Annotated in this window: 53 protein-coding genes and 4 pseudogenes (1 of these 57 cut by a window edge); 40 read left to right on the top strand and 17 right to left on the bottom strand. The window is 54.2% G+C overall.

All coding sequences use genetic code 11. The annotated features are described in order from the left end of the window. The 7 genes from PVA01S_RS18260 to PVA01S_RS18230 form a co-directional block, all read left to right on the top strand. Positions 1–581 carry the end of an FAD-dependent oxidoreductase gene (locus PVA01S_RS18260; RefSeq protein ID WP_127608791.1) on the top strand. It extends 727 nt beyond the left edge of the window, so only the last 581 of its 1308 coding nucleotides appear in the window; its start codon lies off the left edge, out of view; its stop codon occupies positions 579–581. A 32-nt stretch (positions 582–613) separates the two neighbouring features. Continuing rightward, the gene (locus tag PVA01S_RS18255; protein ID WP_127608790.1) at positions 614–1651 is read left to right on the top strand and encodes a Bug family tripartite tricarboxylate transporter substrate binding protein; all 1038 of its coding nucleotides are present in this window, start codon (positions 614–616) and stop codon (positions 1649–1651) included. Between the two features lie 121 nt (positions 1652–1772). Next, the gene (locus PVA01S_RS18250; protein ID WP_054798185.1) at positions 1773–2216 is read left to right on the top strand and encodes a tripartite tricarboxylate transporter TctB family protein; all 444 of its coding nucleotides are present in this window, start codon (positions 1773–1775) and stop codon (positions 2214–2216) included. Positions 2217–2237: 21 nt separating this feature from the next. Beyond that, positions 2238–3758 (top strand): tripartite tricarboxylate transporter permease, encoded by a 1521-nt coding sequence (locus PVA01S_RS18245; RefSeq protein WP_127608788.1) that lies wholly within the window; start codon positions 2238–2240, stop codon positions 3756–3758. A 187-nt stretch (positions 3759–3945) separates the two neighbouring features. After that, on the top strand, positions 3946–6225 hold the full coding sequence (locus tag PVA01S_RS18240) for a helix-turn-helix domain-containing protein (RefSeq protein ID WP_164751889.1): 2280 nt from the start codon (positions 3946–3948) through the stop codon (positions 6223–6225). Between the two features lie 19 nt (positions 6226–6244). After that, positions 6245–7108, top strand: a complete 864-nt coding sequence (locus tag PVA01S_RS18235) for a shikimate dehydrogenase (RefSeq protein ID WP_127608786.1) — start codon at positions 6245–6247, stop codon at positions 7106–7108. 50 nt (positions 7109–7158) lie between these two features. Beyond that, positions 7159–7977: a sugar phosphate isomerase/epimerase family protein gene (locus PVA01S_RS18230; RefSeq protein ID WP_127608785.1), complete on the top strand. Its 819-nt coding sequence runs from the start codon at positions 7159–7161 to the stop codon at positions 7975–7977. Positions 7978–8014: 37 nt separating this feature from the next. Here the strand turns inward: PVA01S_RS18230 and PVA01S_RS27650 are convergent, their stop codons facing one another. Together PVA01S_RS27650 and PVA01S_RS27830 are read right to left on the bottom strand one after the other, a co-directional pair. Continuing rightward, positions 8015–8332 carry an MATE family efflux transporter gene (locus PVA01S_RS27650; RefSeq protein ID WP_307720687.1) on the bottom strand — a complete coding sequence of 106 codons (318 nt, stop codon included), beginning with the start codon at positions 8330–8332 and terminating at the stop codon, positions 8015–8017. 361 nt (positions 8333–8693) lie between these two features. Next, positions 8694–8981 (bottom strand): annotated as a pseudogene (locus PVA01S_RS27830) (MATE family efflux transporter); the annotation flags it as partial. Between the two features lie 444 nt (positions 8982–9425). On the opposite strand from PVA01S_RS27830, the gene nikA reads away from it, so the two are divergent. The 8 genes from nikA (at position 9426) to thyA (ending at position 16406) form a co-directional block, all read left to right on the top strand. Next, positions 9426–11033 carry a nickel ABC transporter substrate-binding protein gene (gene nikA, locus PVA01S_RS18220; protein ID WP_244932989.1) on the top strand — a complete coding sequence of 536 codons (1608 nt, stop codon included), beginning with the start codon at positions 9426–9428 and terminating at the stop codon, positions 11031–11033. Between the two features lies 1 nt (position 11034). Then, the gene (gene nikB, locus PVA01S_RS18215) at positions 11035–11979 is read left to right on the top strand and encodes a nickel ABC transporter permease (protein ID WP_127608784.1); all 945 of its coding nucleotides are present in this window, start codon (positions 11035–11037) and stop codon (positions 11977–11979) included. Beyond that, positions 11976–12848, top strand: a complete 873-nt coding sequence (gene nikC / locus PVA01S_RS18210; protein WP_127608783.1) for a nickel transporter permease — start codon at positions 11976–11978, stop codon at positions 12846–12848. The genes nikB and nikC overlap by 4 nt, the downstream gene beginning before the upstream one ends. Positions 12849–12881: 33 nt before the next feature. Then, entirely contained in the window at positions 12882–13826 is a 945-nt protein-coding gene (locus PVA01S_RS18205; RefSeq protein ID WP_127608782.1) for an ATP-binding cassette domain-containing protein, read from the top strand. Next, a complete protein-coding gene (locus PVA01S_RS18200; protein WP_127608781.1) occupies positions 13823–14602 on the top strand; it encodes an ABC transporter ATP-binding protein in 780 nt (259 codons plus the stop codon). The genes PVA01S_RS18205 and PVA01S_RS18200 overlap by 4 nt, the downstream gene beginning before the upstream one ends. Before the next feature lie 30 nt (positions 14603–14632). Beyond that, positions 14633–15130, top strand: coding sequence for a DMT family transporter (locus PVA01S_RS18195; RefSeq protein ID WP_280531823.1), 498 nt, complete (start codon positions 14633–14635; stop codon positions 15128–15130). 13 nt (positions 15131–15143) lie between these two features. Beyond that, on the top strand, positions 15144–15290 hold the full coding sequence (locus PVA01S_RS27520; RefSeq protein ID WP_280531822.1) for a hypothetical protein: 147 nt from the start codon (positions 15144–15146) through the stop codon (positions 15288–15290). 321 nt (positions 15291–15611) lie between these two features. Beyond that, positions 15612–16406 carry a thymidylate synthase gene (gene thyA, locus PVA01S_RS18190; RefSeq protein WP_127608780.1) on the top strand — a complete coding sequence of 265 codons (795 nt, stop codon included), beginning with the start codon at positions 15612–15614 and terminating at the stop codon, positions 16404–16406. A gap of 196 nt (positions 16407–16602) precedes the next feature. On the opposite strand, the gene PVA01S_RS18185 is transcribed toward thyA, so the two are convergent. Continuing rightward, on the bottom strand, positions 16603–17376 hold the full coding sequence (locus tag PVA01S_RS18185) for an IclR family transcriptional regulator (protein WP_164751888.1): 774 nt from the start codon (positions 17374–17376) through the stop codon (positions 16603–16605). 195 nt (positions 17377–17571) lie between these two features. On the opposite strand from PVA01S_RS18185, the gene PVA01S_RS18180 reads away from it, so the two are divergent. From PVA01S_RS18180 to PVA01S_RS18155, 6 genes are read left to right on the top strand one after another with little or no spacing between them, the layout of a single operon-like run. After that, a complete protein-coding gene (locus PVA01S_RS18180; protein WP_127608778.1) occupies positions 17572–19386 on the top strand; it encodes a thiamine pyrophosphate-requiring protein in 1815 nt (604 codons plus the stop codon). Between the two features lie 41 nt (positions 19387–19427). Then, positions 19428–19991: a TRAP transporter small permease gene (locus tag PVA01S_RS18175; protein ID WP_127608777.1), complete on the top strand. Its 564-nt coding sequence runs from the start codon at positions 19428–19430 to the stop codon at positions 19989–19991. Continuing rightward, positions 19988–21268 (top strand): TRAP transporter large permease, encoded by a 1281-nt coding sequence (locus PVA01S_RS18170; protein WP_127608776.1) that lies wholly within the window; start codon positions 19988–19990, stop codon positions 21266–21268. The genes PVA01S_RS18175 and PVA01S_RS18170 overlap by 4 nt, the downstream gene beginning before the upstream one ends. Before the next feature lie 26 nt (positions 21269–21294). Next, positions 21295–22368 carry a TRAP transporter substrate-binding protein gene (locus PVA01S_RS18165; protein ID WP_236595781.1) on the top strand — a complete coding sequence of 358 codons (1074 nt, stop codon included), beginning with the start codon at positions 21295–21297 and terminating at the stop codon, positions 22366–22368. A 57-nt stretch (positions 22369–22425) separates the two neighbouring features. Further along, positions 22426–23370 (top strand): ketopantoate reductase family protein, encoded by a 945-nt coding sequence (locus PVA01S_RS18160; protein WP_127608775.1) that lies wholly within the window; start codon positions 22426–22428, stop codon positions 23368–23370. Positions 23371–23385: 15 nt separating this feature from the next. Further along, positions 23386–24846, top strand: a complete 1461-nt coding sequence (locus tag PVA01S_RS18155; RefSeq protein WP_127608774.1) for an aldehyde dehydrogenase family protein — start codon at positions 23386–23388, stop codon at positions 24844–24846. 82 nt (positions 24847–24928) lie between these two features. Here the strand turns inward: PVA01S_RS18155 and PVA01S_RS18150 are convergent, their stop codons facing one another. Next, positions 24929–25699, bottom strand: a complete 771-nt coding sequence (locus PVA01S_RS18150) for an IclR family transcriptional regulator (protein ID WP_127608773.1) — start codon at positions 25697–25699, stop codon at positions 24929–24931. A gap of 201 nt (positions 25700–25900) precedes the next feature. On the opposite strand from PVA01S_RS18150, the gene PVA01S_RS18145 reads away from it, so the two are divergent. Continuing rightward, a complete protein-coding gene (locus tag PVA01S_RS18145; RefSeq protein WP_054799908.1) occupies positions 25901–26410 on the top strand; it encodes a dihydrofolate reductase in 510 nt (169 codons plus the stop codon). A gap of 99 nt (positions 26411–26509) precedes the next feature. Then, positions 26510–26827 (top strand): hypothetical protein, encoded by a 318-nt coding sequence (locus tag PVA01S_RS18140; RefSeq protein ID WP_054797996.1) that lies wholly within the window; start codon positions 26510–26512, stop codon positions 26825–26827. Between the two features lie 80 nt (positions 26828–26907). Here PVA01S_RS18140 and PVA01S_RS18135 read toward each other — a convergent pair whose 3' ends face one another. Both PVA01S_RS18135 and PVA01S_RS18130 read right to left on the bottom strand, forming a co-directional pair. After that, complete coding sequence (locus PVA01S_RS18135) at positions 26908–27207, bottom strand: hypothetical protein (RefSeq protein WP_155615054.1); 300 nt, start codon at positions 27205–27207, stop codon at positions 26908–26910. 176 nt (positions 27208–27383) lie between these two features. Next, on the bottom strand, positions 27384–28613 hold the full coding sequence (locus PVA01S_RS18130; RefSeq protein WP_054797997.1) for a glycosyltransferase family 2 protein: 1230 nt from the start codon (positions 28611–28613) through the stop codon (positions 27384–27386). 154 nt (positions 28614–28767) lie between these two features. Between PVA01S_RS18130 and yyaC the strand changes: the two are divergent. Together yyaC and PVA01S_RS18120 are read left to right on the top strand one after the other, a co-directional pair. After that, positions 28768–29289, top strand: a pseudogene (gene yyaC / locus PVA01S_RS18125) (spore protease YyaC); the annotation flags it as partial. Between the two features lie 37 nt (positions 29290–29326). Then, positions 29327–31171: an ABC transporter ATP-binding protein gene (locus PVA01S_RS18120; RefSeq protein ID WP_054797999.1), complete on the top strand. Its 1845-nt coding sequence runs from the start codon at positions 29327–29329 to the stop codon at positions 31169–31171. Positions 31172–31252: 81 nt separating this feature from the next. Here the strand turns inward: PVA01S_RS18120 and sugE are convergent, their stop codons facing one another. Beyond that, the gene (sugE, locus tag PVA01S_RS18115; protein WP_127608771.1) at positions 31253–31567 is read right to left on the bottom strand and encodes a quaternary ammonium compound efflux SMR transporter SugE; all 315 of its coding nucleotides are present in this window, start codon (positions 31565–31567) and stop codon (positions 31253–31255) included. 16 nt (positions 31568–31583) lie between these two features. Then, the gene (locus tag PVA01S_RS18110; protein WP_054798001.1) at positions 31584–32174 is read right to left on the bottom strand and encodes a TetR/AcrR family transcriptional regulator; all 591 of its coding nucleotides are present in this window, start codon (positions 32172–32174) and stop codon (positions 31584–31586) included. Positions 32175–32354: 180 nt separating this feature from the next. Between PVA01S_RS18110 and PVA01S_RS18105 the strand changes: the two genes are divergently transcribed. Further along, positions 32355–32645 carry a hypothetical protein gene (locus PVA01S_RS18105; RefSeq protein WP_054798002.1) on the top strand — a complete coding sequence of 97 codons (291 nt, stop codon included), beginning with the start codon at positions 32355–32357 and terminating at the stop codon, positions 32643–32645. Positions 32646–32742: 97 nt separating this feature from the next. Here the strand turns inward: PVA01S_RS18105 and PVA01S_RS18100 are convergent, their stop codons facing one another. Continuing rightward, a complete protein-coding gene (locus PVA01S_RS18100; RefSeq protein ID WP_127608770.1) occupies positions 32743–33507 on the bottom strand; it encodes a sulfite exporter TauE/SafE family protein in 765 nt (254 codons plus the stop codon). A 102-nt stretch (positions 33508–33609) separates the two neighbouring features. Between PVA01S_RS18100 and PVA01S_RS18095 the strand changes: the two genes are divergently transcribed. The 3 genes from PVA01S_RS18095 (at position 33610) to PVA01S_RS18090 (ending at position 36173) form a co-directional block, all read left to right on the top strand. Further along, positions 33610–35217, top strand: coding sequence for a sensor domain-containing diguanylate cyclase (locus PVA01S_RS18095; protein WP_127608769.1), 1608 nt, complete (start codon positions 33610–33612; stop codon positions 35215–35217). A gap of 82 nt (positions 35218–35299) precedes the next feature. Further along, entirely contained in the window at positions 35300–35461 is a 162-nt protein-coding gene (locus PVA01S_RS26740) for a hypothetical protein (RefSeq protein ID WP_164751887.1), read from the top strand. Between the two features lie 43 nt (positions 35462–35504). Further along, a complete protein-coding gene (locus tag PVA01S_RS18090) occupies positions 35505–36173 on the top strand; it encodes an oxidoreductase (protein WP_127608768.1) in 669 nt (222 codons plus the stop codon). A 74-nt stretch (positions 36174–36247) separates the two neighbouring features. On the opposite strand, the gene PVA01S_RS18085 is transcribed toward PVA01S_RS18090, so the two are convergent. From PVA01S_RS18085 to PVA01S_RS18065, 5 genes are all read right to left on the bottom strand, one after another. After that, on the bottom strand, positions 36248–36562 hold the full coding sequence (locus tag PVA01S_RS18085; protein ID WP_127608767.1) for a dehydrogenase: 315 nt from the start codon (positions 36560–36562) through the stop codon (positions 36248–36250). Between the two features lie 109 nt (positions 36563–36671). After that, on the bottom strand, positions 36672–37136 hold the full coding sequence (locus PVA01S_RS18080; protein ID WP_127608766.1) for a cupredoxin domain-containing protein: 465 nt from the start codon (positions 37134–37136) through the stop codon (positions 36672–36674). A 91-nt stretch (positions 37137–37227) separates the two neighbouring features. Beyond that, positions 37228–38463, bottom strand: coding sequence for an MFS transporter (locus PVA01S_RS18075; RefSeq protein WP_127608765.1), 1236 nt, complete (start codon positions 38461–38463; stop codon positions 37228–37230). 5 nt (positions 38464–38468) lie between these two features. Next, positions 38469–38921 carry a MarR family winged helix-turn-helix transcriptional regulator gene (locus tag PVA01S_RS18070; RefSeq protein WP_230876201.1) on the bottom strand — a complete coding sequence of 151 codons (453 nt, stop codon included), beginning with the start codon at positions 38919–38921 and terminating at the stop codon, positions 38469–38471. A 116-nt stretch (positions 38922–39037) separates the two neighbouring features. Continuing rightward, positions 39038–39541 (bottom strand): HPP family protein, encoded by a 504-nt coding sequence (locus PVA01S_RS18065; RefSeq protein WP_127608764.1) that lies wholly within the window; start codon positions 39539–39541, stop codon positions 39038–39040. A 140-nt stretch (positions 39542–39681) separates the two neighbouring features. Between PVA01S_RS18065 and PVA01S_RS18060 the strand changes: the two genes are divergently transcribed. The 10 genes and pseudogenes from PVA01S_RS18060 (at position 39682) to PVA01S_RS18020 (ending at position 52824) form a co-directional block, all read left to right on the top strand. Continuing rightward, on the top strand, positions 39682–40596 hold the full coding sequence (locus tag PVA01S_RS18060) for a LysR family transcriptional regulator (RefSeq protein ID WP_230876200.1): 915 nt from the start codon (positions 39682–39684) through the stop codon (positions 40594–40596). Between the two features lie 79 nt (positions 40597–40675). Next, a pseudogene (gene uptA / locus PVA01S_RS27305) lies at positions 40676–41296 on the top strand (undecaprenyl phosphate transporter UptA); the annotation flags it as partial. Between the two features lie 48 nt (positions 41297–41344). Continuing rightward, positions 41345–41830: pseudogene (locus PVA01S_RS27300) on the top strand (nuclease-related domain-containing protein); the annotation flags it as partial. A gap of 117 nt (positions 41831–41947) precedes the next feature. Further along, positions 41948–42514 carry a thioredoxin family protein gene (locus PVA01S_RS18050; protein WP_054800338.1) on the top strand — a complete coding sequence of 189 codons (567 nt, stop codon included), beginning with the start codon at positions 41948–41950 and terminating at the stop codon, positions 42512–42514. A gap of 10 nt (positions 42515–42524) precedes the next feature. Further along, positions 42525–43166, top strand: a complete 642-nt coding sequence (locus PVA01S_RS18045) for an MBL fold metallo-hydrolase (protein WP_127608762.1) — start codon at positions 42525–42527, stop codon at positions 43164–43166. A gap of 420 nt (positions 43167–43586) precedes the next feature. Continuing rightward, positions 43587–43850, top strand: coding sequence for a hypothetical protein (locus PVA01S_RS18040; protein WP_054798302.1), 264 nt, complete (start codon positions 43587–43589; stop codon positions 43848–43850). A gap of 293 nt (positions 43851–44143) precedes the next feature. Then, the gene (locus PVA01S_RS18035) at positions 44144–45316 is read left to right on the top strand and encodes a YhgE/Pip domain-containing protein (RefSeq protein ID WP_127608761.1); all 1173 of its coding nucleotides are present in this window, start codon (positions 44144–44146) and stop codon (positions 45314–45316) included. Between the two features lie 82 nt (positions 45317–45398). After that, positions 45399–45998 (top strand): TetR family transcriptional regulator, encoded by a 600-nt coding sequence (locus PVA01S_RS18030; RefSeq protein ID WP_127608760.1) that lies wholly within the window; start codon positions 45399–45401, stop codon positions 45996–45998. A gap of 67 nt (positions 45999–46065) precedes the next feature. Beyond that, the gene (locus PVA01S_RS18025) at positions 46066–46314 is read left to right on the top strand and encodes a hypothetical protein (protein WP_155615048.1); all 249 of its coding nucleotides are present in this window, start codon (positions 46066–46068) and stop codon (positions 46312–46314) included. Between the two features lie 468 nt (positions 46315–46782). Continuing rightward, the gene (locus PVA01S_RS18020) at positions 46783–52824 is read left to right on the top strand and encodes an alpha-amylase family glycosyl hydrolase (RefSeq protein WP_127608759.1); all 6042 of its coding nucleotides are present in this window, start codon (positions 46783–46785) and stop codon (positions 52822–52824) included. Positions 52825–52955: 131 nt separating this feature from the next. Here the strand turns inward: PVA01S_RS18020 and PVA01S_RS18015 are convergent, their stop codons facing one another. The 3 genes from PVA01S_RS18015 to PVA01S_RS18005 form a co-directional block, all read right to left on the bottom strand. Further along, positions 52956–54353 (bottom strand): ABC transporter substrate-binding protein, encoded by a 1398-nt coding sequence (locus tag PVA01S_RS18015; protein WP_127608758.1) that lies wholly within the window; start codon positions 54351–54353, stop codon positions 52956–52958. Positions 54354–54446: 93 nt separating this feature from the next. Beyond that, complete coding sequence (locus PVA01S_RS18010) at positions 54447–55271, bottom strand: carbohydrate ABC transporter permease (protein ID WP_054798304.1); 825 nt, start codon at positions 55269–55271, stop codon at positions 54447–54449. Continuing rightward, complete coding sequence (locus tag PVA01S_RS18005) at positions 55268–56230, bottom strand: carbohydrate ABC transporter permease (protein WP_127608757.1); 963 nt, start codon at positions 56228–56230, stop codon at positions 55268–55270. The genes PVA01S_RS18010 and PVA01S_RS18005 overlap by 4 nt, the downstream gene beginning before the upstream one ends. A gap of 272 nt (positions 56231–56502) precedes the next feature. Between PVA01S_RS18005 and PVA01S_RS18000 the strand changes: the two genes are divergently transcribed. Next, positions 56503–57322, top strand: an 820-nt coding sequence (locus PVA01S_RS18000) for a serine/threonine-protein kinase (RefSeq protein ID WP_164751886.1), incomplete at its 3' end; no start/stop codon positions are given.

Genomic DNA, 57322 nt, shown 5'->3' with positions numbered 1-57322 from the left:
TGGGCGACTCCGTCATTTGCAACATGAACTGGATATCCGATTTTTCTTCATTGAACGCCAAGGAAATGACGTATGCGGAAATCGAAGGAAGGAGGTCGAGTATTGAATACAGTAAATTTTTGAAAGATAAGATTCCAGGGTTCGGCAGTGCCCATTTGAGTGAAATCGCTACGCAAATCGGCATCAGGGAGTCAAGGAGGATCATTGCCGATTTTGTTCTGACCGAAGAGCATGTCATGCAGGGGGCGTCCTTCGAAGACGCGATTTGTTGGGGAGCATGGCCTGTCGAATACCACGATGCCCGAGAGAACAAAACGATAAAAAAATATTTGGATCATGATTACCAAATTCCTTATCGAACCTTAATTCCCCGAAACGTAAACAATCTGCTTGTCGCCGGAAGATCCATCTCGACGACGCATTATGCCAATGCCTCCACCAGGGTCATGGCGCAATGCATGGCGATAGGTCATGCCGCAGGCGTAGCGTGCGCATTAAGCGGTAAGCAGAATGTGCCCCCGAAAGATATAGATATAGCGGGCTTGCAAAAGCAATTACGCGATCAAGGCGCCATCATTTAATCATCCCATAGCGATTATAGGAGGAATACTCAATGAAATTGCATAGCCAAGGAAAGTTTTTGAAAAAGGGAATCGTTTTTACGGCAATCGCAAGCATGCTTATGATTACCGCTTGTTCTGCGAACGGCTCTGAGCCGAAGTATCCTACCAAGTCTATCGAGGGCATCGTGCCGTTCGGAGCGGGCGGAGGAACCGATCTCGTTTCGCGCGCCATAGCCACGGTTGCCGAGAAGAAGCTGGGCCAGGGGATTGCGATCACGAACAAGCCCGGCGCAACCGCCACGGTAGGCACGCAGTACGTTTATGATAAAAAGGCGGACGGCTACACCTTGCTGTTCTCAGCGGAAAATCCCGGCATCTACGGCGTGCTGCAGCTTTCGGAGCGGGGGTTTCATGAATTTTATCCGGTCAACATCATGGGGCGCGGTATAGCCACGATCACCGTACCGAAAGATTCCAAATATAAAACGCTGAATGATCTGATACAGGATGCGAAAACGAATCCGGGCAAAGTTAAAATGGGTTCGAGCGGCCCCGGGGGACTTTCATTCATGGTCACCACGATGATCAATTCCATCTCCGATACCAAATTCAACATGGTTCCGTTTGACGGCGACGGCCCGATTCTCACGGCGCTGCTCGGCAATCATATTGACGTGTCGGTCGTAGCTTTGTCGGCGGCGATCGAAAATGCGAAAGCCGGAAAGGTACGCGTGCTTGCCGTTGTTAACGATGAGAAGGTGAAGGAACTGCCGGACGTGCCGGCGATTACGGAAACGTTGCCGGATATGAAGAAGTTTCTTCCGTGGGGACCGTTTTATGGCGCTTGGGTGAAAAAGGATACCCCTGACTCTGTTAAACAAAGTTTGGTGAAAGCGTTCTCGGAAGCGCAGAAGGATCCCGAATTCCTGAAACTGCTGGAGAAAATGGCCGTGGTACCTATGGGAATCTCCGGCGATGAAGCAGAGAAGTTCTGGCGCGACTGGCAGTCAACCTCCGCTTGGCTATTGCAGGATGCCGGCGCGGCTAAAGTAAGCCCTGAAACATTGAAAATTCCTAGGAAACAATAATCGTTCCTATCGATTATAGGAAGCATGCGATCGCATGTTCGATGGGCAGCCGTGGGCAAGCAGGAGACCGTTCTCCCTCTTGCCCGGCTGGAGGAAACATGGAATGAAAGGAGGATACCCTATGTTGTCAGACCGTATCGGCGGGCTGATCAGTATCGTCTTCGGCGGCATATCGGTGTCGGAAGCCATACGTTTATATCCCGAGCGTGTAAGTACGTTTGTCGGGGATTACCTATTGCCCGGAGTTGTAGGCGCAGGTTTGATCTTACTCGGCCTGCTCATGCTCTTCGCGAAAGGGGAGCGCTTCAAGGTAGAGTTCCCCGAATCTAAAATCATGCGCGGGATGCTCCTCGTCGTAGGCATCATGTTTGTTTATTGGATTTTACTTCAATTTTTAGGGTATACCCTTAGCACGTTCGTCGTTTCCATAGCTTTATTTAGGGTCATCGGCTCCTACAATTTGCTTAGATCGGCGATTTATTCGACCATTCAAGTAGCGGTTATTTACCTGATTTTTGTTTATTGGCTCAGAATGCCGTTCCCTGAGGGAATTTTAAATTTTTAGGCTAAGGGAGTAAAGGTTAAGATGGAAGCAATAAACTTGCTGTTAGACGGCTTTTCAGAAGCCCTTTCGCCTATGAACCTCATGATGGCCATGTGGGGGGCTATAATCGGTACATTAGTCGGCATGCTGCCGGGGCTTGGACCTACATCCACCATTGCTATTTTGCTTCCGTTCACAACGATACTCGGACCTACAGAAGGCATCATTATGTTGGCCGGCGTTTATTACGGCGCTATGTATGGCGGCTCTACCACCGCAATCCTGCTTAATATTCCGGGGGAAGTTTCCGCAGTCCCGACCTGCCTGGACGGTTATCCGCTTGCCAAACAGGGCCGTGGCGGACCTGCGCTCGGTATTTCCGCCATAGCTTCTTTTGTTGCCGGAACGATGGGGGTCATCGGCCTCGTATTTTTTGCACCGATGCTTGCCGATCAAGCGTTAAAATTCGGCCCTCCCGAATATTTTGCGCTCATGGTATTAGCGCTTACCGTTATTGTTAACTTGTCCGGCAACTCTTTGAAAAAAGGGTTGATCATGGGACTTTTCGGTTATTTGCTCTCCATGGGAGGGATGGGGCTGACCGGAGGAAAGATGCGCTTCAGCTTCGGTTTCGAACCGTTAACGGCAGGTATTGACATGATCAGCGTTGTCATTGGCCTGTTTGCTATCACCGAAGTGATCAAAGGAATGGAAGAAAACACAAAAACGATCGCGATTCAAAAAATCGGCAATATTTATCCGAAATGGTCGGAATTGCGCCAAACGTCTACTTCGATGCTCAGGGGAGGCTTGGTTGGTTTCTTCCTCGGTCTGCTCCCGGGGTGTTCCGCAGCCGTTACAACCTTCCTGGCTTATGACTTGGAAAAGAAAGTGTCCAAAACTCCCGAAAGATTCGGTCACGGGGCCATGGAAGGGGTCGCCTCTCCCGAAGCGGCCAACAATGCAACGAGTTCATCGGGCTTTATCCCGCTTTTTGCGCTGGGGATCCCCAGTTCCACGCCGCTCGCCGTATTGCTGGCGGGTCTGATGATTAACGGACTTACGCCTGGGCCCACGCTGTTTGAAGAGCACGGACCCTTTGTTTGGACGATCATTGCAAGTATGTTTGTCGGGAATGTGATGCTGCTTGTATTAAACTTGCCTTTAGTCGGGCTGTGGGCAAAATTAACGCGGATTCCTTATGGAATCATGGCTCCCATTATTTTGATTCTTAGCGTGATCGGGGCATATTCCATCAATAACAGCATGTTCGATGTATTTGTATCGCTCCTGTTTGGCGTGATCGGATATATCTTTCATAAATATCGTTGGCCTGTCGTTCCGCTGCTTTTATGCTTTGTGTTAGGACCGATGTTCGAGAAGTCCTTTATTCAGTCCATGGCTATGTCATCCGGCAGCTTCAGCATTTTCTTCGAGCGGCCGATCTCGTTGACCATTATGCTGCTTTCCCTGGTGCTTTTCGCATTCTCCATCGTGATGATCAAGCGAACCAAAGCACGGGTCAAGGCTGCTGTTGGATCTGACGTTGACATTGCTGAATAAAGCCGGAATACGGCTTCATTGGAATGCTGCGGCTTGGCAGCTTATGATTGATCATGCCGGCTCCGTAAGTTAGTATGATATTGGAGCTTCCAAGCGGCAGCAGACTTCAGCTTTTCTAACAAACCAATGGAGACGAAGCATAGTGCATAGACTCATTAACAGGATGACGTCATACAAAAGTGTTGCGATGCGTAAAGGCAATTTGTACAAAAAAATATTGATCATTATCCTTATCATCACTTGTTTCCCGGCCGCCTTGATCGGTCTAAGCTTTTACTTTATCGGCACCGAGCAAATCGAGAACGAATTGATGCAAACCCATCGGAGTCAGCTGGAGAAGGATCGGGAACGAATTGAAGAACAGCTTGCGCATATCGAGCTGACCGCTTCCCAATGGGCGCTCAATCCGCAGTTTGACGAAAAACTCAAAGATATCGATTTCTACAAGCAATTCCTGGTCACGCAAGAGCTCTATAAGTCATTATCGATTATTAAAGGTTCAAGCACGTTGATCGATCAGGTTCATCTGTATGTGGACGGGCAGCGTTTGCTCGTTTCCGAGGACGAAGGAATCATACAGCTGACCGAGGAAAACAACCACATCTATCATACGTTGCTGCAGGATAACCGGTCTATTCTATGGACGAAAGCAGCCATCCGCAAAGCGGGCACATCCTTGTCTTTAGTCCATGCATTGCCCAGATTCGGTGCGCTCATCATTACTTTAAACGAGTCCAAATTCAATGATATGGTCAGTGAACTGACCATTGATAAGAAAGGGTCCTCCTTTATTATCAAGGAAAACGGAGAATGGGTAACGACGGGAATGGACGGTGTGCAAGCGCCAAGCGATCAGGCCGTTTTTTTAGGCAACGAAGTGCTCAAGCGAAGTACGGAGGCCGATTCGTTTATCCTGAAGTGGAACAAGGAAGATTATTCGGTTTCCTACGGGAAGTTTTCCAGAGCGAATTCCACCTGGATTTATATTACGGCTACACCGGTTTCCCAATTAATCGCTCCCGTGCTTTTAATGTCGAGAATGATCCTGGTTGTAAGCGGGGTCGGCATTGCGACCGCCATTTTTCTGTCCTGGTTCGGCTCGGTGCGCCTATACAGCCCGATTCATCATCTGGTCAACATGTTCCGGGAAACCGGTTCCGGGAAGCACGGCGGAGAAGCGGACGAGTTTTCTTTCATCAAGAACCAGTGGCAGCAGCTGATACACGAAAGCCATTACTTGCAATTCCGTATCGAAGAGCAGTCGTCCATGCTAAGAGAAGGCTTCTTATTGCAGCTCGTTCAAGGTCATTTGTATTCGTTTACAGAAAAAGAACTGCGGGATCGCATGATTGACTTCGGCTGGAACGTCGATGAGAAATGCTTTTCCATCATGGTTGTACAACTGGTTGGCTTCTTTAACTCTCCGGGCAATTTTCTGGAAAAGGATAGACAACTGATTACGTTTGCCGCAGCCAACATTATCGAAGAATTAGCCTGCAGTAAATTGGATGCTCCTGCCGTCATTAACTTTCAGGATTTAACGATCGGACTGATGGTTGCTTTTCCGGCGGAGAAGCATTGGCGCCAATTCAAGAGCGAGCTGTTTAAATTAGCCGATGAAATCACCGCGACGCTGAATGCGCTTTTGAAATTGAATGTGATCATCAGCATCGGGAAATCGACCGATTTGATCGGTGAAATTCCGAACGTGCTGCAGGAAGTCAGACAAACGCTGCCATTTCGTACTTTGGAGGAAAACAATCAGGTACTGGACATGGATGAATTCCTGCCTCCCATGACCAATGCCTCCTATTATCCGTTTCAACTTGAAAAGGAGATTCATTCTGCGGTTCGCCGCGGAGACGGGGAGGAAGCGGGCAGACTCATCGGTCAATTTTTCGAAGATATGAGGGACCATCGGACGACCGAGTTTGCTCTTTTACAGTCGGCGTTATATTTGTTGGGCAGTATACTTCAGACGATCATTCAGATCGGGTTTAATCCTCATCATCTTTACAAGGGAGAAAATTTATTCGAGCAACTGGTCAAAAAGCGGGAGCAGGATGAAATCCACGTATGGTTCAACGATAAAGTGCTCGCGCCCTTCGCCAAGGAATATTCGGAAACGCAGGATTCACAATTAAAGTCTTTCGTAAAAAGTGCGATTGATACGATTGATACATGTTATATGAACGATATCTCGTTGGAAGTATGCGCGGATCAGCTGGGCATTCACCCCGTCCGCTTAAGCAAGGGCTTTAAGCAAATTGTCGGGACGACGTTTATCGATTTTTTGACCAAGGTTAGAATCGACAAATCGAAAGAACTGCTCAGATCCACGGATTGGAAGATTCATGATATCGCCAAGCAGGTGGGCTATAATCCTTCTTATTTCAATAAAATTTTTCGCAAGCATGAAGGCATGACGGCAAGCGAATACCGCAGCTTATGCAAGGGTGAGCATTAGAAAAAGGAACAGTGATGTCATGACGAGCAATCAAACCAAATGGACAGGGCTATTAGGGTATCCCGTCGAGCACTCCATGTCTGCGGTTATGCAAAATGCGGCGTATCAAGCTTTGGGCTTACCTTATCAGTACGTGTCTTTCCCGGTTCCGCCGAATGAGTTAAAAGACGCGATTTCCGGAATTAAAGCGCTTGGATTCCGGGGAGTTAACGTCACGATTCCGCATAAAGTTGCGGTTATGGAGCTGCTCGATGAGGTTGACGACTTGGCGCGCGATATCGGCGCTGTAAACACCATCTCCTTAGACCGGGGCCGCCTGATCGGATTTAATACGGATGGAACCGGATATATTCAGTCGTTACAGGAAGATTGCGGCATCGATGTATCCGGGTTGAATGTGCTTGTGCTCGGGGCAGGAGGAGCTGCGCGCTCCGTTACGGCCGCGCTGGCGCGTGCGGGAGTCGGACGGCTGCATATTTTCGACCCGCGGCCCGACTGCTCGCACAGCTTGGCGAAGCAGTTGGCCTTGCGGGTGGAGGCCGAAGCGGTAACGGATACGGTTATGGAGAAGAGAGGGCTGGCCGACATCGATTTATTGATCAATGCAACTCCGGTAGGGATGTACCCTCATGTGAACCATATGCCTCTGGCTCCGTCACTGCTGCATCCGGGATTGACCGTAAGCGATATCATATACAATCCCTACGAGACGGCCTTGATTAAGGAGGCGCAAAAAATCGGCGCTAATGTGCATCGGGGCGTAGGCATGCTTGTTCATCAAGGGGCTTTGTCTTTCCGATTATGGACGGGTCAGCAGGCGCCGAGCGATGTGATGAGAAACGCCGTGCTTAACCAATTGAGCATCGAGGTTAGGGAAGCATGAATCGGACGATTCCGTTTATGAAGACATGAATATCAGGAGGAGGAATCCGCTTGAAGATAAGCGTATGCACTTCGGGATTTAAAGATTGGCCCATCGAAAAAGTGTTGGAGTGGGCGCATCCGCTTGGGTTTGATGGGATCGAGCTGTGGATGGGGCATATTGAAAGGTACCAGGAGGAACATGGCCCGTTGGATAAATTATACGCCCGATTGCAGGAGTACGGACTCGAGGTTCCCGCTATTAGCGGATACACCACGTTCTCGGGCGGGTTTTCAGGCGAGAAGGATTTGAAGCAGGAGTTCAAAGCCATGAACCGCTTGCTTGATGTGGCCAGGCAGCTGAAGTGCCCCTTGATTCGTACGTTTGTAGGGCACATCTCATCGCGACGCGCGTCGCCGGAGCAATGGGGGCAAATCGTGCGCGACGTGAAGAAAGTCATGTCCATGGCCGATCAATATGAAATCGATATCGCCGTGGAAGTTCATTATGATACGTTCGCCGACAACACAGAATCCGTGCAAACGCTGATTCGGGAAGTGGATCACCCCCGGCTGCAGCTCGTTTTTGACGGAGCCAACCTGAATGTGGAACGGATTGATCAAATGGATGCATTGCCCATTTTATATCCTTTGGTAAAGCATGTGCATTTGAAAAACTACAAATGGGATCATTCGAACTGGTACAAGAGCACCCCGGTACCTATTTTTGAAGGCGACATTGATAATCGGACGCTGATTAAGGAGCTTGAACGACGGGGGTACCCACACTATATTTCCTTCGAATATTTTGGGGAGAAGAAGGAAGCGAACATCAAGGGTTCGCTGCAAAACTGGAATGAGCGGCAGCCTGCTGCAACGGAATGTGAATAACTTCAATCCCGATATTAGCGAGACACCTGGCCATCGTTTAGCCGGGTGTTTTTTTCTTGGTATGGACAAATAACGAGAAGCAGCTCGGGCGCGTACGTCTTCTGAACCGGTACAATAAAAAAACGGAGCGAATAGCAAGATCTATTGCATTAGCCAACCACACCCCTGCAATTCCCATATCCAAGTGGAAGCACAGTGCATAAATGCCGACAACGCGTACGAGCCATATGCCGATCGCCGTGCTGTACATGGGGGTTTTCGTGTCGCCCGCTCCTTGTAGCGCTCCGGCGATAACTAAACTCATCGCTAGAAACGGCTGCGCGAACGCATCGATACGGAGTGCAAGGGTCACCATTTCGATGATATATCGAATCCTCTGTAAACAAACCGGCTGCTATATGACCTGCAAGAAGATGGGCGGCATATACGTCCGTTCCAATCCGTACAATCAGTCCCATATAAAAGACTTGCCCTAAACGCATCATTAAACGCTCGGCGGCTGCGGGGGCGGAAAGCCTCAACAAGGGAAGCGTGAATGCAGTCGAGGATCCTTTGCGCAAGTACAGGACAGCCGCTCCCATGATCCGAACGCTCATTGTCGCCCAGGCGGCTCCCGCAATTCCCCAGCCCTCCCAGTCCCCTAAACCAAAGATCAGCACGTAGTCCAAGCCGATATGAATCAAGTTAATCCAAATGCCGACCTTCATCGGGGTCGTGGTATCGCCGGCTGTACGTAAGATACTGCCGAACACCGTCATGAGGGAAATGAAAATGGAGGGAATGGCTACGATCCGGAAATAAACGACCCCGACCGCTATTGCCTGCGGTCCGGTTCCTATAAGACGTAATAATGATTCGGCACAGAAGAGTGTGACGATGCCGAACAATAGACCTGTAATCGCTGCAACCATTGTGGAAAGCCGTGCTGCTGCTTTCGCCTTATCGACCTCCCCGGCACCCAGGCACCGGGCAATGAGCGAGGAGGCTCCGATCCCAACTGCCATAAATACGGCGATATGACCGCAATAATCGTATGTGTCACTCCGATCGCCGTTACTTCATGTAAACCGATCCTGGATACAAACAGGGTATCTACAAATCCGACGATGGTTAGTAAGAAGTTTTCGATCATGGTGGGTACGGCAAGTCCCAATATGATTTTTATTTTTTGTTTTTGATTCGTATCACCAATACGAGTTGCTTCTGGCATGAATGAACCTCCATGATCTGGGGTAATGGAGCAGCCTTCTGCTACCGTACATATGGATTGTTCCGTATAACTTGGCATGGATCCTGGAAATACAGGATACTTCCATAATCGGTCCTGTACTCATTGTTACTAATCGTAATATTTACATTTACAAATAGTAATAATTACGTTTATAATGAGGTTTGTGTCGACATAAAATCAGAATGAGAACGATAGCATAGAAAGGAAGAAACCGTTCTTGAGTACATGGATGTTCAATTCCAAACGCACACTTGTTCTTCTGTATGCATGCTTGCTAGTTGTTGTTATCGCGCTGGCCGGCTGCAGCCAGAAGGAGCAGCTTCCCGGGAATGCCCAACCGGCTTCAGATAGCGGCGGTAAGGCTGGGAACGCATCTGACAAAGTTAAACAAGCAACGCTGATTTATCATTTTAAAAGCAGCAGTCTTGATCCTGCCAATGACTATATTGTGTTGAAGGCAGGGGTTGTTGAAACGCTGGTCCGTCTGGACGAGAAGCTGGAGGTTCAGCCATGGCTGGCGACAAAGTGGGAAACCAAGGACAATAAGACCTGGAAGTTCACCATTCGCGACGGCGTATCGTTCCAAGACGGACTGAAATTGGATGCGACAGCCGTCAAGGCATCGCTGGAACGTTCAATCGCTGCGAGCAAGTCGCTGAAAGGCGCGCTGAAGATCGCTTCCATGGCAGCGGCCGGGCAGGAATTGACCCTTGTGACAAGTGAGCCGCATCCTGCCCTACTCTCGGAATTGATCAATCCTTACTCAGCCATTATTAGTGTGGAAGCCGAGAAGAAAATGGGAACGCAAGCCTTCAACGCGGCCCCGGTCGGTACGGGACCCTTTAAGGTGAAGAAATTTACGCCGAACGTGGAGATTTTATTAGAACGTTACGACGGTTACTGGGATGGGGCTGCCAAGTTGAACGAAGTCGCATTTAAGTTCAATGAGGACGGTAATGTCAGAGCGCTGGCGCTGCAATCGAAGGAAGCCGATATTGCCACCCAGATTCCGGCCGAAAGCGTTGCTTCCGTACAAAAGGACAGTGCCTTAACCGTCGAAACGATAGCAGGACTTCGCGTCCATTTCCTGCTCTTCAACCCGAGTCGGGAAGCCGTGAAGGATGTAAAGGTCCGCAAGGCGCTGGACATGCTGCTGAACCGTGAAAGCATCGCCAAAGACATCATGCTCGGGAATGCTACACCGGCCAACGGACCTTTCAACACACGTCTTCCTTTTGGCAGCCAAGATCCGGTCCAGAAGCTGGATATAGAGGGAGCGAAGAAGCTGTTGGAAGAAGCGGGGTACACCGCGGGAGCTAACGGGAAGCTGGCGAAGGACGGCAAGCCGCTGACGCTGGAAATCGTGACTTACAAAGCTCGTCCCGAATTGCCGCTTATCGCGCAGCTGCTGCAGTCGGATGCGGCGAAAGCCGGGGTTACGATCAACATTCAAGCCGTGGAGAACATCGACACCTTTTTACGCGAGAACAAGAATTGGGATATGGTTACCTACAGCAACTTGTCCGCGCCCCGCGGCGACGGGGGCTATTTCCTGAACTCGGCATTGATGCCGGGGGGATCGCTGAATGCGGGGAATATCAGCATTGAGAAGTTGACTGCGGTTATTACACGTCTTAACGCGACTAGCGATGTGCAACAGCGCAACGAAATCACGCAGGAAGCATTAGCCATTATCAAGGAAGAAGTTCCGCATGCTTATGCGGTTTATCCCAATGTCATCGTGGGCCTCAACAAGCGAATTACCGACTGGAGGCCGGGTGCGGAAGAGTACTATATCGTGACCCATAAGATGGATGTGAAGTAATGTGCTGAGACTGGTCAAAGCGCGGTTGCTGCAATTGGTTGTCGTCCTGTTTATGTTATCGCTGGTGACGTTTTCCTTGATGAAGCTCGCGCCCGGGGATCCTGTTCTTCAGTTATTACGGGCGGACGAAGTTCATGTAACGCAAGCCGATGAAGCCGCGCTCCGGGAGGAGCTCGGCCTCAACCGGCCTATATACGTGCAATATTTGGAATGGGTGTCTAATCTGCTCAGGCTAGATTTTGGAGATTCGTTAATTAAGGGGAAGCCGGTTTTGGACGAAATGGCGGATCGTCTCCCCGCAACCGTGCAGCTAACGATGGGCGGTTTAGCGGTCATGCTCCTCCTTGCCGTGCCTCTCGGCATGCTGGCTGCGAAATTTCCGGGCGGTCTTCCCGATCAATTGGGACGAATATTTGCGCTTATTGGCGCTTCCATGCCGCTATTCTGGGTTGGTCTCATCATGATTTATATCTTTGCCTTCAAACTGCAATGGTTCCCCACAATGGGACACGGCGGCTGGCGTGAATTCGTTCTTCCTTCCGTCTCGCTTGGTTTCGGATTGGCGGCGGTACATGCGCGCTTGCTGCGCTCCGGCATGCTCGACAGCTTGTCCCAGGAATATATACGCGCGGGGCGGGCAAGAGGCATTTCGGAGTGGCGTATATTTTTCCGGCATGCGCTGCGTGCAGCCCTCATCCCGGTATTGACGGTATTTGGCATGACTTTCGGCAGTTTGGTTGCAGGCTCGGTTGTCATCGAGACCTTGTTCTCTTGGCCAGGCTTGGGAAGTATGGCGGTTGAAGCCATATTCCAGCGGGATTATCCGTTGGTTCAGGGATATCTGATGCTGTGCGGAGCCTTTATTATTATCATAAATCTGGTCGTCGACCTGATCTATGGCATCCTTGATTCCCGGATTCGCCTGCACAAGGGGGGAACGGCATGAACGGTTCTGGTTCTGCAGCGGTTCCATTCACTCGGCATGCCCGTCCCACGGTATTCGGAAGCATGCTGCGCGATCCGATGGTTGTGACCGGCATGAGCATTTTGCTTGCCATGCTGATCTTAACGCTGGCGGGTCCTTTTCTTATTGCGAACGATCCGGTCACCGTAAACATGTCGGAGCGGCTCCTTCCGCCCAGCTGGGAATACCCTCTCGGCACGGACCAGTTGGGCAGATGCCTCTTCACCAGACTCGTGACGGGAGCGGAAACGACGCTTGGCATCTCGGCGCTTATCATCGTGATGGTGATGCTGATCGGCATTCCGTCAGGATTATTATCCGGTTATATCGGCGGCCGCGTCGATGCCCTCCTGATGCGGATCGTCGACGGGATGAGCGTTCTGCCAGACTTTATGCTGGTCATCGCCATATCCGGGTTTCTGGGCCCCAATCTCCAAAACATGATTATAGCCATCGTGCTGATCAACTGGATCGGGTATGCAAGAGTGGTTAGAAGTATCGTACTATCCGAGCGGGAGAAGGAATATGTATGGGCGGCTCGCGTCGCCGGTTGCAGCATGTGGACGATCCTGAGACGGCATTTGCTGCCGCAAATCATTCCGCCGGTTCTGGTTTTTGCGGCATTGGATATCGGCAAAACCATTTTGGTCATTTCCGGGTTGTCCTACCTGGGCCTGGGCGCCCAGCCTCCGTCACCGGAATGGGGGGCTATGTTGAACGATGGACGCACATATTTTCAGACGGCCCCTCAACTGATGATCTATCCGGGCGTCGCGATTATGCTGGTCGTCATTTCCCTGAATTTGATCGGAGAAGGGCTGAGGGACATCCTTGATGTTCGCGGCCAATAGTTTTTGGCTTAACAAACGGGAAGGAGGCGGCATATGCAGCTGCTTGAACGCCAAGCAAGCGGCGTCAGGGAAGAGGACAGAAGCTTGCAATCTTTCGAAGCGCCGGTTTCCCCGACAAATCCCGTCCTGCAATTGAACGGGTTGACCGTCCAGATTAGACATAAAACCGGTGTCGATTCCATCATTCAGGATATATCGTTTGATATCCATCCGGGGGAAACGGTCGCTCTGGTTGGGGAAAGCGGCAGCGGGAAAAGTGTGACGGCCGGAGCCATCCTGGGGTTACTGCCGAAATCCATGCATGTGGCGGCCGGACAGATTTTGTTTCAGGGCGAAGACATTGTGCAGTGGCCGACCCCAAAGCGGAGAAAACTGTGCGGCAGTCATATCGGGTACGTATTTCAAGACTATCAGGGAAGCTTCACGCCCTTTATGAAAATGGGGAGCCAGTTGGTGGAGACGCTTCGCACGCATCGCAAACAATCGTATAAGCAGGCGAAAGTGGCGGCCCTGGCATGTCTCGAGCAGGTTGGCCTGCCGGCGGAACGCGCGTTTGACAGCTATCCGTTCCAATTGAGCGGCGGGCAGCTTCAGCGGGCCGCATTGGCAGCGGGCATGATGCTTCAGCCTGCGCTTCTGATCGCGGATGAACCGACTACTGCGCTTGATGTGCTGACGGGTGAACGAGTTCTCGATCTGCTTGACCGGATGCAGCGTCAGATCGGCTGCGCCGTTCTGTTCATCTCGCACGATTTGCATCACGTCATGAAGCGGGCGGATAACGTTGCGGTCATGCGCAGCGGCATGATCGTCGAAAGGGGGGCGTCGTCGGCGATTCATGGACGCGCCAAGCATCCGTACACGCGAATGTTATTGAATGCGAAGCCGCTTCTTTCGGAAATCCATCCGGACTTCGACCTGGAAGACGATGAACACCTATTTGAGTCCATGCACCGGGCAGGAGGGGGACCGGTATGAATGAACTGATGAGCGTCGAGGGGATCAGCAAAACATACACGGATAACGGCCGTAAGATTGCCGCTTTGCAAGGCGTTTCGCTGCATATCGGAGAAGGAGAATGTCTTGGCGTCGTTGGCGAAAGCGGCAGCGGGAAGAGCACGCTAGGGCGGCTTTTGCTTGCTCTGGAACGGCCGGACGAGGGGGATATCAGGTTTCAGGGTGTGTCCCTCACAGGATTGAAAGGCAAAGCGTTACGCACAATGAGACAGCATATTCAGGTTGTCTTCCAGGATCCCACCGCATCGCTGAACGGGCGGCTTCCCATCTGGCGTTCCGTCATGGAGCCGCTCGATAATTTCCCCAGCGTGATTCCTCCGTTCCTCGCCGATACGAGGAAATCCCGAAGAGAGACAGCCGCCAAGCTGCTGGAGATGGTCGGTCTGCATCGGGATTATGTGGAGCGATATCCGCATGAGCTGAGCGGCGGGCAGAGACAGCGCGTCGCGATCGCACGCGGAATCAGTTTGAACCCGAAGCTGCTCATTTGCGATGAACCGACCTCCAGTCTGGACGTATCGGTGCAAGCCCAAATCCTGAAGCTGCTGAAAAGCCTGCAGGTTAAGCTCGGGATGTCCTATTTGTTCATTTCTCACGATATAACGGCTGTTCGAATGATCAGCAACCGGATCATCGTGATGAAAGAGGGACAAATTGTGGACCGGTTCCAAAGCGATCAGATCACTAGCGAAGACCGGCACGCCTACACGCGTTTGTTGATTTCCGCCGCCGGTTAACCGGTAAAATAAAATCTTAGTCGAGGGTATATGAAAAACGGCGTCATTTTTGCAATGCTATCTTCCCTTATTTTTAGCGTGATGAATGCACTGGTTAAAGAAGTCAGTTCTACGATTCCTTCGTCGGAGGTTGCCTTCTTCCGAGGGTTGATCGGCACGGTCATAATCTGGTTCATGATGCGCCATAGCGAGGTTGCTTTCTCAAGGCGCGGGATTTCTATGCTCGTCTTGCGGGGCGTGCTTGGCGCGCTTTATTTAATTGCCTATTTTTATACCATTTCCAAAATCCCGCTTACGGACGCCAGCATATTGGCGCATTTGTCGCCGATCTTTGTCATCATCATGTCGGCCATTTTCCTGAAGGAGAACATATCCGGGAAGATCGCGCTGATTTTACCGATCATATTCATCGGCGCGCTGTTGTTGGTCAAGCCGTTCGACTACTCCAGCTACTCGGTTTACGCTTTTGTCGGTGTTTTGAGCGCGATGCTGGCTGCAGCTGTATTTAACCAAAGCGTTCACCCATGAGAAAGCCGTTGTCGTGGAGGTCACCCGCTATATCGGGATTGTCTATAATGCGATGCGGGGCTTTCTGTTTTGGGGCGAAGTTCCGGGCATTGTCACAATAGCAGGAGGCGTCCTGATTGTGGCCGGTTGTATGGCGTTGTCCAGGGTGGAGCCTGCTTAAGAGTTGAACCATCGAAAAGTCGTCCGTTATTGCGGACACAAACGCCAAGGAATCGCTCCCATTTCAAAAAGAACGCATAGGTATCATGATAGATTCCGTAACAGAAGTCGAAGCTTACAATAGGGTGTCAGCTCTTCACAGTTGATTCGAACATTCCGAGCAGAATTAATCGGAGTTGGCTTTCAAGTTTCAGAGATTATGAATATAATAAGAGATGGTAGTGAGGTGGACAGAACGACTTTTGAAAAAATAGAGGGACTTGATCAAGGGAAAATTAAATGCCTTCGTCACGGCGCAAAGTTCTATCTTATGAGGTGAATAATGAAAGCTTATTTAGATCTTCTTAGGGATGTTTTAGATCATGGAATAAAGAAGGATGATCGCACGGGTACAGGGACGATTTCCGTTTTTGGTAGACAGATGCGAATGAATCTTAAAGAAGGCTTCCCGCTCCTGACTACAAAGAAGCTTCATATCAAATCCATCGTTCATGAACTGTTGTGGTTTTTAAGCGGAAGTACGAATGTAAAGTATTTACGTGACCATGGTGTGACGATATGGGACGAATGGGCTGACGAAGAAGGAAATCTCGGTCGAGTCTATGGCGCTCAGTGGAGAACGTGGCAAGCGCCAAACGGTCAAGTTATGGATCAGATCTCAAAGTTGATTCATCAAATAAAGACTAATCCCGATTCTCGCAGACACTTGGTTAGTGCATGGAACGTTGCAGAAGTGGAGAACATGGCATTACCGCCTTGTCACTATGCGTTTCAATTCTATGTTGCAAATGGCCGACTATCCTGCATGTTCCAAATGAGATCGGTTGATACTTTTTTGGGGCTTCCCTTTAATTTGGCGTCATATGCCTTATTAACGCATATGGTTGCACAGCAGTGTGATTTGGAAGTCGGAGATTTGATCTGGACGGGTGGCGACGTACACATCTACCTAAATCATATTGAACAAGTCAAGCTTCAACTAACAAGGGAACCCAGACCACTGCCCACGCTGCACATCAAAAGGAAGCCTGATTCCATTCTGGATTACCAATTCGAAGATTTTGAATTCATTGGCTATGATCCTTTACCAAGTATTAAGGCACCAATCGCAATATGAATAGTGCAACAGAAATGGAACTTTATGAATCGTCAAAAAAAGTTTTTCCATTAGACTTTACCAGTTCAAAGAGGCGTATGGCTGCGCTTCTTTTTTTGTTTAGAAATAATACATGAACAAACAGGACTCCTATATGCATGTAGTTGATGTAAGGAATCGAATCATCATTCAACGAATTACACGAAGTCGCCGGCGTTTATTTAAGCTGCTGGTAGCGCAGGGATATTTCTTTGGCTGCCTGCAGCACGTGTTTGGTCAGTAACGGTATGTTGTCCGGCGTGATGCGCTGGGCTGGTCCGGGCATGCTCACGGTTGCGACGACTTGCCCCTTGGCATTCCGGATCGGAGCGGCAATCGAGGTTATTCCCTCGTGCAGCTCCCCTACGCTTACGGCATATCCTTGTTCCCTGACCTTGCGCAGTAACGCATGCATCAGATGGGCCTCCGTTATGGTTGTTTTTGTGTAGCGCTTTAATCCCTTGTTTATAATACGGTCTACGACTTCTTTCGGCTGATAGGCCAGAAAAACTTGGCCCGAGCTGGTGCAGTGGGCGGGGACCCTGCTGCCGATCTCGGAAAGCGCGGGAATGAAGTCCAGGCCGCCCACGATACGATTGAGAAAGATCACTTCATCCCCCCGAAAAATACCGAAAAGGACAGACTCCTTCGTCTTCTTTCCCAATTCGTGCAAGACAGGTAAGGCCGCTTGATGGACGGGCATCGTCGATGTGAGGACATTGCTTAATGCCAGAATCGAGATGCCGAGACGATACTGATTCGTATTCTTGTCCTTGGCGATAAAGCCTTCGCTTGCCAATGTCGTGACCAAACGGTGAACGGTGCTCTTGGCGATTCCGAGTTTGTCCGATAGCTCGCTAATCCCGAGCTCCGCTTCCTCCACCGAAAATACATTCAGCAGCCGTATTGCGTTTTGCACAGAGCTGAGCCGTTCGTCTTCTGGAGACTTCATCGTCATTTCCTCCTTCATCATGCACATCTGGTAAAGTCGAAGCTGAATTATTTCGCATTTGTTTAATATAGAAGAAAACTATAGTTTTAAAACAAGGAGTCAAATGCTATCATACATGTCAGGGGCAACAAAGGAAATGGCTTTTTGTAACCGCTTTATTAATGAAAGAATAAGCCAATTGAGAGGAGCTTCAACATGTCACAATCGATTACAGGCAACCCATCTCCGGCAGCGAATGTACTGGCGGATCGTGTAGAAACCGGCTTAAATAAAAAATATACCACGGCTACCGCATTTATGGAAGCGCTTCACGAGGCCGGCGTATCTTGCATTTTTGCGAATTTAGGGAGCGATCACCCTGCAATTATCGAAGAATGGGCGCAGGCTCAATTGCAAAACAAGGACTATCCCCGCATCATTATCTGCCCGCACGAGTTCGTCGCATTGAGTGCCGCACATACTTATGCGCAAATTAGCGGAAAACCGCAGGCGGTGTTTGTCCACGTGGAATGCGGTACACAAAATCTTGGCGGAGCCGTGCATAATGCGGCGAAAGGAAGAGTACCCGTCCTTATTTTTGCCGGGGCATCCCCCTATACCCAGGAAGGCGAGCTTGTCGGAAGCCGGAATGAACATATTCATTGGATTCAAGACGTGTTTGATCAACGCGGCATTGTAAGGCAGTACATGAAATACGATAATGAAATTCGCACGGGGAAAAATGTGAAGCAGCTTGTCCACAGGGCGATACAAATAGCGGAAAGCGATCCGAAAGGACCGGTTTATTTAGTGGCCCCGCGTGAAGTGCTGGAGGAAGAGACCCAACCGATTTCCAGCCGTCGAAGTGAATGGGAACCGTTGTCCCCGAGCGCGATTCACCCCGCTATGGTACCCGAAATCGCGAACGATCTGCTGAAAGCGAAAAAACCGCTTATCATAACTACCTATTTAGGAAGGAATCCGGAAGCGGTTGATGAACTTGTGAAATTTAGCGAGCGATTGGCCATCCCGGTACTGGAGTCGGCGCCCTATTATTTGAACTTTCCTGGAGATCATCCGTTGCAGGTCGGCTATCAATGGAACAAGCCGGGCCAAAACCCGATTCTTGCCGAGGCTGATCTGATCCTTGTTCTGGACAGTGATGTGCCTTGGATGCCGCTTCATAATAAACCGTCCAAGGATTGCACAATTTACTACATCGATATCGATCCGTTGAAAGAGAAAACGCCTTTGTGGTATATCCCGTCCAAAAGATCTTATAAAGCCGATTCTTTTGTGGCCCTGCAGCAATTGAACGCCTATTTGGATACGGTACGCGACCAGATCGATGACAAAGCCGTACAGGAGCGTTATCAACAATTTACGGAGATTCATAACCGGCAGCGGGAAGAATGGAACCGTCTGGAGCAGCTGAGCGACAGCTCCGTCATTACTCCGGAGTATTTGACAGCGTGCATTCGGGAAGCCATTGACGAGGATACGATTGTACTGTTTGAAACCATTACGAATTATGAGACCGTCAGCAAGCATTTGCCCCGTACGAAACCCGGTACGATTTTTGGAAGCGGCGCCAGCTCTTTAGGATGGCATGGCGGAGGAGCGATCGGCGCCAAGCTGGCGGCTCCTGATCAAACTATCGTCAGTCTTACGGGAGACGGCTCTTATATTTTCAGCAATCCGACACCCGTTCACTGGGTTTCCAAGAAATACAATACGCCGTTTCTGACCGTCATTTATAACAATCATGGATGGGGAGCGCCCCGAATGTCTACGCTCGGCGTCCATCCACAAGGAATTGCCAGTCAGACGGATCAATTTTGGGTCAATTTCGATCCAACGGCCGAATTGGCTAAAGTAGCTGAAGCGGCAGGCGGGGCTTATGCGAGAGTCGTTGAAAAACCTGGCGAATTGATGGAAGCGATCGTGAGCGCTTTGCAAATCGTAAGAGAAGGTCGATCCGCTGTACTTGATGTACGTTTGCCTCAGGTTTCCAAGCAGAGCACGAATTAGGATCCATGGCACTCGTGTAACGACCCTATGGAGGGAACTCGATGAAAAATATATCCAAGTTGTTAAATAACTCCTTGAATATTATGATTGCGCTTTCGCTGGCGTTCATGTGCTTCCTGGTTTTTGGCAATGTGGTATTGCGCTATGCGTTTAATTCAGGAATTACATGGTCTGAGGAAATGTCGCGCTTCTTGTTTGTGTGGATGATATTTCTGGGTTCAATCGGGGCGCTGAAGGATAAGCAGCACCTCGGGGTAGAGATGCTGGTCAAGAAGCTGCCGCCCACGGGAAAGAAGATCGTGTACACCATAAGCAATGTGTTGATTCTCTTTGCATTGTGGCTGATTTTTGAAGGCAGCTGGAAAATGGCCCTGCTCAACCAGGACAGTAAAGCTCCTGCTACCGGATTGCCTATGATCTATTTATACGGTGTCGGTATGATCATGAGCGTGGCGATGGCCATTGTTGTTCTTGTTCATTTGTACCAGGCGTTTTTTCAAAAAGATGCGATTCACGAGCTTACTCGCCTGAAGGAATCGGAAGAAGAAATGCTCGGGGGAATTTATGATCAGGGACAGAGTCTACCGGGAGGAAACCGATCATGACCATTACCATCTTCCTTGGTTCGCTGCTGGGGGCTATGGCTTTAGGCATGCCCATCGCGTTTGCCTTATTGATCAGCGGTGTCGCTTTAATGCTCCTTCTGGGCATGTTTGACAGCCAAATCATTGCCCAGAATTTGTTTGACGGGGCGAACAGCTTCCCGCTCATGGCCGTCCCCTTCTTTATCCTCGCGGGTGAATTGATGAATGCGGGGGGAATTTCGAATCGTATTATCAATTCCGCCTTGTCTTTTGTCGGACATATTCGAGGGGGGTTAGGCTATGTAGCCATCATCGGCAGTGTCATATTTGCCGGTTTATCCGGATCGGCTTTGGCGGATACAGCCGCACTTGGCGCGATATTGATCCCGATGATGGTAAAGGCCGGTTACGACAGAAACCGTTCGACCGGTTTGATTGCAGCGGGCGGGATTATCGCGCCGATTATCCCGCCGAGCATTCCGCTGATCATCTTCGGGGTTACGAGCGGCGTATCGATTACCAAGCTCTTTCTGGCGGGCATAGTCCCGGGGATTCTGATTGCCGTAGGGCTGGTCATTACCTGGACCATTATCGTTCGCAAAGATAAGGTCGACGTGCTGCCCCGCAGCTCCTTCAAGGAAAAATGGCAGGCGACGAAACAAGCCTTTTGGGCGCTCCTGCTGCCGCTTATCATTATCGGAGGGCTGCGCGGCGGAGTGTTCACCCCAACCGAGGCAGCGGTCGTCGCCGCATTTTACGCCTTATTTGTCGGCCTGGTCATCTACCGTGAATTGAAAATCGAAAATTTGTACCATATCCTCGTGACTTCCGCCAAAACGACGAGTGTGGTCATGTTCCTGGTTGCCGCATCCATGGTGTCGGCATGGCTGATTACGGTAGCCGATATCCCGGCTCTTATCACGGATTTACTGGGTCCGTTTGTTGAACACAAGCTGGTGCTGCTCCTGTTGATTAACTTATTGGTTTTACTGGTTGGAACAGCTATGGATTTAACGCCTACCATTCTCATTTTGACGCCGGTTCTGATGCCGATTATTGAAATGGCCGGAATTGACCCGGTTTATTTCGGGATTCTCTTCGTGCTCAACAATTGCATTGGTTTGCTGACTCCGCCGGTAGGGGCCGTATTAAACGTTGCATGCGGTGTAGGGAAAATCGAAATGGAAGATATCATGAAGGGGATTTGGCCTTTCTTGCTCGTTGAAGTGCTGATTCTGCTTTTATTGATCCTGTTCCCGTCTTTGGTTACCGTTCCGCTGCAATGGATGACTTCCTAAAAAAACTGATGAAATGAGGGGTTGCTGTGAAAAAGTGGGGGAGAAATGTAGTTGTCGGTTCGATTGTGTCCTGCTTGTTTGTTCTTACAGCTTGCGGCAGCAGTGGAAATAGCGGGGCGAACGGGTCATCAACGCCCGCTTCAAGCCAAACCGCCGGAACCAAGAACATCCAATCGCGTGTCATGAAGGCCGGGATTGTTAGCCCTAAAGGCCATCCGCAAGCGATGGGGCTGGATAAATTCGCCGAAATCGTCGAAAAAAACAGCGGCGGAAAAATGAAAATTCAGAAATTCAATGACGGAACGCTTGGCGACGATAAGAAAATGATGGAGGCGTTGCAGGGCGGTCTGCAAGAAATAGCCGTAATCACCACGCCGCCGGTATTCGGAACGATCAAAGAATTTGGCATATTCGATTTCCCGTTAGTTTTCAAGAATGAGAAAGAAGCCGATGCCATCATGGACGGGCCTATCGGCAAAAAATTGCTCGATAAATTACCGGCGCATAATCTGGTCGGGCTTGCGTACTGGGAAAACGGGTTCCGCAGCATCACCAACAGCAAGCATCCGATTCAAAAGGCCGACGATTTAAAGGGCTTAAAGATTCGCACATTGCCGAACCAAATTCATTTGGAAGCCTTTAAAACCTGGGGCTCCAATCCGACGCCTATGGTATTCGCTGAAGTATTCGCAGCCTTGGAGAGCAAAGCGATTGACGGACAGGAAAATTCATTAGCCGTTATTGAATCGCACAAGCTGTATGAAGTGCAAAAGTATTTAAGCATCACGAATCATCTGTATGCTCCGTTCGTATTTCTTGTCAGCAAGAAGTACTGGGATCAATTATCGGATGAGGAGAAGAAGATTATACAGGATGCCGTTGCCGAATCGACGAAATTCCAGCGGGAAACCAATCGGTCCATGGCTAAGAAAACGTTGGAAAATTTAAAGAGCAAAGGCATGCAGGTCAATGAAATGCCGGCTGAAGAAGTAGCCAAAATGCAGGAAGTGACGAAGCCTCTCATTGATAAATTTTCGAAGGATGTCGGCGAAGATCTGGTGAAAGAGCTGTTCAGCGAGCTGGAGAAATTGAGAAAATAAGCGTCATGGGTGAATAATTGTACGTGATTGAGTTATAGGGGCAAGAGAGGTGCTGGAATGAAAATTGTAATTGCAGGCGCAGGCGCAATGGGATGCCGCTTTGGCTCGATGCTGTGTGAGTCCGGGCAATCCGTGACCTTGGTGGACAACTGGCGCGAGCATGTGGAAGAAATCCGGAACAACGGCCTGCGCGTGATCCATGAGGGCGGAACGTCTGCATTTCCGCTGCAGGCCACAACAGATCCTGCCACAGTCGGAGTCGCCGATCTCGTGATTATATTCACCAAAGCGATGCATACGAAAACCGTTATCGTCAATACGCTGCCTATCATCGGACCGCACACCCAGGTGCTGACTTTGCAAAATGGGTTGGGCAATGTGGAAGCCATTACCGCTCATGTCCCTCGAGAACGTGTGATTGCCGGCGTTACCAATTTCGGTACCGAGCTGGTCGCGCCCGGAGTGATTCGTGCGCTTGGTTCAGGGGAAACCAGCATGATGCGCGTAGACGGACAAATCACCGAAGAGTTTCTATTGATTTGCGATAGGCTGAACAAGAGCGGTCTGCATGTAAAAATCGAACCGGACGTTATGAAAATTATTTGGAAAAAAGTCGCTTTTAACGCAGTATATAACCCTCTTGCCGCACTAACCCGATTGAAGACATTGGATATCGGCCGTTATGAGAAGTTTGACCGGCTCGCCTATGGCATCATAGATGAGGTCGTTGCTGTGGCGAAAGCGGAAAACGTCGATATCGATAGGGAGGACATTTATACATCGGTGCAAAGTGTGCTTACGCCGGAAATGTCGGGCGAGCATCTTACATCGATGCTGCAGGATGTGCTGGCCAAACGAGAAACGGAAATCGCCTTTCTCAACGGGGCGATTGCGGATAAAGCGGCACAATACGGCATTGCAGTTCCCTACAACACGCTGCTCAGTCATCTCATCCGCATGCTGGAAACCACCTATTCCAAACAAGTCGAAGTTCTTAGATGAGGGGAGTAATCGCAAATGACACGTTATGAAGAGTTAAACCGGAGTTTTATTAACGGCCAATGGACAGAAGGCAGGAGTGACCGAACTTACGATATATTAAATCCATACGATGGTTCAACTGTTGCTTCCGTTCGTTTAGCGACAGCAGTGCAGCTTCAAGAAGCGTTTGAAACGGCGAAGAAAGCGCAGAGGGAATGGGCCCAAACTTCTGCGGATGAAAGGAAAGAGATCCTGCATAAGGCAGCCGAATATTTAAAAGCGGACCGTGAAGCGATCGTGGATGTCATTGTTCGCGAAACGGGAGGAAGCGTCTTAAAAGCGAACGTGGAGCACCATCTTGCTTTGGAAGTGCTAGAGGAAGCCATTCATTTTGCGGACGAAATTTATAAGGTGAGAGAAGTTCCTGCTGCGATCGAAGGAAAGGTCAATCATATTCATCGGCTGCCTCTAGGCGTTATCGCATCGATTTCACCTTTCAACTTCCCGTTGAACTTATCGATGAGAACCATTGCACCGGCTATTGCCTTGGGGAACAGCGTCGTACACAAACCCGATATTCAAGTGGGCTTAACCGGAGGCTGTATCATCGCCAAGGCATTCGAGCATGCCGGGCTGCCTGCAGGCGTATTGAATGTTATTTTAACGGATATAACGGAAATTGGAGACGGCATGTTAACGAATCCGCACGCCCAATTGATCAGTTTCACAGGCTCGACGGCGGTGGGAAGACACATTGGTGAAATCGCCGGCAGAAACTTAAAGCGTGTCGCACTTGAGCTTGGAGGAAACAGTCCGTTTGTGGTGTTGTCCGATGCCGACGTCGATCGCGCGGTGGATGCGGCTGTCTTCGGGAAGTTCATTCATCAAGGACAAATTTGCATGATTATTAACCGGTTTATTATCCACAAGGATAAATATGAGGAATTTGTGCAGAAGTTTGTCGAACGGGCCAAGGCAATTCCTTATGGCGACCCAAGAGATCCCAAGACCGTTATCGGTCCTCTCATTAATGAGCGGCAGCTTGAAAAAGCGATCAACGTTATTGAAGAAGCCAAACGTGAAGGGGCGAAGGTTGCCCTGGAAGGGGAACGTATCGGCAACGTACTGACGCCCTATGTATTTACGGAAGTGAGCAACTCCAGCAAACTTGCCCAAACCGAGCTGTTCGCGCCTATCGCAACGATGATTAGAGCCGATACGGACGAAGAAGCTATCCGGATGGCGAACGATACGGAATACGGCTTAAGCTCGGCCATCTTTACGAGTGATTTGGCAAAGGGAGAAGAGCTGGCCCTGCAAATCGACAGCGGGATGACGCATGTTAACGACCAAACCGTGAATGACAGCCCGACGATTCCATTCGGAGGCAACAAAGCAAGCGGTTTAGGCCGGTTTGGGAATCCGTGGATTGTAGAGGAGTTTACCGTTACCAAATGGGTCTCGGTCCAACAAACTTACCGCAAGTATCCGTTCTAAATCCAAACAAGGCGACCGTTTCACGTCATGAACGTGAAGCGGTCGCCTTGTTTGTGCGGGCGGCTGCCGTTCTGAAGCCTGTCTAAGCGTAATGGCCCAATTTGCTGGAAATCTCATTCGCAGCGCTCTTGAGAATGCCAACCGCATGCGGAATATCGAAGTTCCGGATGTGCTCGGTCGGCCCCACAATACTAAGGGCGGCAATCACTCCTCCGGTGTAATCCCGCACAGGCACCCCGATGCTTGCAACCCCCTCGTGTATTTCATCCAGGCATATGGCGTACCCTCGACTGCGAACCTCCGCTAGATGCTGTTTAAACTGTTCAGAGTCGGTAATGGAGTTAGGGCCATAGGGCTGCAGGCGTTCGGCTATTTCCGCAATCATGTCCTCCTTCTGATAGGCGAGAAGAACTTTTCCTGTTCCGGTGCAGGATGCGGGGTTTCGGTTGCCGACCAAGGAGAGCAGGAGATCCGGATGCTTGATTTCCACTTTCTGAAGGTAGGCGACATCGGTGCCTTCCAATATGCCGATAAAGGCGCTCTCGCCCAATTGCTTCGCCAGATTCTCCAGGACAGGAAGCGCAATTCGATGAATTTCCATCTGGGTTGTAATAATACCGGTGTAACGCAGCAGGGCAAGACCAAGACGGTACTTGGACTTGGGGCCTTTTTCCAATAGGCCGTCGGCGGTAAGGAACGTCATAAGATGATAGACGGTGCTTTTATTCAATCCGAGCAGCCTGGCTATTTCGGTTACTCCCAGTTCGGGACGTTCCAAGGAGAACAAACGCAAGATGCGCATCGCATTTTTGACGGAATGGAGCGTGTAATCTTTTTTGTTAAGCGCTTTCATATAGGCCTCCAACACAATGAGCGGTAGTGGGCTTGCCCCTTACTTTTAGTATAACACGGCACCGGGAGGACTTGAAGGCGAAGATTTCCGTACACTTTCAAATGTGATATGATGGATAACAATTAAAATGCCCAAAATCATTGTGGTTAAACATTAAATGGGTTAGGGGAAATATAGGCAGGACGGAAGGAGTGTTGGCGGATGACGATTTCTTATATTTTGGCGATGGACGAGGCCCGGGGGATTGGGGTTGACAACCGGCTGCCCTGGCATTTACCGGCGGACCTGGCCTATTTTCGCAAGAAGACAACGGGGTCTACCATCTTAATGGGACGTAAAACGTATGATTCGATCGGTAAACCGCTGCCGAAGCGCACGAACGTTATTTTGACGCGGGACGCATCGTTTCAGGCCGAAGGCTGTACGGTCATCCGCTCGGTGGAGGAAGCTGCTCAAGTGTACGGACGCGGCGGCCGCAACGAGGAAGAAGAGCTGTTCGTCATCGGCGGAGCCGAAGTGTTTCAGCTGCTGATGCCGTACGCGGATCGGCTGTATATCACGGAAATTGCGCACCGTTTTGAGGCGGATACGTTCTTCCCGGAGCTCGAGCCGCTGGAGTGGCGTGAAGTTTCGCGCGAGCGGGGCGTCAAGGATGAGAAAAATCCGTACGATTATGATTTTGTCGTATACGAGCGCGTAAGGAAGCCGTAGGTTGCGCGGGCAGGGTGCCCCATGGAGGAATGAAAATGTCGGTTTTCGCGCATCTTAAAGGCTGAACGTACACATTGGAGCCGAGAGGAAGATGCCGACATGACCGAAGTGAACCAGCATCAAATGCCGCTGCGCCACGTCATCGACAACACCGAGAAGGCCATTCAAGTTGCCAAAGATGCGGAAATGGCCGTCAGACACGCCCAATTGGAGTCGAACCCGCACAAGGTGCAGGCTGCTTTGGCCGAGATGGAAGCCGCACAGCATGCGCTGCATAAAGCGCAGGGCCAGATGGTCGCCAAAGATAACGACCATCATCACCAAGAGCTTGCGCAGGTGCAGGATCAATTGACGCAAGCGATACAAAGTCTGGATGTTACCGCTTCGAACACGCATCAGCCGAAGCAAGTCCGTTAAAAGCGGTACCGGTTCAAACCAAAAAACAGCTGGAGGTTGGCTTCATGCCATACCGTCCAAGCTGTTTTTTTGCAGTACATTTACTTGCGGCCGCGTCCCTGACCTTGCCAGCCGCCTTGCCCTTGACCATGTACTTGCCCATACTCCTGCCCATGCCCGCCGTATCCGCCATGTCCGTAATAATGTTCGTGTCCGCCATAGTGGTGGTGCGGATGGTAGTGGTACGGATGGTAGTGGTGCGGATGATAGTGGTACGGATGGTAGTGGTGCGGATGGTAATGGTGTTGTGGATGATGGTACGGATATTGTGAACCGGACCAGCTTCTCTCCTGATCTTGAATTTGCGGATAACCGCTGGAAGAACGCGTATTTGCTGGCATAAGTCATTCTCTCCCTCGCTGTGTGAGTGTGCTGATTACGTAATAAGTATATGACGAACACACAGAAGGGTGTGCAGGTGCCTTAGCAATTGGGCTGATTTTTTACAAGGACTCGATGTGCTGGCGCAGCACAAGCAGAGCGAGCGTCATCAGCATGCTGATTTTTTCGGGATCTATTATGAATCCGAATCCTTCATGGACCGCAGCGCCTTCAGCGGATAGAACGTTCCCCGCCAATAAATGCCGCCTTGGCGCAAAGTCAATCCGACCGAGCGGACGACGACATAGGTTAACAGCAGGACGGCGGCAGGCAGAGCGATCGTTTCGATGCCGCTTCCGCCGGTCATGGCGCGAATCAACAGCAAGTAAACGACGACCATCAGCGCCGCAGACAAGGCGAACGTCCAGGCGCTCCAGCCGGGAAGCAGCAGCCACGCGATCCACGGGAAGAAGAACAAGCCGAGCTGGCCGCAAACCCCCAGCGCCGCTTTCCACAAACGGTAGCCGAAGCCGGAAAATAAATTTTTCTCCAGCCCGCGGACGGCGTCGTGCAGGGTGGCATACCATTCGACCTCAATATGGTCCGCTCCCGAGGCGAGCCGCTGCCGCAATCGGGCGCGTTTCACCAGTCGTCCGAGCTGCAAGTCGTCGTCTGGCCGCATGGCCAACGCCTTGTGTGTGCCGATTCGCTCGTAAGCGTGCCGAGTAATCAAGTTGAAGGCCCCGATGCCCATGCCGTGCTTGTGCTGAAAATCGTCGTTAGAGCGCCAAGGACGCACATACAAGCCGAGCGTAAAGAAGAAATATTGCACGAACGCCTTCAGCCAAAAGCCCCGCATCCGCATTCGGGGAGCCAGCGTCAGATGATCGGCTTGCTCCTCCTGCAAATAATGAACCGCGTCGGAAACCGTGTTCGGGGCAAACTTGACATCGGCGTCGGTAAACAGCAAGTATTTGCCGCGAGCCTGGGCGTAGCCTTGATACAGCGCGTGGTTTTTCCCGATCCAGCCGGACGGGAGCGATGTAATATGAATGATGCGTACCGGTATGTGAAGATCGCCGCGGTTCTCGGACCAGCGCCTGAGCTCGTCCAGCTTGCGGCCGGTGCTGTCGCGGGAGCGGTCGTTCACGGCGATAATCTCGATTCGCGGATAGGTTTGATCGAGCAGATGCTTCACCGTATCGGCAATCGTTGACTCTTCCTCCTTCGCGGCGATGATGATCGATACGAGCGGTGGAAGGGAGGGCGCCTGCTTGTCCGCCGACCGCTTAGGCTGCGCCGGTATAGTCGGATGACCCGCGTAACGGGGCAGCTTGAACATCCATCGCCGGGCACGAAGCACGTCCAGCAGCATGAAGAGCCAGTAGCCAAGCGCTGCTAAGGCCAAGCCTTCCGTGAAATTCATGGTTCACCTTCATTCTGTACTCGGTTTTCAGAAAATTATAGCATGCCTGGATCAGGCGCAACAAATGCTGCGGGGCGTTGTCCAGTCGCCTGATGCTGCCATATAATAAAAGAATGAAGATTCGGCAGCTAGAATCGGGTGAGGGGGAATGGCGATGGGGGGAGATACGGCGCAGCCGTTATTTCGGAAAAAGGTAAGGGCGGACGAACTGCCTGAGTTTCTGCGGTTGATCCGGCAGCAGGGGGTGACGACGCTTGACCTGTTGTTTCTTTGTATTGGAACGGATCGCTCGACTGGGGATGCGCTCGGGCCTCTCATCGGCTCGATGCTGGAGGAGTCCGGCTACCGGCATGTGATCGGAACGCTTGCGCATCCTTTGGATGCGAGCAATCTGTTCGAGCGTCTCCATGAAATACCGCCGGGCAAAGTGGCGATCGCTATCGATGCCTGTCTTGGGCAGGCGTCCTCGTTAGGATGGTACCAGGTATCGAACCGACCGATCGCACCGGGCAAATCTGTCGGCAAGCAGCTGCCCCTGCTGGGCACGTATTCGATAGCCGGGATCGTGAACATGGATGCCGGGCAGAAGTACGCCATCTTGCAGAGCACGTCCCTGAACCGGGTGATGAATATGGCCCGAGAAGTGACGGCGGCGATTCGCGCCGTATTTCCTCTTCCTCAGAATCGGAAGGCAAGCATAAGGAGGAGCGTTCATGAGAGGAATGGGCGCAGGCGGATCGAGACACGATCTGCAGGAGCGCGGCCAGGCGGAGCTCAAGGACGTGCCGTTGTCCCGCATATACGGACTGTTCCGCAAGTACAGGGGGCAGTTGACAGCGATCGTGCTGCTGGCGCTGGTCGGCGGCGTGATCGGTCTCATCCCCCCGCTCGTGATGCGGGAGATCATCGATCATGCGCTGCCGGAAGGCAATAAAACGGGACTGCTCGTCATGGTCGGTCTGCTCGTGCTGCTGCCGCTCGCGAGCGGGCTGCTCGGCGTTTGGCAAAACCATCAGAACACGAAGGTCGCTCAAGGCGTTATGCGCGATTTACGGCAGTCGCTGTTCGCCAATCTGCAGCGGCAATCGCTGGGGTTCTTTACCGACGCGAAAGCGGGCGAGATCATCCAGCGGCTGACCGGGGACGTACAGGCGGTGCAGAACGTCGTCTCCACGCTCGTCGTCTCGGCGGTAACGCAATCCGCGATCGTGCTGACGAGTGTCGGCATTTTGTTCGCGCTGGATTGGCAGCTGGCGATCTTGGCGACGGTCATCCTGCCGTTGTTCCTGCTGCCGGTTCGGCAAGTGTCGGCGATCCGCAAGCGGCTCCGCATCGAGACGCAGCGCGTGCGGGGCGATATGTCCGCCCGTCTGGGCGAAATCTTCGGCGTGTCGGGCGCGCTGCTGACCCGCATCTTTCAGCAGGAGCCGCAGCAGCAGCGGCAGTTCTCCGAGCTGAACGAACGGGTTATGCAGCTGGAGCTTCGGCTCAATTTGGTCGGGCGCTGGTTCGGGATGGTCATCGGGGTGCTGGGGCCGCTCGGAACCGCCCTGATTTATTTGTACGGCGGCTGGAAGGTGATCGAGGGAACGATGACGATCGGCAGCATCGTCGCCTTCGCTGCTTACCTCGGCATGCTATACGGACCGGTCGCCACGCTGCTCAATTTGCGGGTGGAGCTGGGAACGGTGCTCGGCGTGTTCCAACGGCTGTTCGAGTACGAGGATGTGGTTCCCGAAATTAGCGATCGTGAAGGCGCCGAGCCGCTTCGGGAGGTGGAAGGCCGCATCGAATATTGCGGCGTCTCCTATGCTTATCAGCCGGGACAATATGCGCTGCAGGACGTGACTTTCAGCGCGAATCCGGGCGAAGTGACGGCAATCGTCGGGCCGAGCGGCGCGGGCAAGTCGACGCTGATCGGACTGATTGCGCGGTTATACGATCCGACCGAAGGGGCTGTTACCATCGACGGTCGCGATATCCGGGACGTCACGCTCCACAGCTTGCGGAAACAAATGGCTTTCGTGACTCAAGAGTCGTTCCTGTTTCACGATACGGTACGTCAAAATCTGCTCTTTGCGAAGCCCGAAGCCTCGCAGGAAGAAATCGAGGAGGCCTGTAGACAGGCCTATATCCATGAGGTCATCTCCGCCTTGCCGCAAGGCTACGATACGATGGTTGGCGAGCGGGGGCACCGGCTCTCCGGCGGCGAACGCCAGCGGCTGTCGATTGCCCGCGCGATCTTGAAGGACCCGCGCATCCTTATCCTCGACGAAGCGACTTCGCATCTCGATTCGGCTTCGGAAGCATTCGTGCAGGCGGCGCTTGACGAGCTAATGCGCGGGCGGACGACGCTCGTCATCGCACACCGGCTGTCGACAATTTTGACCGCCGACCGCATCGTAGTCATGGAGGCGGGGCGTATCGCGGAGACCGGAAGACATGCCGGGCTGCTTGCGGCGGATGGGCTGTACGCGAAGCTGTACCGCACGCAATTCGCCAAAGCCGGGGCTGATGCTGAAGCGGAGATGCGCGCTTCTACCGCCAAGTCACGGTAGAAGCCGATTGCGGCATGGCACCGCGGAACGAACACATAACGAAAAGCGGAACCGGATGCAGGATCACAGTTCCGCTTTTCGTTATGCCGTCATTTTCAGGCCGATAAGGCCGACCAGAATGGCGATCAAAAAACCGATCCGCAGCAAATCGCGCGGTTCCCCGAGAAACAGCATGCCGATCACAACCGTACCGACGGCGCCGATACCGGTCCAGACGGCGTAAGCGGTGCCCATCGGCAGCGTTTTGATCGCGAGCGACAGGAAATAGAAGCTGACGATCATGCCGGCTGCCGTCAGGATGCTTGGCGTCAGCCGCGTCCACCCGTTCGTATATTTTAACCCGATGGCCCAAAAAACCTCCATCAATCCGGCAATCACCAAATAAACCCAAGCCATGGTGCTTATCTCCCCTCTAGATGATGTTCGCTTGCATAATGCCTTTCCAAAATATGGACCACACGGCATCGATCCGCTGTTGCCAGTCATCGCGCCGGTAATAATATTGCTGCAAGAACATGCCGTCCAGCAGGCAGTAGAACGAAGCGATCAGATCGTCGACAGGCTCCCGGCGAAGCAGGCCGGAACGCATGCCTTCCTCGAAAATATTGCCCAGCGCTTCGTCCAGCAGCCGTTCCGATAAGGCGAATTGCTCGCGCAGCTTGTCCTGCAGCGGCGCGGGCGGGAACAGCAGAGCCACCTTCAAGAAGGTCACTTGCTCCTGACCAAGCAAATAGCTGCGGCTTGCATCCTGAAACAGCGTACGCAGCTTCTCCTCTACGCCCCGGTCTTGCAAATCCCCGATCAACTGCTTCATCCGGCGCGTATGCTCCTGAAGACAGTCTTCGAAGACGGCTATGAACAAGTCGTCTTTGCTTTTATAGTGAGCGTAGATGGAAGGCGTTCTGATACCGACGGCGGCTGCGATTTCTGACAGCGGAACACCGTCGTACCCGCTTCGCGCAAATAGCTGCAGCGCGGCCTCTCTTATTTTACCGGCAGTCATCCTGCCCCCTCCTTCCTAACTAACGATAATTAGGCAATGCCGATTATACAAGGTTTCCACTCTAAAGTAAAGGGATACAAGCCGTCCCATTCTTTTCACATAACGAGGTTCGTCCGCATATATAATGGATATTACCCTCTTGGTGTCATCATCCGATCGCCTGGTAAAGGAGCGATGCGTATGCGTCAAATTCATCATATCAACCTTAAGGACGAAAGCGGGCGCATTTACTGCTGCTTGCGAAATAAAGTGGTGAAGTTCGACGAGAAGCAGCGGCATGATTTTTGCGGGGGCTGCAGTATGTTTGCCGGCGAAGCGGGCGGGTTGGGCGTCGAGTGCGTCTGGGAGGATTTACGCCCGGTAAGCGATCCGCACACGGCCCAAGACCCTGCAGCTGAATGGCGCAGCAATCAAATCAAGCACATTTGGCCTGCCGACCATTTGGCCACCTGTATCGTTAACACGACGTGATACCCTGCGTAAAAAAAAGGGTTTCGACAATACGTGTCGAAAAAATAAGGAGAGGTTGAGCGCCGAATTAATCGGACCGCACACCTCTCCATTTGTTTTATAAGAGCAGATCCCATAGCTGCTTGCCGATCAACAACGACGTGACCCCGATAAAGAGGGGCTTTACATAAGTCGAGCCTTTGCGGATAGCAAGCTGCGAACCGACGTAAGCCCCGACGATCATAGACAAGCCCATAGGCAGTCCGTAGCCGATATGCACCGACTTTAACAGAAAGAAGGAGGCGAGGCTTGCGATGTTGCTTGCAAAGTTCAATACTTTGGCGTTCGCCGATGCGCCGACAAAATCGTAACCGATCATGAGAAACAGGAACAGCAGAAACGAGCCGGTTCCGGGTCCGAAGAAGCCGTCGTAAAACCCGAGCGCGAACGCGCAGGCGGCAAGTCCTGTGCGGCGGAGCGGCGTCATCGGCTTCAAGCTGCCCGAGCCGTTCCAGTTCTTCTTGACTAACGTATAGATTAATATGACGATTAGCAAGCCCACGACAAGCGGCCGGAGAAAGTCGGAAGGCAGCAGATGCACCGTGTAGGCGCCAAGCGCCGCGCCGACGAACGATAGCGGAAACAGAAGCAGCGAAATCTTTTTATGTATTTTCCCTGAACGAAAAAAAGAGACGGTGCTCGTCAGCGACGACAGCGTCCCGCCGAGCTTGTTGGTGCCGAGCACGAGACCGGGCGGCAATCCGGTGAGCATCAGCGCAGGCACGGAGATGAGCCCGCCGCCGCCAACGACCGAATCGATGAATGCAGCTACAAATCCAGCCGCGATCAGAAACAGGAGCATGTCTAAAGCCGGCCATTCCATCTAGCGACTCTCCTTTTTTTCACACAATAGATTCAGTATAGTCAACCAGCCGTTATTTCTCAATGAAAACTTATCATGCGATAGTAGGAAGGGAGCTGACCGATGGTTCGTGCTGCACGGCAACAAACGTTGAAACAAAAATTGCGTATGTGGTATGCCGTCCTTATTCTCGTTCTCGGCTTATCGGTCGTGCTGGCCTACTTCTTCACTACGCAGCGGCAGGCCAGAGAGGTCGCGCACCGCGAATTGGGAAATCAGCTGACGCTGCAGGCGATGATGATCGAGAACTGGTTGCGGGAGCGGATGAGCGATATTCGGCAAATGTCAGAGACGCAAGCCGTCCAGAAGCTGCAGAAGGACGGGATACGCCGCAATTTCGAAAGCTTCATCCGGCAGCAGCACGAGTTTGAGAGGCTCGTGTTCGTTAATATGAACGGTGAAATGGAACTAGACACGTCATCGACGTCAGGCGCGTTGGTTGCGGATCGGGAATATTTTAAAGCCGCTCAGCAGGGGAATTCGTATATGTCTGACGTGATGATCGGCAGATTGTCCGGTAAACCGATTCTGGCCTTCTCGTACCCGACTTATGACGAGCATGGCAGCTGGTCCGGATTGATCTTCGGCTCGGTAAGGCTGCCGACGCTGCAGCATGTTATACATACACTCGACAACGATAATGCGGAGTTTTATGTGCTCGACTGGCAGGGGACGCTGATTACGGCACCGGAGGACTTGCAGCTGGATCCTCAGCAGAACGTCAAGATCGATACGGAAATCGTCGAACGCGCGCGCGGCGGAATAAGCAGCGGGGCTTCGTATCTCAATTATCGGAACGAACGCGTATACGGCGAATATCGCTTGGTGGGAGGGGGACGCTGGATCATTATCGGCGAGATCGGCCGCCATGATTTGTTCGCCAATATATACAACACGATGTTCGTGGTGAGCGCGATCATCGTGATTTTCCTGATCGTCAGCTACAGCGGCATCAAAATTTTGACAAGGCGCATCGAACGGCCGCTTGCGCTCCTGCTGGAAGGCACGAAACATCTCAAGGAAGGCGGCTTCGATTACCGCATCGAGGCGTCGTCGTTCCGTCAAGCGCCCGTCGAGCTGCGCGAGCTGTGCGATACGTTCAACCTGATGTCCGGTAAGCTGGAGTCGAATGTGAGGCTTCTGGAGGAATACGCGCTGCTGGATCCGCTGACCGGATTGCACAACCGCCGCTACATGATGCAAACTGGCGGGCAGCTGCTGCTTGGCGCGCTGGCTTCGGGGAAAACCTGTACCGTACTGATGGTGGATATCGATTACTTCAAGCAGGTGAACGACACGTACGGCCATCTGATGGGCGACCTTGTGCTTCGGTATGTCGCGACCCGCATACGCGAAGCTTGCGGGAGCGGCGATATAGCGGTGCGATACGGCGGGGAAGAGTTTATGATCCTCTCCCTGCAGTCGGACGAGGAACACGGCCGCACGTTGGCGGAGAAGCTGCGTACATCTGTCGCTTCCATTCCGTTCGAGGAGCAGGGACTGCGCATTCCATTGACCCTAAGCATAGGCGGGGTGACGAAGCGCGAAGCGGTCGAGGACGGAGACGGCACCGAGATCCTCTGGAAACTGATCCGGGTTGGCGATCAAGCGCTGTACGACGCCAAACGAAGCGGCCGGAACCGCGTGGCGTGGAGGGCTGCACACGAGTAGGCGTGTGCCCATGGAGAAAGTCGCGGTCCACAGCGGAAGGAATCGAGCGGTTGAATAAGCCAGGGAATAGGCGAACAGGTGTGTGAGCGGGAGAACCGGGCGACTGGACGAAGGAGCGGCCGGATGGCCGGCTAACCGAGGGACACGCTCCGGCTTCATGGCAGACGGCTTCATGGCGGACGTTGCGGGGGCCGGTTTGGTTGTTGACGGAGTTTGTTGTGTTTACCGGCCCGGCATGAAATAATACGGATAACTAAACGATGAAACGGCAAAGGGGGAGAAGCGGGATGTCGAAAATTGCGGTTGTGGCCGGCGCTACAGGACTGGTCGGGGGTGAGCTTGTCCGCTTGCTGCTGGAGCATGCGGGGTACGATCATGTAGTGACGCTCGGGCGGCGGCAGACGGGACTGCAGCACCCTAGGCTGACGGAACGAACCGTTTTGTTCGATCGGCTGGAGGAGGGGACGGACCAGCTGCTGCAGGGCGCGGACGTGTTCTGCGCATTGGGGACGACGATCAGGAAGGCGGGGAGCGAGGCGGCTTTCCGCCAAGTCGATTACGAGTACCCCTTGGCGCTGGGAAGAGCGGCATTGCGGGACGGGGCCGCCCGGTTTCTGATGGTGTCCTCCATCGGTGCGAACCGGGAGTCGAGCTTCTTCTACCTGCGGGTTAAAGGGGATATCGAGCAGGCTTTAGCGGAGCTGAAGCTGCCGGAGCTTGCGATTTTCCGCCCTTCGCAGCTGCTGGGCGAACGCAAGGAAGCCCGGCCCGCGGAGCGGTTGGCCGGGGTGCTGGTTAAGCCGCTCGGCAAGCTGCTGATCGGCCGGTTGGCCAAGTATCGCGCGATCGAAGCGCGGACGGTGGCCTTGGCCATGGTCCGCGCTGCGCAGCGGGGAACGCCCGGCGTCCGCATCTACGAGTCGAACGAGATCGCGGCGCTGGCTGCCGGGACATAGCGCATCATCTTCCGTTATACCCCGGCGGCAGCCGAAAAAAAGACCTGGCGCGCCAGGTCTTTTTTGAATCAGCCTCAACCTCCGAACGAATCCCGAAACGCGCGAGCCAGCACTTCCCGCTCCACGCCGTAGATTTCAGCCACCTCGCCGCATACGTGTTCGTTGAACCAATCGGCAAGCAGCTTCCGATTGCTACCGTTCTCGGCGATATAGGGCAAGTTTGCCAGCACCTTCTTGAAATAGACGTCGTCGGCTCGGTCGATTTGCTCCGCTGTGATGTGACGGCCGACTTTTTTGCGCGCGCGATACAATTCCCGGCTGCAAGTGCGGCGAATTTGCCGAACCGAAGGCAGCGGCTGCTGATGCTTCATTTTATTCCCCGGCTGCATAGGCCCCTGTCACTCTCCTTCCTGCTTACATCGTATGCGGAAGGGCGGGCGGGCGTACCGCCGGGTAAACGGAGCCGGAGCGGCTTACCGCTGCGGCCTGCTGAGCTTGCTACTTATCCACGACCAAATAGCCGATCATCGGGCCGTTGTGCGCGATATCCGGATGCGTCAAACAGACAATGCGGTAAATGCCGGCCTCGTCGGCGCGGAAGCTGACGACGGTCTCCTCGCCTTTCTTGACCTCCCCTTTAACGTTCAGCCCCTCGATCACGAACGGATGGCTGGCGCCGTTGACGCCGAAGATGCTGAGCCGGACGTTGTCGCCTTTTTTGACATAAATCGTTCCGGGATCCCAGCGGTAAGCTTCGATCGTCCTGCCGTTCGGGCCGATTGACTTGAACTCTCCGGTAACGAGCTGAACGGTCCGTACGGCGGAGGTGGAGGCCGGAGCCATCGCCTCGCGCAGATCGTCACGCTGCAAGAACAAATACGCCGCTCCGCCCAGCAGCAGGGCGGCGGCTCCAAGCTTGAACGCGCGTATTTGTTTGGAGCTGGGCACAATAAATTTGGTCATAGGAATCACCTGCATCTCAAGGTTTGTACCTTGAGTGTATGCAGCGGCTTGTCTGAACATGTCCGGGCTTGGCCTGAAAGCTTGCTGCGTTCTAGCCCGCCGCTTTCGGAAGTGCTTTGGACTCCGCCAACAGCGCGAGTCCGTACACGAGCAGGAAGACGAGCATGATGACGGCCGAAGCGCGGTACATGATTGCGTAACCGACGCCGGCTGCGATGCTGCCGAGCAGGAGGGAACCGAAAGCGATGCCGAGATCGATGGAGTTGTAAAAAGCCGCGTTCGCCGCGCCCCGCATCTCCGGACGCACCGATTTGACCATCCAGGCTTGCAGCGAAGGCTGCAGCATGCCGTAACCAAGGCCGTATGCGGCTGCGGAAAGGAGCAAGCCTGCGATGCCTGCGGTGTACGATAGGCAGATGAGGCCGGCGATAACCAGCAGCGCGGCAGGCGGCAGCACGGCGCGATGTCCTTTAAGGTCGAACAGCTTCCCCGCTATCGGACGGATCAGCACGATGGCCGCGGCGTTGGTGAGAAAAAACCAGCCGACGTTGGCCAGATGCGCTTCCTTGCCGAACAGCGCCAAGAAGCTGATCAAGCCGCCGTAGGTAAAGGAAAGCATCATGCTGAGCAGGAAAGGGACGGCCAGCGTTTTGCTGATTTTGCGCCGCGGCTTTGGTGCGATGCGAACGGCCGCGCTGGTAGCGCTTGTTGTGGTCGAAGGGCCGGTCGAGTTGCTCGGCACGCGTCTAGTGCGGATGCCGAAGGTTAGCGGCAGGATGAGGGCGCCGAGCACGGTCGAGACGAACACCAACGTGCCGAATCCGTAGGCGTCGAGCAGCCACAGGCCGATCACCGGAGCGAGCGCCATGGATAAGCCGGTCGAGAGGCCGAAATAGCCCATGCCTTCGCCGATGCGCTTCAAAGGGATGACATCCGATGCCATCGTCCCGTAAACGGTGCTGGTCATCCCGAAGCCGACGCCGTAAAGAACCCGAATCGCCAGAAACAAAGCGAAAGCTCCCGCAGCGTAAAAGCTTGCCGTCGATAAAATATAAAGCCCCAGCCCGATCAGAACGATCCAGGTGCGCTGGGACCCCTTGGTAAGTGCGCGTCCGGCAAATAAGCGGGCGACGATCGCCGAGAGCGCAAACAGGCTGATCACGAGGCTGACCGCCCATTGATCGGCTCCGAACGCGTCGGACACATAAGCGGGCAGGGCGGGAGTAATCATTTGCAAATTCAAATAAAGCAGCAAATTGCTGACCGTCAGCAGGATGAAATCCCGGGTCCACAGCTTGGCGGCAGGTGGTTCTTGTTGTACATTCATGGTGGTTAGGCCTCCTGTTGTTGATGCAGCGCGTCAAGCTGTCGATGCAGCTGCAGGTGCGTTTCGCGGAACCGGGCAAGCTCTTCGGCATCAAGGCCGGCAAAAATTTCCGCCAGCGTCGCTTTCTCGAGCGGCAGCAGCACGTCAAGTCGTTCCCGGCCGAGCGGGGTCAAATAGACGAGGAACGACCGGCGGTCCGCTGCGCTCATTTCTTTATGGACAAGCCCCTTGCGAATGAGGCAGTCGAGAATGCGGGCCGTCGTCGGCTGATCTTTCACCGTGCGCGCGGCGATTTCCTTCTGGCTGATTCCGTCCTGCTCAGCCAACCGGCAAAGCACCGAAAACTGTTCCGTCGTAATGTCGTATTCTTTAAACCGCGCGGCGAGGATGCCGACCATCTTGCGGTACGTTTGCCCGATCAAAAAGCCCATCGACAGAGTCGGATTCTCAGATGACAAAGCTGTACACCTCCTCCCATATAAATAATTGCTATGACAATTATATGTGCAACAATCGAAAATGTAAATAGCCCTGCTTCCCGAAGGCGAAGCAGGGCTATTCGCGCGGTACGCCGTTACCGCCACCGCTGCGGATACGGCCGCCGCAGGAGGCGGTGAAACGCCCAGGCAACGGCGACGATCAGCGCGGACCCGAGCAAAGCGGGGGTCCAGAGGAAGCTCCATGCGGCGCCTCCCAGCATGACGACGAGCGGATCGGCGCCGGCGGGCGGGTGCAGCGTCCGGGTCAGCTGCATCAGCGTGATGGCAAGTCCGACGCCGAGCGCGGCCGACCAGGCGTGGAAACCGACCGTATGCTGCAGCGCCAGCCCGATCGCGGTGCTGAGCAGGTGACCGCCGACGATGCTGCGCGGCTGCGCCAAGGGGCTGCCCGGCAGTGCGAAAGCGAGCACGCACGAAGCGCCAAGCGGCGCCATCAGCAGCAGAGCGCCGCTCCATGCGCCGAGCTGTACGATGGCGAAGATGGCGGCGAAAGCGCCGAGGCCTGGCGCGAGGAAGGCGAGCGCTCGACGCAAGGGCGAGCTTTTGGAAGTGGAAGCGTCAGAGGCAGAGGTAGTCATGCAGCAGGCTCCTTTACGAATCGAGTCGGATAGGTTTGAAACGATGATACGTTTATGCTAGCATGAGACAGATGGATTTGAATAACGAATGATTATGATATCTGGTATTTGTAAATTCGATGGGTAAACGAGGTGGGCGGATGTTGCTGGACCGGTTGGAGGGGCGTTTTTTTCGCACGTTTATCGCGGTGTTGGAGGAGCGCAGTATAAGTAAAGCGGCGGCAAGGCTGGGCTATGTACAGTCTACCGTAACGACGCAAGTCCGGCTGCTCGAGGAAAGCGTCGGACAGCGGTTGTTCGATCGGCTTCCCCGCGGGGTCGAACCGACTGAGGCGGGGCGTAAGCTGGAGGCGTATGCGTACCGGTTTTTGCAGCTCGGCGCGGAGCTGGAAGAAGGCTTGGCGGAGCACGGCGAGCCGCGCGGCGTCGTACGCTTGCAGGTGTTGGAGTCGTTCGGGGCGTCTTATTTATGGGACGCGCTGCAATCCTTTTTCATCAAGTATCCGCACATCGACGTCCAGATCGCTGCCGGATTTCAGGCGGACACGCTCGAGGCGCTGCGCGACCGTCGCATCGATCTGGGACTCATTCCGGGACTGGGGGAGGAAGGATGGACTGATATGGAGTTTGAACCGGTCGCCCGCGACGAGCTCATCTGGGTGGCCTCGCCGGAACGAGCCGAGCGGATTCGGGCCAAGGGGTGGGGAGGGGCGGCGGACGCCCGGCTGGTCGGGTTCGGCAGCCGCTGCATGTACACGTCCGAGGCGGAGTCGCTATTGAGCGGGGAAGCCGCCCGTGCGATGGGGCGCGCCGAGTTTGCTTCGCTGGACATGATCAAGCAAGCGGTGCGCAGCGGCTGGGGGATCGCTTTCGTTCCCCGTTCCGGGGTGAGTCGGGAGCTGGCCGCCGGGACGCTATCGGCGTGCGCTCCGCTCGGGAAGAAGGAGATCACACACGGGCTCGTGCATCTGAAACAGCGAACGCCGCGTCGTCCCGTGAATTTGCTGCGCGCCCATATCGCGGGCTGCGGTCTGAACAGGCTTATGATAGAATAAGATAGGCTTGAGAGAGACAAGAGCGGCAAGCTAACCTATATTTCGGAAAATCATAGGGAGAGGAAGAGGCTGTGAGGTCATGAGTGAGCTATTGCATAACTTGATTACTACGGCGCTTCATTTTATTGAAGGGCTGGGCGTATGGGGCATTCTGCTCGGACTCGCCCTGGAGGTCATCCCGAGCGAGATTGTGCTCGCCTACGGCGGTTTCCTGGTGTCCCGCGGCCAAGTGTCGCTGGTCGGCGCCATTGTATTCGGCACGATCGGCTGCATGCTGCAGCAATTGATCTTGTATGGGCTCGGACGTTACGGCGGTCGTCCGGTGCTTGACAAATTCGGCAAGTATTTGCATCTGAAGAAAAAACATCTCGATATTGCGGAAAATTGGTTTAACCGATACGGGCCCGGTATGGTCTTCCTGGCGCGCTTCGTGCCGGTGCTGCGTCAAGCGATTTCGATTCCCGCCGGAATGGCGCGGATGCCGGTTTGGAAGTTTCTGTTTTTCACGCTGCTGGGGACCATTCCATGGGCGATTTTGTTTGTCTATTTAGGACAGGCGCTTGGCGACAATTGGGAACAGATCGATGAAGTGGCCGCTCCTTATGTGAAGCCTTCGTTATATGGGGCGATCGCGCTTGCCTTGCTTTATTTTGTTTGGAAATGGCTCATTCGCCGGGCGGCGCGTCGTCGTGAGGGGAGCGGGACGGCTCCGGCTGCACCGGCTAAAGAACTCAGCGATGGAGAGCATGCCACAGCTCATCAATTGAAGTACATCGGAGGCGAATACCGCATCCTTCACGGCCTCCGGGTCAAGGGCGGCGGCTCGCAGCAGCAGATCGGCCATATTGTCATCGGGCCCAACGGCGTCTTTCATATCGAATCGAATCATGCATCGGGCGAGATTCGATTCGACGAGAGCAGTCTCGGCCGGGCGCAAACGAATGCACTTCGCGACGGCACCGGCGAGGCCGGCAGACAAGATCCGACGGTGCATTTGTACCGGCACGAGCGCGTCTTGAAAGAGCTGCTGAAGGAGCATAAGCTGCGTGCGGACGTCGTGGGCATCGTCTGCTTCACCCATCCGGACAGTCAGTTGATCGGCTCAAGTCCCGCCTTTGCGACGTTGAAAGCGGACAGGCTCGTGCAGCATATTAAGACCTATCGCCCGACCCGGACGCTCAGTCCGGCAGACGTCGCTTCCATCGAACGCCTGATTACCGAAAACAGCCGGTAAGAGGCGTTCTCCGGGTTCCCTCGCTCCCAGCGATTTTACGCAGATCATTTGGAGCAAGGGAACTTTTTTTGGTACAATAATCCATAGCAACACCTAATCAAGGAGGATGAAGCCGAGATGAGCAAAAATTTGAGCAGCAAGCTGCGCAAAGGATTGTCGCCCGAGCAGTTTATAAGCGGGATGACGAAAAACCAGGAGAAGTTCAAAGAGTGGTACGACGCGTTCACGTGGGAGAACGAGGCGGACAAAGAGTTTTTCGAATCGCTCAACAACCGTGACGATTTGCACTGCCTGATTTTGGCGGCCGATTGGTGCGGCGACGTTGTACGCAACGTGCCTGCAGTATTCCGCGCGCTTGAAATTTCCGGCATTCCGACCGAGGTGCTGATTAAAGAAGAGCATCCGGACGTGATGGCCGACTTCCTGACGATGGGCGGCGAAGCGATTCCGATCGTCATTTTTACCGATTTCAGCGGGTTCGTGCTCGGCCATTGGGGACCGCGTCCGGCGCACGTGCAAGCGGTTATGAACAAGTTCAAGCAGGAAAACCCGGACCGTGAAGCCCCGGATTATCAAGATAAAATCAAAGTCGCGCGCGAAGAGATGGTCCGCCAGTACGGCGAAGGCACCGGTTACCAGACGGTCATCGTGAAAGAGCTTCGCGAGCTGCTGTCCACGTTCTAAGGCGCCGGCTATGGAACAAAAACCGGTTTTGAAGGTGGAAGCATTCTCGCTTGGACCGCTGCAGACGAATGCCTATCTGCTCACCGTTGCCGGCGTGAACAAGGGCGTCGTCATCGACCCCGGAATGAACCCCGGACCGCTGTTGAAACGGATCGGCGATCTGGAGATCGAGGCGATTCTGCTGACGCACGCCCACTTCGATCATATCGGAGGCGTGGACGAACTGCGGCGCAGCAAAGGCTGTCCGGTCTATCTGCATGATGCGGAGAGCGACTGGCTCACCGATCCGAAGCGGAACGGCTCGGCGCGGTGGCCCGAGCTTGGCGCGCCGATTACGACCGATCCGGCCGAGCACGGGCTTGACGACGGCCAGCGGCTGACGCTGCTGGAAGGAGTTACCTTCCAGGTGTTCCATACGCCGGGCCATTCGCCGGGCAGCGTCAGCTTCCTGTACGGCAACCAGCTGTTCGGTGGCGACGTGCTGTTCAAGCTGTCCGTCGGCCGCACCGATTTGCCGGGCGGCAGTCAGCGCGACCTGATGGATTCGATCCATGGCAAGCTGTTCGATCTGCCGGACGATACGATCGTCTACCCGGGACACGGCCCGAAGACGACGATCGGTTACGAGCGGGAGCATAACCCGTACGTATAGATAAGGCAACAAGAACCCCTTCCTTCGAGGGGTTCTTTTCGGTTTATAAACCGGGGGAGACGAGAGGAGGGGCCGCCTGCCGTTCTGCCGCTCTGCCGCTCGCAGCGGTCCGAACAACTGTTGCTGACGAGTTCCGGGGCGCCCGAACCCTCCTGTTTGGCGATGCCGAGGCAAGCGGGCGGTATGCGCCCTTCACGCCGCCCGCCGGTTCCTGCGGTTTGCCCGATTTGGCAGTTTCGGCGCAGGGCGGGAGTCCAATTTTCCAGACATGGGTGAATACCGTGATCCGCAAACGTGGAAGGCCATAGACTGATGATGTGTTCGAGAGGAACACCTGACTATGACGGTCCGCCCGGACCTGGACCACCGCCTGCATGCATTCACGGCGGCTCCGCCAAATATTACGGAGGTGTTTATCCTATGGAAAAGTATCAACCGTTCGCTATGCCGGCCCCAATGCCAGCTCCAATGCCAGCTCCGATGCCTATGGCCGTTTCTCCGGTCGAAATGCCGGAGCCGATGTACGGCGCTCCGATCAACGTTCATTATGAAGAAGTTAACATTTACGCGCCGAAGAAACACCACCACCATCATCATCACGGAGGCCTGTGGCCGTCTACCGCGATCATCCTGGTGCTGTACATCCTGCTCGTCATCGTTCTCCGCAGCTCGTTCCGCGGTTGACCCCGCCGGCTGACGGCGGTTTGGCCTTAAGAGCGGCCTGCTGCTGAAGCCAAGGTCACAAGGCTCCCTGCGTTAGATCTTCGGGGAGCCTTGCGGAAGGCCTTGGCCGATAGGTCCGGGTTCTATCTATGCCCTTCCATGAACGCCTTCCCCTTATGCCTGTTTTGCCCCCAGGAAAAAGCTTGAAAACATCGTTGACAAAGAAATTTCTCCCGCCTATAATTTAAACAAACGTTTAATTTAAACAAATGTTTAAGTTAAACATCCTATACATAGATAAGGGAGAGATTGTCATGCTGCAAGCGTTACAAGCTTATTTTAAAAAGCCCGCAACCGTCATCGGTATTGCTACTGCCATGATGTTCCAAATCATTTTCAGCCTGATTTGGATGACTGGATACAACGGAGTAACCGACAACGTCAACCAGTTGAAAATTGCTGTCGTCAACGAAGACCCCGCAATGGGGGCCAACATTGTCGAACAGCTTGCCGGCAGCCTGCCTTTCCAGCTCGTGAAAGAGAGTTCGCTCGACCAAGCCCAAGACAAGCTGAACGAGCGTGAAGTGCAGATGGTGCTTCACCTGCCCGCCGACCTCTCCAAGCAGCTGCAGGCGCAAGGACAGCAGGCCGAAATCCGGTACGTCATTAACGAATCGAATCCTGCGTTGATCAAAAGCATGATGCAAAGCGTAGCATCCGGCGTAACCGCCGCCGTTAATAAAGAAGCGACGGTCGCAGGCGCGGAAGCGGTGTTGAAGCAGGCGAAAGTTCCGGCACCGCAAGCGCAGGCAATCGCTCAAGGCATTACCGATAAAGTGAAGTCGAACATTGCCTATACGAACACGGTTCAAGGCATGAACAACCAAATGGTGCCGATGATGATGGTGCTCGCGTCTTTCGTTGGCGCCATGATTATGGGGATGAACGTGCAGCAGGCCACGATGCAGCTCGGGCCGGACTTTTCCCGATGGAGCAAATTCGGCGCGCGCGTCGTGATTAACCTCGCATCCTCCGTCGTTATTGCCTTGATCGGCACGTCCCTGGTTGTCGCGATGGGCGGGCAGCACGCCGGCGGATTTGTTTCCGTATGGCTGTTTCAGGCGCTGTTTCTCATGACGTTCATGTTCTTCTCGCAGATGTTCCTGATCATTTTCGGGATGGCCGGCATGTTGTTTAATATCGCGATGTTATCCGTGCAGCTCGTATCGTCCGGCGCCATGGTGCCGCGAGAATTGCTCGGAAGCTTCTATCACAGCTTCAGCCAGTACTTGCCGGCGACCTATGCGGTGGAGGGCGGCATGAACTTGCTGTTCGGCGGTCCGAGCGCGGCCGGGGATGCGGGAGCGCTTGCCTGCATTCTCCTCGTGTGCGCCGCGGCCGGCTTGCTTGCCACCGGCTTGCGTAAAGAAAGCAACAAGCCGAACGAGGCGGCTGTAAAGACCGGCGAACCGGTTCCCGCTCGCTAAGGATACCGCTTCAGGCCTTGCGATTCGTGTCCATTCGTTCCATAATGAAGAAACAACTGTCCCCAGAGAAGGAGAATGCGGCATGGCTGCAGCCGAATCCGAAATGAAAATGCGTATCCTGCTCGCCGCCAAAAAGCTGTTTGCCAAACAGGGCTTTGACGGCACGAGCGTTAGACAAATATGCGAGGAAGCCGGTGCGAACGTCGCGCTCGTCTCGTATTATTTCGGCGGGAAGGAGAACGTGTTTCGGGCGCTGTTCGAGAACTTTTTTCCCGGCCAACGGATGTCGGAATACGAGACGCTGTTGAAAGATCCCGTGGAAGGGCTTCGGCTGCTCGTCACCGAGGTGATCATGTTCGGCATGGAGGATATCGAGTTCAGCACGATTTTACAGCAGGAGCTGGAGATGCGCTCGGCGCGCACCGAGATCGTGACTTCCTTCACGGCGCCGATTTGGCGTAAAGCGCGCGAGCTGCTGGAGCAAGGCCGTGCGCAGGGCGTCTTTCAGTTCGATTCGTTGGACCATGCCTGGATGTTCGTCATGGGAGCGGCGTTAGCTCATAAAAAAATTATCAACTACGCCTCCATGCTGTCGGAAAGCGAACTCGATCCGGAACAGACGGCCAGTCAGACGGTCAAATACATTTTCGCGGCGTTTCGCCCCAGCGGGACATCCGCCTAAGCCAAACCGGGCTTTTACCGCATAAGATACAGCATCCGACAATCCGAATAAGCGAAGGGTGATGGATATGGTGAGCAGGTTGCCGGGCTTAATCCGGAACGTGAACGAAGGATTGGATGAACTGCTGGTTGCGATGGATAAAGTCCATACGATCTGGCAATCGGCCGAGCAGATGTCCCCGGTCTTCAAGCAGCTGGCTAACGTGGTGGCCGACGTTCAAGCGGCCGTCGCCAGACCGAAGCAGAAGGCGGTACGACTAAGCCGTACGAATGGACGTAAGCGTCGAAGCGGCCGTTCCCGCGTGCCGCGGTATTAACACGTAGTAAGGCATTGGCGCGATAGCGGCAGATGGATAAGGAGATGGGCGTTTGCCCATCTCCTTATTTTTGTGCCCGTAGAAGGCAGCGCGCCAAAGAGGTGAGTACATCAACATTTTCACCCCAAACGATCAATTTTTTCCGCTTACGGCGCATGAAGCGAAGTGTTAAGATGAAAATAAAACCCAATATTTGGTAGATTGAGCAAACGTTTACATCATGCTGTGCGCATAACAATTCTCGCGTTTGCACGGGTTCTGAACCCTTTAATGCTTGCCGGTTATGCGCCAAAGGGGCCAATAACGCCCTTCTTTCCCGCCACGCTTCGATCCTGCTGCGAAAGGACCGGAAGCGGGTTGCGTGTACGGCCCGCCCGAACGGACAAGAAGACCCGCACCACCCGGTATCTACGCGGTTAACCATGCCGCGCCTGGATATAAACGTACATAAAGGAGGTTCATGAAGTCATGTCATTCCTGCAAAGCAAACGCAGCCTGAGAGGGGTTGCCGTCCTGACGATCGCGCTTATGCTGTTTCAGGCGCTGTTCGGACTGACGGTCGGTCCAGCGAGGGCGGCAGCAGCCATTACCGCCGACGAGCTGACGGATCAGCCGGGAGGGACGACGAAGTGGGTGGTCGTCGGAAGCTTCCAGGGCTGGTCGAACGATTCGGCAGAGACTCGGATGAAACATTTGGTAGGGGACTTCTACCAGTATTCCCGCGTGTTCGAAGCAGGCAGCTACGAATTCAAGCTGGTGCGAAGCGGCACCTGGGACGGATTCAGCCACAACGGCAACAATTTTTCCTTCTCGCTTGCCGAGACGACGAAGGTTAACTTTTACATCAACGAAGCCATCGGCGAGGCTCGCATTTCGCTGCCGAACGTGCAGGGGCTGACGCAGTATGTGCCTGCGCTCTCACAAGCCCAGTGGCCGAGGCTGGTGGGCAATCTGCAAACGCTGTGGGGCGAGAGCGAGTGGTCTCCAAGCGAGGCGAAGCAATTTTTCGTCGATTATAACTTTAACGGCACCGTGTACAAGCTCCAACGCACGTTCCCGGCCGGTTCGTACGAAGCCAAAGTTAATTTCAGCGACAGCTGGAACGGCAACGATTACGGCGCTAACGGCCAAAATGTTAAACTCGTCACGATCGACCCGGCGGAGGTCACCTTCACGATCGACTATGCTGCGGCGAACAAAACGCTGACGCACGATTACGTGCCCAAGGAAGGCACTTTCGACGGCGACATCCAGAAGGATCAGCTCGCCTTCGACAGCCGCTCGGTTACTTACAAAAAGCCGTTCGGCGCCATTGCCGCCGGCGAGCAGGACGTGACGCTGCGGATGGCCGCCAAGCGCGATGACGTGCAGACGGCGAAAGCCGAGCTGACCGCGCCCGACGGGCTCTCGACCTCGTATGCGATGCGGCGGGTGACAAGCGTTGAAGACAAGGACTATTTTGAAATCACCGTTCCGAAAAGCGCTTTCGCCGGTAAAATCGGAATCTGGGGTTATAAGTTCATTCTTATCGACGGTTCGACCAAAACGGAGTATGGCGACGACGGCAGCCGCGGCGGAGCCGGTGCGGTCAGCGACGAAGGCGCAATCCCTTACGACTTGACCGTTTACGATCCGCATTACCGCACGCCGGATTGGATCAAGCATGCGGTCGTCTATCAAATTTTCCCGGACCGTTTCTTTGACGGGAGCGAGGCGAACAACCGGGCGAAGCTGCTGGACGGCGCGCGCGGAGCGAACCGTCCGGAGTATGCGACGAGCAAGAACGGCCAGAAGCTGCAGTACTTCGACGGCGGCGTGGGCAGCGATCCGGCGGCCGATCAAGTATGGGGCGAGTGGTCCGACATGCCGGAAAATCCGGACCGCCTCAAGCCGGAGAACGCGCCTTACTATCCGGACGCGAGGTCCGACGGCGCGTGGACGAATGAATTTTACGGCGGCGACATTCAAGGCATCCTGCAGAAGCTTCAATACTTAAAGTCGCTCGGCATTACGGCGGTGTACTTGAACCCGGTCGCTTGGGCCGCATCCAACCATAAATACGATGCCACCGATTATAAGCACCTCGATCCGATGTTCGGGGAGCCGGTATACCTTATACCGGGTGATCCGAAGTCCGGGCTCGATTATGTGAAGACGCGCGAAGCGTCCGATCAGGTGTTTCAAAACTTTACGAAAGCGGCCCGCGAGGCCGGCATTAAAGTCATCAACGACGGCGTGTTTAACCATGTCGGCGACGATTCGATTTATTTCGACAGGTATGAGAAATACCCGGAGATCGGGGCCTACGAATATTGGGCGAAGGTGTACGACAAGATGAACGGCGAAGGGAAAGCGCGGGCCGACGCGGAAGCGGAGGTGCGGGCTTCCTTCACAAGCCGCATCAATCCGATGACCGGCGCGAACTACAGCTGGCCGGACGATTTCCGGTACGTCAGCTGGTTTACTGTCTTGAACGAGAAGGTGAAAAACCGGGATGACGACGGGCTTCACTATAAATATGACGCTTGGTGGGGCTACGACTCGCTGCCGGTTATGGATGCGAAAGAGCCGCAAACGACGCCTACGGAGTATTTGCCGGCGGATACGTTGTCCATTCCGGGACAGCATGAGTGGAATAACATCGATTACCGCGATCATGTGATCGGGTACGATCTTACCGGGCGTTCCGATGCGTCCGCACAGCAGCAGATGCAGGCCGTCGGCTCGCAGCGCTGGCTGTGGATGGGGACGACAGGCTGGCGGCTGGACGTAGCCCCGGACGTATCCGGAGGCACGTGGGCGAAGTTCCGCCAGGCGGTTAAATCCACCGCCGGACGCACGGACGCGAATGGCAGCAAGATCGAAGATCCCGTGCTGATCGGCGAAGAGTGGGGCGTGGCGACGCGTTATTTGCTGGGCGACCAGTTCGACTCGGTGATGAATTACCGGTTCCGCGGAGCGATCCAAAACTTCATCGCTTCCGGTAACGCGGACAATTTGAATCAGGCTTTGGAGTCGATTCGCGAGGATTACCCGCAGGAAGCGTGGCAGGCGATGATGAACCTTGTGGGCTCGCATGACACGACGCGCTCGATTACGAAGTACGACCATCCGGAGTGGGAGGAGGAGCACCTGGCGATGGCGCCGGAAGCGAGCGCTAACGCGTTGAAGCAGCAGGGGCTGACCGCTATTTTCCAGATGGGCTATCCAGGGGCTCCGACGATCTATTACGGCGACGAGGTTGGCGTAACGGGGACGAAGGACCCGGATTCCCGCCGGGCGTTCCCTTGGGAACGCGTGACGGCCGAGGGAGACGGCGGTTTTAAGGGCAATGGAGCGTACCAAGAGCTGTTCGGGATCTATCAAAAGGCGGCGCAGATCCGAAACAGCGAATCCGTCTTCCGCACCGGCGAAATCATGACGGCTTACGCCAAGGACGATGTGATCGCTTATGCCCGCAAAAATGAAGCGAAAGGCGCGATGCTGGTCATCAACCGCAGCCATGCGGAACGCACGATCGAGGCCGACGTGGCCGGGTTTCTGCCGAACGGATTGGTCCTGAGCGACCGCCTGCACGGTCAAGTGGAGAGCACGGTGACCGGCGGGAAGCTGACGCTCACGATTCCGGCCCAAACCGGCCTGATGATGGTGTCGACGGTTAATCTGCAAACGGTGCCGCAGGTAACCGGCGTGACGGCGCAAGGGCAAGACGGACGCGTCGAAATCGGGTGGTCGGCGGTGCCGGGCGCTGAAAGCTACCAAGTGTATCGCGCCGCCATCGAGGGCGGATCGCTCACCATGGTCGGCACGGCGAACGGACTCGCGTATACCGACGTGAACGTTACCAATGGGACCAAATATTACTACGCGGTGACCGCGAAGATCGGCGCCGGCGAAAGCTTCCTAAGCGAAATGTCGGCCGCCACGCCGGCTTACACGATTACGGGCGTCGATACGCCGTCTGCGGTGACGAATGCGGTGTATCTTGGCGTCGGGAAGACGACCGGTAAAATTACGGTTGATCTGAGCGTCAGCGGTCTCACCGATAATCCGGTATACGCCGGCAAAGAGGCGCCGAACTTGATTGCGCGGCTCGGCTATTACAAGGACGGCGCCGATCCGGCGGACGCTCTGGAGACAAAGCTCCGTTACGAAGCCGATAACGGCGGCGCGAAGACGTATTGGGCGTCGTTCGAACCGACGGAATCCGGGGAATACCGTTATTTTGCGAAAGCTTCGACCGATAACGGGGAACGCTTTACCGTTTCGCCTACGGTGACGCTGCAGGTTTATGCCGATCCATACGACGTCGTGCCGCCGTCGGCGCCGGTATTGGCTGACTTCACGGTGGAGTCGAACCGGGCGCATGTGAAATGGACGGCTTCGGATGCGACGGCGGCGGGTTACGAGGTGTACCGGAAGTCCGTGACGGATGCGGTTTACCGGAAGATCGCGACGCTGGATGCGGCAGCGACGAGCTACATCGATTATACGGTCAGCAACGATACGGCGTATACGTATCAAGTGGCTGCTTACGATTTGGCTTACAATCGGGCGTTCTCCGCCGAAAAATCGGTCACCCCGCGCTTGGTCATGGTGGATGTGACGCTGCGTTTGCAAATACCGGGCTACACGCCGACGAGCGACGATATTTATTTGGCGGGCAGCTTGAACGGATGGAATGTCAGCGGCACGAAGCTGCAGGTGCCGAGCGGAGCGACGGACCGCAATGTCGTTGAATATTCGTTCAAAATGATGGCCGGCAAAACGATCGAGTACAAATATACGCGCGGCTCCTGGGATACCGAGGCGTTTACGAGCCACAGCCGTGTGGCGAACGATACGTCCGATTACGGCAACTGGGCGTACAGCTCCACCGATACGAACATGAAGCTGACCATTGCGAATCAGGGCGATAATCGAATGACCGTCAACGACTACGTCCTGCGCTGGGTCGATATGCCGATGATGATTTCGATGCCGCGCATATCGTACGGGGACGATATCGTATTCTCGACGGCGGAAGAGAACGTGAAGCTGAAGGCGGTCGTACCTTATGGGGTGGCTTTCACGATTAACGATCAACCGATTGAGCAGGGGGCGATGGATGCCTACGGGAACGTGGAAATTCCGGCGCTTGCGCTGAAGCAGGGCTTGAATGAGTTCGTGCTGCACATCGAACCGACAGAAGCGACGCTCAATCTGCCTTGGTATACGGACAAAGGGCGTAAAAGCCAGGCGACGAAAACGATCAACATGAAGGTGACGCGTACGTCGGGAACGACACCGGGGCCGGGTAACGGCGGACAAAACCCCGATACAGGCGATGACGATGGAGGAACCGGCGGGGCCGTTAGCGGTAGTGTCGGCAGCCCTAACCAACAAGGCGGCGAGCGGAAAGTGGTTGGCGAAGAAGCGCTCCGCGGTGGAACCGATCGGGTAACCGTAGAGCTTGGAGCGAAGCAGAACGAAGTGCTGCTTCCGGCGACAGCGGCCGACGTGGTCGGTACGAAGCTGCTGGAGATCAAGAGCGGGAACGTATCGCTGCTGCTGCCTCCGGCTTTGTTGAAGGAGCTGCAGCGGCTGATTCCGACGACGGAATTAGCGGCGGGCGCGAATATATGGATCCAAGTGAAGGAAGTGGATGCGGCGTCCGCGAATGCGCAGGTCGCACAAGGCGCGTCGGGGTCGGGCGCCGACGTGAAGCTGGCGGGCAAGGTGTACGCTTTCGGGCTGTCAGTGGTGACGAAGGACGGCAAGGCTCTGACCCTCGAACGGTTCGAGCAGCCGGTGACACTGGTGTTCGATGTGGATCCTGCCGCGGATAAGAAGCTTGCCGGGATCTATTACATCGACGATCGGGGCCGTCTCGAGTATATCGGCGGTGCTTGGGAGAACGGACGGCTGAAGGCCGACGCGTACCATTTCAGCAGCTACTCGGTGCTTGAATATGACAAGTCGTTTGACGATTTGAGCGCGGAGCATTGGGCGGGCGGTACGATTCGGGAGCTGGCGGCGAAACATGTGATTGACGGGGTGAGCGATCGTCTGTTTGCTCCGGAACAACCTGTTACCCGCGCCCAATTTGCAGCCATGCTCGTACGGGCATTAGGAGTAAGGCCCGCCAAAGATGCATCCGCTGTACCGTTTAAGGATGTTGACCGTGCAGCCTGGTACGCTTCGAGCGTAGCTGCCGCCTATAGCCGCGGTCTCGTGAGCGGGCGGGACGAAGCGGTGTTTGCGCCGGACGAACAAATTACGCGGGAAGAGATGGCGGTCATGATCGTCCGCGCTTATGAAGCGACAACGAACGCGAAAGCGCCGGAAGCGGACGCTGGTGAAGCATCGTTCCTGGATGCGAAGCTTATCAGCCCGTGGGCGGCCGCTTCCGTGCAAGCCGGTGCGGCGCTCTCGCTGCTCGCGGGCCGGGCTGACGGCGTGTACGATCCGCAGGGCACGACAACCCGCGCCGAGAGCGCGCAGGCGCTGTGGAATTTACGGAATCGATAGCTGCGATTGCGGCGAGTCGCCTATAGCGAACGAAGCCGTGAGCGGATCAGCAACGGTAGCCCGAATTCAAAAATCCCCCGTCCGAACCTTAGGGCCCGACGGGGGATTTTTGTGCGGTTTCCTATCTAAAGTTACTTGCTCACCGTCTTGTTGTACGTGCCGATCTTGCCGCTGATTTCCTTGGCGGCGCCCTCGAGCGCTTCCTTCGGCTGCTTTTTGCCGTTGAGCGCTTCTTCGATGGCGCCTTCGGTCAATTGGCGGGCTTCCGGGAATACGCCCATGACCGCGCCTTGCGTCGCTAAATTTGCTTTCGTCGCGTGCAGCTGGTCGACGGCCGTTTGGAATTGCGGGTACTTCGTCAGGTTGTCTTTGACGATTTGCTCGTCATACGCTTTTTTCGTAATCGGGAAGTAGCCGGTGTTCACGTGCCAATACGCCTGCTGCTTCGCATCAGCCAAAAATTTGATAAACTCCCAAGCGCCCTGCTGTTCGGCTTCGGAACGGTTGTTCAAAATGTACAGGCTGGCGCCGCCGACGATCACCCCGCCGTCCTTCGCGCCGGACGGCTTCGGCAGGAAGCCGGTGCCGACTTGGAACTTCCCTTCGGCGGAATTGACGATGCCGCGCAAGGAAGCGGTGGAGTCCAGTGTCATCGCAATTTGACCGGCAGCGAACGCTTTTTTCGTATCGTCGGTTTTGCGGCCGAGATTCAGCATCGTTTTGTCGTCGACCATCTGCTTCCACCAGGTAAGCGTCTTGACCCCGGCGTCTCCGGCAAGCAGCGATTCCGTAGCCAGGCTCGTACGTCCGTTGCCGTTGTTCAGCAGCTCTGCGCCTTGGTTCGCGAAGAACTGCTCCATGAACCAGCCGTAGATCGCGAACGATCCGCCCGCTTTGCCGTCCTTCGTCAGCTTCTTCGCCGCATCGGCGAGCTCTTCGTACGTGGCCGGCGGTTTCTCCGGATCGAGCCCTGCAGCCTTGAACATATCCTTGTTGTAGTAGAGGATCGGGTTGGACGTGTTGAACGGCATCGAATACAGCTTGCCGTCGACCCGGTAGTAATTCAAGATATTTTCTTCCAGTGAAGAAACGTCATATTTATCTTTATCGATAAAAGTTTGCACAGGAGTAATCGCTTTGGAGTCGATCATGAAACGGCTGCCGATTTCGTACACTTGGATGAGCGCCGGACCGCTTTTGGAATCCATGGACGCTTTCATTTTGTTCAAGCTTTCATCGTAAGTGCCTTGGAATACCGCTTCGACGACGACGTTTTTCTGTGATGCGTTAAAGTCGGAGACCAGCTTGTCCGCCGCTTTGCCCAGCTCGCCGCCCATCGAATGCCACCAGACGACTTTAACCGGCTGGTTTGTTGGAGCCGCATCCTTCTTTGTGCTATCGGCTGCGGGTTTTTCGGAATTTGTTGCCGTTCCCCCGGAAGGTGCCGTCGTGCCGCCACAAGCCGCCGTCAGCGCCATCATGCCGGATAGCACAAGGGGCAGCGTCGTTTTCGCGTTCAGAAGCTTCATAATGATTGTTTCTCTCCTTTTATAAGCTTTTATATAGAGGACGGGGGTTCGGATGGGAACCCGTCGCGCTATTTCACCGAGATCGTGCGCCTGTCAGCCTTTCAACGCGCCGGCGGTCATCCCGCCGACAAGCTGCTTCAATCCGAGCGCCAGCAGCAGCAGCGAAGGCAGCAGCACCATGACGACACCGGCGAGCACCAGGTTCCACGAGGTCATCTCTTCGAATTGCAGCATGCTGATGCCGATTTGCACCGTGCGTCTTTCCACGCCGTTCGTGACGAGCAGCGGCCATAAGTACATGTTCCAATGCGTTAAAAAGGAGTACACGCCAAGCGTCGCCAGCGCCGGTTTGGACAAGGGAAGCACGAGCATCGCAAAGCTGCGCAGATGGCCGCAGCCGTCGATTTTGGCCGCCTCGAACAATTCCTTGGGCAGTTGAAGGAACCATTGGCGCAGCAGGAACGTGCCGAACGCCGTTGCGAGGAAGGGGACGATCAGCGCTTGATACGTATCGAGCCAGCCCCAGCTTTTGACCGTGAGGTAGTTCGGAATGATCGTCACTTCCCACGGAATCATCATCGTCGATAAGAACAAGGTGAACAGCAGCGCTTTTCCGTAAAAGCGCAAGTACGCGAACGCGTAAGCGGCCAGACTTGCGGTGAGCAGCTGTCCGATCATGATCGCGCTGGAAACGAGAAAGCTGTTGAGAATGAAGCTTCCGACGGGAATAAGCGCCAGGGCTTCTGTGAAATTCGCCAGGTTGAGGCCGCTCGGCAGCAGCCGGGGCGGGTACGCGACCGATTCGGAATCCGTCATCATGGAGGCGGAGAACGTGTACGCGATCGGGAAAATCACAACCGCTGCGGCAGCGGACAACAGCCCGTAGGACAATAGCCGATGAAAGACGCGCTGTATCATTGATAATGCACCTTCTTTTCAAAAAACCTGAATTGGACGACGGTTAAAATTAAAATGATCACAAACAGCACCAGCGCCTGCGCGCTGCCGATCCCGAACCGGAAGTTGACGAACGCATCGCGGTAAATGTTGAATACGATGACGTCCGTGCTGTTCATCGGACCGCCTTTGGTCAGGAGGTGAATTTGACCGAACGATTGAAAAGCACCGATTACAGAGACGATGGCCGTAAAAAATAACGTAGGCGATACAAGCGGCAGGGTAATGCGGACGAAGGTACGAAGCGGACCGGAACCGTCGATTTTCGCGCTGTCGTATATTTCTTCCGGCACGCTCTGCAAACCGCTCAGCAGCACGATGTAGGTGAAGCCGAGGTTCATCCAAACGGTCATGATCGAGACGGAAACCAACGCCCAAGCCGGATCGGACAGCCACCGGACAGGCTCGAGGTCAAGCAGGGTCAGGAAGTAATTCAGCATGCCGAGCGTCGGGTGGTACAGCATCATCCAGATGACGGAGCCCGTGCCGACCGATATCGCGACCGGAAGGGAGAAGACGAAGCGGAACGCCTTTATGCCGCGCAGCTTCTGATGGGAGAGAGCGGCCAGCAGCAGAGCGACCGCGATGCCTGTAGGAACCGTCAGCAAAGTGAAGGAGAGGGTCACCTTCAAGCTTGAGTAAAACAGCTCGGACGAAAACAGTTCTTTGAAGTTGTCCAAGCCGGCAAATGCGGCCACGCGTCCGCGCGGATCGGTTAACTGGAAACTGAGATAGACCGACTTCAGCAAAGGGTAAAACAGAAAAACTGCGAACAGCGCAAGCGAAGGAGCCAGAAAAACGTAGGCGAGCGCATTCTCCTTGAAGGCAAGGGCGCGAGCACTGTGCCGCTTGCTGGCGGCCGATATCGATTGCCGGCGGATCGACCTGCGCATCATCGCATCATTTTCCGATAAAGACATGACGGTACCTCCTAGCGAACTGGTTAGAACGTTCTAAGTATAACGAGCGTGTGTTAACGATAAATCAGAGGGATGTAAATGTTTTATGGAGCAGCGCCAAAGATTTACATGTTCTTAACCAAATTTCGACGGAATTTGAGCTTGCTTTTCTGGGAAAATTATGATAATTTATTAACAAAATCCATATGATGTGTGCGGAAGAACCGCCTGATCCATGCTTTAGCTGCGTGGATGGGGCGGTTTTTTGTCATGGCCCGATAGGAGGTGAAGCCGTGGAGGGACAGCCGCAAGGTTTGACAAAAGGGGACATTTTGGCCGGGAGATATCGAATCGCGTCGGCGATCGGCAGCGGCGGGATGAGCCGTGTGCTGCTGGCCGAGGATTTGAAGCTGACCGGCAAACGTTGGGCGGTCAAGGAGATGTACACCGGTCTTGAAGGGCCTCGGCGATCTGCGCTCCGTCAGGCGATGCTGCTTGAAGCGGAAACGATGAGCCGGCTTGCGCATCCGAGTCTTCCGGATATCGTCGATGTCGTACCGGTCAATGCAGGCGGATTTCTGTACCTCGTGATGGATTTTATCGAAGGGGAGACGCTGGAGGAGCGGTTCTCCCGGCAAGGCAGCCGGATGGAAGCGGGACAGGTCGTTCAGCTTGCCATGCAGCTGTGCGGTCTGCTCGATTATTTGCACTCGATCCGGCCGGAGCCGGTCATCCACCGCGATCTGAAGCCGTCCAATCTGATGATCGATCCGAGCGGGCGGGTGCGGTTGATCGATTTCGGCACGGCCCGCCGCTACAAGCCCGAGAGGACGGCGGATACGGTGAACCTCGGCACGATAGGGTTCGCCGCGCCGGAGCAGTTCGACGGCCGCCAAAGCGATCCGCGTACCGATTTGTATGGCTTGGGCGCGCTGATGTATTACCTGCTGAGCGGCGGCATTCACTACACGGCGCAGCGGATGCCGGAGCGGAGCTTGCCGGCGGATTTGGCGCCGGTCGTGCTCAAGCTGCTGCGCGCCAGCCCCGCCGAGCGGTACGCGGACGCCCGCGAGACGGAGGCGGCGCTGCGCGATTGGCTGGCGGCGCAGCGCA

Source organism: Paenibacillus validus NBRC 15382 (assembly GCF_004000985.1).
Classification (GTDB): domain Bacteria; phylum Bacillota; class Bacilli; order Paenibacillales; family NBRC-103111; genus Paenibacillus_G; species Paenibacillus_G validus.
This window is presented reverse-complemented; position numbering and strand designations above follow the sequence as displayed.

What these genes read in the sequence shown, in the direction of transcription:
- nikC (WP_127608783.1), top strand. Translation starts at nt 11,976, where the DNA reads ATGAACGGTTCTGGTTCTGCAGCGGTTCCATTCACTCGGCATGCCCGT.
- PVA01S_RS18080 (WP_127608766.1), bottom strand. Translation starts at nt 37,136, where the DNA reads ATGACCAAATTTATTGTGCCCAGCTCCAAACAAATACGCGCGTTCAAG.
- PVA01S_RS18255 (WP_127608790.1), top strand. Translation starts at nt 614, where the DNA reads ATGAAATTGCATAGCCAAGGAAAGTTTTTGAAAAAGGGAATCGTTTTT.
- PVA01S_RS18155 (WP_127608774.1), top strand. Translation starts at nt 23,386, where the DNA reads ATGACACGTTATGAAGAGTTAAACCGGAGTTTTATTAACGGCCAATGG.
- sugE (WP_127608771.1), bottom strand. Translation starts at nt 31,567, where the DNA reads ATGGCTTGGGTTTATTTGGTGATTGCCGGATTGATGGAGGTTTTTTGG.
- PVA01S_RS18105 (WP_054798002.1), top strand. Translation starts at nt 32,355, where the DNA reads ATGCGTCAAATTCATCATATCAACCTTAAGGACGAAAGCGGGCGCATT.
- PVA01S_RS18140 (WP_054797996.1), top strand. Translation starts at nt 26,510, where the DNA reads ATGACCGAAGTGAACCAGCATCAAATGCCGCTGCGCCACGTCATCGAC.
- PVA01S_RS18250 (WP_054798185.1), top strand. Translation starts at nt 1,773, where the DNA reads ATGTTGTCAGACCGTATCGGCGGGCTGATCAGTATCGTCTTCGGCGGC.
- PVA01S_RS18110 (WP_054798001.1), bottom strand. Translation starts at nt 32,174, where the DNA reads ATGACTGCCGGTAAAATAAGAGAGGCCGCGCTGCAGCTATTTGCGCGA.
- PVA01S_RS18100 (WP_127608770.1), bottom strand. Translation starts at nt 33,507, where the DNA reads ATGGAATGGCCGGCTTTAGACATGCTCCTGTTTCTGATCGCGGCTGGA.
- PVA01S_RS18245 (WP_127608788.1), top strand. Translation starts at nt 2,238, where the DNA reads ATGGAAGCAATAAACTTGCTGTTAGACGGCTTTTCAGAAGCCCTTTCG.
- PVA01S_RS18160 (WP_127608775.1), top strand. Translation starts at nt 22,426, where the DNA reads ATGAAAATTGTAATTGCAGGCGCAGGCGCAATGGGATGCCGCTTTGGC.
- PVA01S_RS18235 (WP_127608786.1), top strand. Translation starts at nt 6,245, where the DNA reads ATGACGAGCAATCAAACCAAATGGACAGGGCTATTAGGGTATCCCGTC.
- PVA01S_RS18130 (WP_054797997.1), bottom strand. Translation starts at nt 28,613, where the DNA reads ATGAATTTCACGGAAGGCTTGGCCTTAGCAGCGCTTGGCTACTGGCTC.
- PVA01S_RS18095 (WP_127608769.1), top strand. Translation starts at nt 33,610, where the DNA reads ATGGTTCGTGCTGCACGGCAACAAACGTTGAAACAAAAATTGCGTATG.
- PVA01S_RS18085 (WP_127608767.1), bottom strand. Translation starts at nt 36,562, where the DNA reads ATGCAGCCGGGGAATAAAATGAAGCATCAGCAGCCGCTGCCTTCGGTT.
- PVA01S_RS18150 (WP_127608773.1), bottom strand. Translation starts at nt 25,699, where the DNA reads ATGAAAGCGCTTAACAAAAAAGATTACACGCTCCATTCCGTCAAAAAT.
- PVA01S_RS18005 (WP_127608757.1), bottom strand. Translation starts at nt 56,230, where the DNA reads ATGTCTTTATCGGAAAATGATGCGATGATGCGCAGGTCGATCCGCCGG.
- PVA01S_RS18180 (WP_127608778.1), top strand. Translation starts at nt 17,572, where the DNA reads ATGTCACAATCGATTACAGGCAACCCATCTCCGGCAGCGAATGTACTG.
- PVA01S_RS18170 (WP_127608776.1), top strand. Translation starts at nt 19,988, where the DNA reads ATGACCATTACCATCTTCCTTGGTTCGCTGCTGGGGGCTATGGCTTTA.
- PVA01S_RS18145 (WP_054799908.1), top strand. Translation starts at nt 25,901, where the DNA reads ATGACGATTTCTTATATTTTGGCGATGGACGAGGCCCGGGGGATTGGG.
- PVA01S_RS18060 (WP_230876200.1), top strand. Translation starts at nt 39,682, where the DNA reads ATGTTGCTGGACCGGTTGGAGGGGCGTTTTTTTCGCACGTTTATCGCG.
- PVA01S_RS18065 (WP_127608764.1), bottom strand. Translation starts at nt 39,541, where the DNA reads ATGACTACCTCTGCCTCTGACGCTTCCACTTCCAAAAGCTCGCCCTTG.
- PVA01S_RS18090 (WP_127608768.1), top strand. Translation starts at nt 35,505, where the DNA reads ATGTCGAAAATTGCGGTTGTGGCCGGCGCTACAGGACTGGTCGGGGGT.
- PVA01S_RS18015 (WP_127608758.1), bottom strand. Translation starts at nt 54,353, where the DNA reads ATGAAGCTTCTGAACGCGAAAACGACGCTGCCCCTTGTGCTATCCGGC.
- PVA01S_RS18185 (WP_164751888.1), bottom strand. Translation starts at nt 17,376, where the DNA reads ATGAAGTCTCCAGAAGACGAACGGCTCAGCTCTGTGCAAAACGCAATA.
- PVA01S_RS18175 (WP_127608777.1), top strand. Translation starts at nt 19,428, where the DNA reads ATGAAAAATATATCCAAGTTGTTAAATAACTCCTTGAATATTATGATT.
- PVA01S_RS18040 (WP_054798302.1), top strand. Translation starts at nt 43,587, where the DNA reads ATGGAAAAGTATCAACCGTTCGCTATGCCGGCCCCAATGCCAGCTCCA.
- PVA01S_RS18075 (WP_127608765.1), bottom strand. Translation starts at nt 38,463, where the DNA reads ATGAATGTACAACAAGAACCACCTGCCGCCAAGCTGTGGACCCGGGAT.
- PVA01S_RS18195 (WP_280531823.1), top strand. Translation starts at nt 14,633, where the DNA reads ATGAAAAACGGCGTCATTTTTGCAATGCTATCTTCCCTTATTTTTAGC.
- PVA01S_RS18135 (WP_155615054.1), bottom strand. Translation starts at nt 27,207, where the DNA reads ATGCCAGCAAATACGCGTTCTTCCAGCGGTTATCCGCAAATTCAAGAT.
- PVA01S_RS18045 (WP_127608762.1), top strand. Translation starts at nt 42,525, where the DNA reads ATGGAACAAAAACCGGTTTTGAAGGTGGAAGCATTCTCGCTTGGACCG.
- thyA (WP_127608780.1), top strand. Translation starts at nt 15,612, where the DNA reads ATGAAAGCTTATTTAGATCTTCTTAGGGATGTTTTAGATCATGGAATA.
- PVA01S_RS18010 (WP_054798304.1), bottom strand. Translation starts at nt 55,271, where the DNA reads ATGATACAGCGCGTCTTTCATCGGCTATTGTCCTACGGGCTGTTGTCC.
- PVA01S_RS18050 (WP_054800338.1), top strand. Translation starts at nt 41,948, where the DNA reads ATGAGCAAAAATTTGAGCAGCAAGCTGCGCAAAGGATTGTCGCCCGAG.
- PVA01S_RS18035 (WP_127608761.1), top strand. Translation starts at nt 44,144, where the DNA reads ATGCTGCAAGCGTTACAAGCTTATTTTAAAAAGCCCGCAACCGTCATC.
- PVA01S_RS18030 (WP_127608760.1), top strand. Translation starts at nt 45,399, where the DNA reads ATGGCTGCAGCCGAATCCGAAATGAAAATGCGTATCCTGCTCGCCGCC.
- PVA01S_RS18120 (WP_054797999.1), top strand. Translation starts at nt 29,327, where the DNA reads ATGAGAGGAATGGGCGCAGGCGGATCGAGACACGATCTGCAGGAGCGC.
- PVA01S_RS18240 (WP_164751889.1), top strand. Translation starts at nt 3,946, where the DNA reads ATGCGTAAAGGCAATTTGTACAAAAAAATATTGATCATTATCCTTATC.
- PVA01S_RS18020 (WP_127608759.1), top strand. Translation starts at nt 46,783, where the DNA reads ATGTCATTCCTGCAAAGCAAACGCAGCCTGAGAGGGGTTGCCGTCCTG.
- PVA01S_RS18200 (WP_127608781.1), top strand. Translation starts at nt 13,823, where the DNA reads ATGAATGAACTGATGAGCGTCGAGGGGATCAGCAAAACATACACGGAT.
- PVA01S_RS27650 (WP_307720687.1), bottom strand. Translation starts at nt 8,332, where the DNA reads ATGGTGACCCTTGCACTCCGTATCGATGCGTTCGCGCAGCCGTTTCTA.
- PVA01S_RS18025 (WP_155615048.1), top strand. Translation starts at nt 46,066, where the DNA reads ATGGTGAGCAGGTTGCCGGGCTTAATCCGGAACGTGAACGAAGGATTG.
- PVA01S_RS18205 (WP_127608782.1), top strand. Translation starts at nt 12,882, where the DNA reads ATGCAGCTGCTTGAACGCCAAGCAAGCGGCGTCAGGGAAGAGGACAGA.